At 70.8% G+C, this 57671-nt stretch carries 50 protein-coding genes (1 of these 50 running past the window's edge); 31 read left to right on the top strand and 19 right to left on the bottom strand.

The window, feature by feature from the left end:
- The 4 genes from pepN to AB0D85_RS29155 all read left to right on the top strand — a co-directional run.
- Positions 1-209: the final stretch of an aminopeptidase N gene (pepN, locus tag AB0D85_RS29170; protein ID WP_362326428.1), read on the top strand. Its footprint begins 2218 nt before the window's first position; 209 of the gene's 2427 nt are visible here — the last part of the coding sequence; its start codon lies beyond the left edge, outside the window; its stop codon occupies positions 207-209.
- Between the two features lie 273 nt (positions 210-482).
- Positions 483-1274, top strand: a complete 792-nt coding sequence (locus AB0D85_RS29165; RefSeq protein WP_362326425.1) for a DUF5819 family protein — start codon at positions 483-485, stop codon at positions 1272-1274.
- A complete protein-coding gene (locus AB0D85_RS29160; protein WP_362326422.1) occupies positions 1271-2488 on the top strand; it encodes an HTTM domain-containing protein in 1218 nt (405 codons plus the stop codon). Before AB0D85_RS29165 ends, AB0D85_RS29160 begins: the two co-directional genes overlap by 4 nt.
- Positions 2485-3219 carry a TrmH family RNA methyltransferase gene (locus AB0D85_RS29155; protein WP_362326419.1) on the top strand — a complete coding sequence of 245 codons (735 nt, stop codon included), beginning with the start codon at positions 2485-2487 and terminating at the stop codon, positions 3217-3219. The genes AB0D85_RS29160 and AB0D85_RS29155 overlap by 4 nt, the downstream gene beginning before the upstream one ends.
- 81 nt (positions 3220-3300) lie before the next feature.
- On the opposite strand, the gene paaN is transcribed toward AB0D85_RS29155, so the two are convergent.
- A complete protein-coding gene (paaN, locus tag AB0D85_RS29150) occupies positions 3301-4992 on the bottom strand; it encodes a phenylacetic acid degradation protein PaaN (RefSeq protein WP_362326416.1) in 1692 nt (563 codons plus the stop codon).
- Between the two features lie 148 nt (positions 4993-5140).
- Here paaN and AB0D85_RS29145 point away from each other — a divergent pair, with 148 nt between their 5' ends.
- The gene (locus AB0D85_RS29145) at positions 5141-6655 is read left to right on the top strand and encodes a 3-hydroxyacyl-CoA dehydrogenase (protein ID WP_362326413.1); all 1515 of its coding nucleotides are present in this window, start codon (positions 5141-5143) and stop codon (positions 6653-6655) included.
- Positions 6652-7239: a TetR/AcrR family transcriptional regulator gene (locus AB0D85_RS29140; RefSeq protein ID WP_362326410.1), complete on the top strand. Its 588-nt coding sequence runs from the start codon at positions 6652-6654 to the stop codon at positions 7237-7239. Before AB0D85_RS29145 ends, AB0D85_RS29140 begins: the two co-directional genes overlap by 4 nt.
- A 2-nt stretch (positions 7240-7241) precedes the next feature.
- Here the strand turns inward: AB0D85_RS29140 and AB0D85_RS29135 are convergent, their stop codons facing one another.
- Positions 7242-7730, bottom strand: a complete 489-nt coding sequence (locus AB0D85_RS29135; protein ID WP_362326711.1) for an Lrp/AsnC family transcriptional regulator — start codon at positions 7728-7730, stop codon at positions 7242-7244.
- A 187-nt stretch (positions 7731-7917) separates the two neighbouring features.
- Between AB0D85_RS29135 and pdhA (AB0D85_RS29130) the strand changes: the two genes are divergently transcribed.
- The 7 genes from pdhA (AB0D85_RS29130) (at position 7918) to AB0D85_RS29100 (ending at position 15973) form a co-directional block, all read left to right on the top strand.
- Complete coding sequence (gene pdhA / locus AB0D85_RS29130) at positions 7918-9066, top strand: pyruvate dehydrogenase (acetyl-transferring) E1 component subunit alpha (RefSeq protein WP_362326407.1); 1149 nt, start codon at positions 7918-7920, stop codon at positions 9064-9066.
- Entirely contained in the window at positions 9063-10067 is a 1005-nt protein-coding gene (locus tag AB0D85_RS29125; protein ID WP_362326404.1) for an alpha-ketoacid dehydrogenase subunit beta, read from the top strand. Before pdhA (AB0D85_RS29130) ends, AB0D85_RS29125 begins: the two co-directional genes overlap by 4 nt.
- On the top strand, positions 10067-11404 hold the full coding sequence (locus tag AB0D85_RS29120) for a dihydrolipoamide acetyltransferase family protein (RefSeq protein WP_362326400.1): 1338 nt from the start codon (positions 10067-10069) through the stop codon (positions 11402-11404). Before AB0D85_RS29125 ends, AB0D85_RS29120 begins: the two co-directional genes overlap by 1 nt.
- 168 nt (positions 11405-11572) lie before the next feature.
- On the top strand, positions 11573-12460 hold the full coding sequence (locus tag AB0D85_RS29115) for an NTP transferase domain-containing protein (RefSeq protein ID WP_362326397.1): 888 nt from the start codon (positions 11573-11575) through the stop codon (positions 12458-12460).
- The gene (locus AB0D85_RS29110) at positions 12457-13827 is read left to right on the top strand and encodes a molybdopterin molybdotransferase MoeA (protein WP_362326394.1); all 1371 of its coding nucleotides are present in this window, start codon (positions 12457-12459) and stop codon (positions 13825-13827) included. The genes AB0D85_RS29115 and AB0D85_RS29110 overlap by 4 nt, the downstream gene beginning before the upstream one ends.
- The gene (locus AB0D85_RS29105) at positions 13824-14921 is read left to right on the top strand and encodes a potassium channel family protein (protein ID WP_362326391.1); all 1098 of its coding nucleotides are present in this window, start codon (positions 13824-13826) and stop codon (positions 14919-14921) included. The genes AB0D85_RS29110 and AB0D85_RS29105 overlap by 4 nt, the downstream gene beginning before the upstream one ends.
- A gap of 71 nt (positions 14922-14992) precedes the next feature.
- Complete coding sequence (locus tag AB0D85_RS29100) at positions 14993-15973, top strand: NAD(P)H-quinone oxidoreductase (protein WP_362326388.1); 981 nt, start codon at positions 14993-14995, stop codon at positions 15971-15973.
- A gap of 28 nt (positions 15974-16001) precedes the next feature.
- Here the strand turns inward: AB0D85_RS29100 and AB0D85_RS29095 are convergent, their stop codons facing one another.
- Positions 16002-16493: a hypothetical protein gene (locus AB0D85_RS29095; protein ID WP_362326385.1), complete on the bottom strand. Its 492-nt coding sequence runs from the start codon at positions 16491-16493 to the stop codon at positions 16002-16004.
- Between the two features lie 218 nt (positions 16494-16711).
- Here AB0D85_RS29095 and AB0D85_RS29090 point away from each other — a divergent pair, with 218 nt between their 5' ends.
- Positions 16712-17251 (top strand): bacterial proteasome activator family protein, encoded by a 540-nt coding sequence (locus tag AB0D85_RS29090; protein WP_123975662.1) that lies wholly within the window; start codon positions 16712-16714, stop codon positions 17249-17251.
- Between the two features lie 89 nt (positions 17252-17340).
- On the opposite strand, the gene AB0D85_RS29085 is transcribed toward AB0D85_RS29090, so the two are convergent.
- Positions 17341-18999: a protein kinase gene (locus AB0D85_RS29085; protein WP_362326382.1), complete on the bottom strand. Its 1659-nt coding sequence runs from the start codon at positions 18997-18999 to the stop codon at positions 17341-17343.
- A gap of 318 nt (positions 19000-19317) precedes the next feature.
- Between AB0D85_RS29085 and AB0D85_RS29080 the strand changes: the two genes are divergently transcribed.
- Complete coding sequence (locus AB0D85_RS29080) at positions 19318-20904, top strand: protein kinase (protein ID WP_362326379.1); 1587 nt, start codon at positions 19318-19320, stop codon at positions 20902-20904.
- Positions 20905-20937: 33 nt separating this feature from the next.
- Here the strand turns inward: AB0D85_RS29080 and AB0D85_RS29075 are convergent, their stop codons facing one another.
- On the bottom strand, positions 20938-21954 hold the full coding sequence (locus tag AB0D85_RS29075; RefSeq protein WP_362326376.1) for a phosphotransferase: 1017 nt from the start codon (positions 21952-21954) through the stop codon (positions 20938-20940).
- A 511-nt stretch (positions 21955-22465) separates the two neighbouring features.
- Here AB0D85_RS29075 and pdhA (AB0D85_RS29070) point away from each other — a divergent pair.
- Genes pdhA (AB0D85_RS29070) through AB0D85_RS29060 form a run of 3 tightly spaced genes read left to right on the top strand, consistent with a single transcriptional unit; the run spans position 22466 to position 26095 of the window.
- Positions 22466-23689, top strand: coding sequence for a pyruvate dehydrogenase (acetyl-transferring) E1 component subunit alpha (pdhA, locus tag AB0D85_RS29070; RefSeq protein ID WP_362326373.1), 1224 nt, complete (start codon positions 22466-22468; stop codon positions 23687-23689).
- 2 nt (positions 23690-23691) lie between these two features.
- Positions 23692-24669, top strand: a complete 978-nt coding sequence (locus AB0D85_RS29065) for an alpha-ketoacid dehydrogenase subunit beta (RefSeq protein WP_362326370.1) — start codon at positions 23692-23694, stop codon at positions 24667-24669.
- Between the two features lie 10 nt (positions 24670-24679).
- Complete coding sequence (locus tag AB0D85_RS29060; RefSeq protein WP_362326367.1) at positions 24680-26095, top strand: dihydrolipoamide acetyltransferase family protein; 1416 nt, start codon at positions 24680-24682, stop codon at positions 26093-26095.
- Positions 26096-26167: 72 nt separating this feature from the next.
- On the opposite strand, the gene AB0D85_RS29055 is transcribed toward AB0D85_RS29060, so the two are convergent.
- On the bottom strand, positions 26168-27103 hold the full coding sequence (locus tag AB0D85_RS29055) for a Bro-N domain-containing protein (protein ID WP_362326364.1): 936 nt from the start codon (positions 27101-27103) through the stop codon (positions 26168-26170).
- A gap of 180 nt (positions 27104-27283) precedes the next feature.
- The gene (locus AB0D85_RS29050) at positions 27284-28186 is read right to left on the bottom strand and encodes a D-alanyl-D-alanine carboxypeptidase (RefSeq protein ID WP_362326361.1); all 903 of its coding nucleotides are present in this window, start codon (positions 28184-28186) and stop codon (positions 27284-27286) included.
- Between the two features lie 192 nt (positions 28187-28378).
- Here AB0D85_RS29050 and AB0D85_RS29045 point away from each other — a divergent pair, with 192 nt between their 5' ends.
- Together AB0D85_RS29045 and AB0D85_RS29040 are read left to right on the top strand one after the other, a co-directional pair.
- Entirely contained in the window at positions 28379-29029 is a 651-nt protein-coding gene (locus AB0D85_RS29045; protein WP_362326358.1) for a GntR family transcriptional regulator, read from the top strand.
- Positions 29026-30327, top strand: a complete 1302-nt coding sequence (locus tag AB0D85_RS29040) for an MFS transporter (RefSeq protein WP_362326355.1) — start codon at positions 29026-29028, stop codon at positions 30325-30327. Before AB0D85_RS29045 ends, AB0D85_RS29040 begins: the two co-directional genes overlap by 4 nt.
- 175 nt (positions 30328-30502) lie before the next feature.
- On the opposite strand, the gene AB0D85_RS29035 is transcribed toward AB0D85_RS29040, so the two are convergent.
- Positions 30503-31270: a class I SAM-dependent methyltransferase gene (locus AB0D85_RS29035; protein WP_362326352.1), complete on the bottom strand. Its 768-nt coding sequence runs from the start codon at positions 31268-31270 to the stop codon at positions 30503-30505.
- Positions 31271-31328: 58 nt separating this feature from the next.
- Positions 31329-32153, bottom strand: a complete 825-nt coding sequence (locus tag AB0D85_RS29030; RefSeq protein WP_362326349.1) for a maleylpyruvate isomerase family mycothiol-dependent enzyme — start codon at positions 32151-32153, stop codon at positions 31329-31331.
- Positions 32154-32335: 182 nt separating this feature from the next.
- Between AB0D85_RS29030 and AB0D85_RS29025 the strand changes: the two genes are divergently transcribed.
- A complete protein-coding gene (locus AB0D85_RS29025) occupies positions 32336-33130 on the top strand; it encodes a carbon-nitrogen family hydrolase (protein ID WP_362326346.1) in 795 nt (264 codons plus the stop codon).
- A gap of 31 nt (positions 33131-33161) precedes the next feature.
- Here AB0D85_RS29025 and AB0D85_RS29020 read toward each other — a convergent pair whose 3' ends face one another.
- Positions 33162-33656 (bottom strand): LURP-one-related family protein, encoded by a 495-nt coding sequence (locus tag AB0D85_RS29020; RefSeq protein WP_362326342.1) that lies wholly within the window; start codon positions 33654-33656, stop codon positions 33162-33164.
- 243 nt (positions 33657-33899) lie between these two features.
- Here AB0D85_RS29020 and AB0D85_RS29015 point away from each other — a divergent pair, with 243 nt between their 5' ends.
- The gene (locus AB0D85_RS29015) at positions 33900-34745 is read left to right on the top strand and encodes a calcium-binding protein (RefSeq protein WP_362326339.1); all 846 of its coding nucleotides are present in this window, start codon (positions 33900-33902) and stop codon (positions 34743-34745) included.
- 81 nt (positions 34746-34826) lie between these two features.
- The gene (locus tag AB0D85_RS29010) at positions 34827-36677 is read left to right on the top strand and encodes a thioredoxin-like domain-containing protein (protein ID WP_362326336.1); all 1851 of its coding nucleotides are present in this window, start codon (positions 34827-34829) and stop codon (positions 36675-36677) included.
- Positions 36678-36697: 20 nt separating this feature from the next.
- Here the strand turns inward: AB0D85_RS29010 and AB0D85_RS29005 are convergent, their stop codons facing one another.
- From AB0D85_RS29005 to AB0D85_RS28990, 4 genes are all read right to left on the bottom strand, one after another.
- Positions 36698-36856: a hypothetical protein gene (locus AB0D85_RS29005; protein ID WP_362326333.1), complete on the bottom strand. Its 159-nt coding sequence runs from the start codon at positions 36854-36856 to the stop codon at positions 36698-36700.
- Positions 36857-36886: 30 nt separating this feature from the next.
- Entirely contained in the window at positions 36887-37993 is a 1107-nt protein-coding gene (locus tag AB0D85_RS29000) for a glycosyltransferase family 2 protein (RefSeq protein ID WP_362326330.1), read from the bottom strand.
- Positions 37994-38201: 208 nt separating this feature from the next.
- Positions 38202-39506: a M18 family aminopeptidase gene (locus AB0D85_RS28995; RefSeq protein WP_362326327.1), complete on the bottom strand. Its 1305-nt coding sequence runs from the start codon at positions 39504-39506 to the stop codon at positions 38202-38204.
- A gap of 81 nt (positions 39507-39587) precedes the next feature.
- On the bottom strand, positions 39588-41414 hold the full coding sequence (locus AB0D85_RS28990) for an acyl-CoA dehydrogenase (protein ID WP_362326324.1): 1827 nt from the start codon (positions 41412-41414) through the stop codon (positions 39588-39590).
- A 176-nt stretch (positions 41415-41590) separates the two neighbouring features.
- Between AB0D85_RS28990 and AB0D85_RS28985 the strand changes: the two genes are divergently transcribed.
- From AB0D85_RS28985 to AB0D85_RS28970, 4 genes are all read left to right on the top strand, one after another.
- On the top strand, positions 41591-42073 hold the full coding sequence (locus tag AB0D85_RS28985) for an SseB family protein (protein ID WP_362326321.1): 483 nt from the start codon (positions 41591-41593) through the stop codon (positions 42071-42073).
- Positions 42074-42151: 78 nt separating this feature from the next.
- On the top strand, positions 42152-43009 hold the full coding sequence (locus AB0D85_RS28980; protein ID WP_362326318.1) for a hypothetical protein: 858 nt from the start codon (positions 42152-42154) through the stop codon (positions 43007-43009).
- 92 nt (positions 43010-43101) lie between these two features.
- Entirely contained in the window at positions 43102-44079 is a 978-nt protein-coding gene (locus tag AB0D85_RS28975) for a pirin family protein (RefSeq protein WP_362326315.1), read from the top strand.
- A gap of 154 nt (positions 44080-44233) precedes the next feature.
- Positions 44234-45268, top strand: coding sequence for an AI-2E family transporter (locus AB0D85_RS28970; RefSeq protein WP_362326312.1), 1035 nt, complete (start codon positions 44234-44236; stop codon positions 45266-45268).
- Between the two features lie 235 nt (positions 45269-45503).
- Here the strand turns inward: AB0D85_RS28970 and AB0D85_RS28965 are convergent, their stop codons facing one another.
- Complete coding sequence (locus AB0D85_RS28965; RefSeq protein WP_362326308.1) at positions 45504-47645, bottom strand: SpoIIE family protein phosphatase; 2142 nt, start codon at positions 47643-47645, stop codon at positions 45504-45506.
- 168 nt (positions 47646-47813) lie between these two features.
- Here AB0D85_RS28965 and aspS point away from each other — a divergent pair, with 168 nt between their 5' ends.
- The 3 genes from aspS to AB0D85_RS28950 all read left to right on the top strand — a co-directional run bounded on the left by aspS (position 47814) and on the right by AB0D85_RS28950 (position 51796).
- The gene (aspS, locus tag AB0D85_RS28960; RefSeq protein WP_362326305.1) at positions 47814-49577 is read left to right on the top strand and encodes an aspartate--tRNA ligase; all 1764 of its coding nucleotides are present in this window, start codon (positions 47814-47816) and stop codon (positions 49575-49577) included.
- A 139-nt stretch (positions 49578-49716) separates the two neighbouring features.
- Positions 49717-50673 (top strand): intradiol ring-cleavage dioxygenase, encoded by a 957-nt coding sequence (locus AB0D85_RS28955; protein ID WP_362326302.1) that lies wholly within the window; start codon positions 49717-49719, stop codon positions 50671-50673.
- A 181-nt stretch (positions 50674-50854) separates the two neighbouring features.
- Positions 50855-51796: an intradiol ring-cleavage dioxygenase gene (locus tag AB0D85_RS28950; protein ID WP_362326299.1), complete on the top strand. Its 942-nt coding sequence runs from the start codon at positions 50855-50857 to the stop codon at positions 51794-51796.
- Between the two features lie 53 nt (positions 51797-51849).
- Here the strand turns inward: AB0D85_RS28950 and AB0D85_RS28945 are convergent, their stop codons facing one another.
- Both AB0D85_RS28945 and AB0D85_RS28940 read right to left on the bottom strand, forming a co-directional pair.
- Positions 51850-52047 carry a VCBS repeat-containing protein gene (locus AB0D85_RS28945; RefSeq protein WP_362326296.1) on the bottom strand — a complete coding sequence of 66 codons (198 nt, stop codon included), beginning with the start codon at positions 52045-52047 and terminating at the stop codon, positions 51850-51852.
- Between the two features lie 185 nt (positions 52048-52232).
- Positions 52233-52709, bottom strand: coding sequence for a hypothetical protein (locus AB0D85_RS28940; protein WP_362326293.1), 477 nt, complete (start codon positions 52707-52709; stop codon positions 52233-52235).
- 234 nt (positions 52710-52943) lie between these two features.
- On the opposite strand from AB0D85_RS28940, the gene AB0D85_RS28935 reads away from it, so the two are divergent.
- The gene (locus AB0D85_RS28935) at positions 52944-54293 is read left to right on the top strand and encodes a polysaccharide lyase family 1 protein (RefSeq protein WP_362326290.1); all 1350 of its coding nucleotides are present in this window, start codon (positions 52944-52946) and stop codon (positions 54291-54293) included.
- Between the two features lie 123 nt (positions 54294-54416).
- On the opposite strand, the gene metG is transcribed toward AB0D85_RS28935, so the two are convergent.
- Both metG and AB0D85_RS28925 read right to left on the bottom strand, forming a co-directional pair.
- Positions 54417-56132 carry a methionine--tRNA ligase gene (metG, locus tag AB0D85_RS28930; RefSeq protein ID WP_362326287.1) on the bottom strand — a complete coding sequence of 572 codons (1716 nt, stop codon included), beginning with the start codon at positions 56130-56132 and terminating at the stop codon, positions 54417-54419.
- 134 nt (positions 56133-56266) lie between these two features.
- The coding region (locus AB0D85_RS28925; protein ID WP_362326284.1) for a VWA domain-containing protein at positions 56267-57671 on the bottom strand (1405 nt) is incomplete at its 5' end.

Raw genomic sequence — 57671 nt, 5'->3', positions numbered from 1 at the left:
AGCGCTACCTGGAGACGATTCCCCGGCTGGACCAGGGCGGCATGATCCAGGCGATGGTCTACACCTCCCTGCTCTTCCCGCCGTACGCCATCGAGTCCGCTTACCTCGACAAGGCCCGGCAGGCGGTCCAGGACGCGGCCCCCGTGGTCCGCAAGACCCTTCTGGAGCGCTCGGACCTGATCCGCCGCATGCTGCACGCCCGCGGCTGACCCTCCTTTCAATCCCTCCTCGGCCGCCCCCGGCGGGGCCCGCAGGCGGTCCGTGGAGCCCGTGCGACCTGCGACGACCCGGACGGGGAGGCTCCGCCGGGGTGCCGCCGGGCCCGCTCGGAGTGGCGATGGCCACGCTGCCGGGCTCGCTCACGGGGCTGCGCCCGGTGGCCGGTGCTGAGTACCGTTCCGTGCGAGTGCCGGGCAGCGGCACCCCGGCCGGTCCCGGACCGGCCGTCCGGACGAGGCGGCGGGATCGGGGAACGGGGCGGAATGGACGACGCGTACGACAAGGGCGCGTACGACGAGGACGCGGACGCCCGGCAGGGGCCGGAGGGGCCGGAGGGTGCGAGCGGGACGCGTCCGGTGCGGACCGGTGACCCCGCCGAGCCCGTCGGCCCGCCGCCGTCCGCGCCCCGCACCGGTGTCGCCGCCCTCTCCCCCCGGTACCAGGTCGGCGCGGCCCTCGCCCTGGCCCTGGTCGCGGTCGCCGCCTGTGTGCACCTCGGGATGGTGTTCCTGAGCCTCGCGCCGGCGAACACGGTGACGAAGCAGCACGGCAAGGCGATAGAGGAATGGGTGTACCCGGAGTTCGAGCAGAACTGGAAGCTCTTCGCCCCGAACCCGCTGCAGCAGAACATCGCCGTGCAGGTGCGCGCCGACGTGCTGGCGCAGGACGGCACCACGACCACCACCGGCTGGAACGACCTGTCGGCGCAGGACGGCAAGGCCATCGACGGCAGTCTGCTGCCGAGCCACACCGTGCAGAACGAGCTGCGCCGGGCCTGGGACTTCTTCGTCACCACGCACGGCACCGACAACCGCCCCATCGGCCTGCGCGGCTCCCTGTCCGAGCAGTACCTGCGCCGGATCGTCGTGATGCGCATGTACGAGGGGGACGCGACCAGCGAGAAGGGCACCATCGAGCGGGTCCAGGTGCGTTCCAGCACCACCAATGTGCCCCCGCCCGACTGGAGCGGTGAGAAGGTCTCCGACACACCCGTCTACCGGGTGCTGCCCTGGTGGACCGTCACACCGGACGAGGCGAACGGGGGTGTGCGGTGAGCCGTTTCGCCCTGTGCCTGTCCCGGGCCATCGCCCGGGTCACCGGGTCCGCGTTCGGCCCGTACCAGACCGCCGTCGTCCGCATCGGCTTCGCCGCCACCTGGCTGCTCTTCCTGCTCCGCGAGTACCCGCACCGCCAGGAGCTGTACGGCCCCCACGCCCCCTGGAGCTTCGACCTCGCCCAGCAGCTGACCGCCGACAACCACGCCTTCACGGCCCTGCTGGCCTCCGACGGCCAGGCCTTCTTCGAGACCTTCTACGCCCTGGCCGTCCTCTCCAGCGCTCTGCTGCTGCTGGGCTGGCGCACCCGCGCCATGTCCCTGCTGTTCATGGTCGGCGTGCTGTCCCTGCAGAACCGCAGCGTCTTCGTGGGCGACGGCGGCGACAACGTGCTGCACCTGATGTCCTTCTACCTGGTGTTCACGCGCTGCGGCCAGATGTGGTCCCTGGACGCGCGCAGGGCCGCCCGCACGAGCGCCGCACGCGCGCGGGGCGAGATACTCGCCCCCGACCGGGTGGGCCCTGCCTTGTGGGCGGTGTCCGGTCTCCTCCTGGCCGCGGCCGGCCTCACCGGCCGTACCGGCGGCGGCTGGCTGGTCCCGTCCCTCGTCTGCGCGACCTGGGCGGGCGTCGCCCTGTGGTGGGCGGTGGGCCGCTGGGCACGCACGCCCGAGCCCCGGATCCTGCTGGACGTCATCGCGAACATCCTGCACAACGGCGCCCTGTTCGTGATCATGGCCGAGGCCTGTCTGATCTACGCCACCGCCGGCTGGTACAAGATCCAGGGCTCCCGCTGGCAGGACGGCACCGCCGTCTACTACCCGCTCCACCTGGACTACTTCTCGCCCTGGCCGGCCCTCGCCGACCTGCTGTCCGCCAACGGCACGCTGGTGATGCTGGTGACCTACGGGACGGTGATGGTGCAGGTCGCCTTCCCGTTCACGCTGTTCAACCGGCGGGTCAAGAACGTGCTGCTGGCGGCGATGATGACCGAGCACGCGGTGATCGCGGTCGTCCTCGGACTGCCCTTCTTCTCCCTCGCCATGATCGCGGCGGACTCGGTCTTCCTGCCGACGGCCTTCCTGCACCGCCTCGGCCACTGGGCGGCACGCGGGCGCGGCCGCGTCCTGCGTCGGGCCGATCCGGATCCGGTACTGCCCTCACCCCGCTCCCCGGAGGCCGACGACCAGCCCCGCGTAGGCTTCGGGACATGACCGACCCCCTGAACCACTGGGCGGGGCTGGCCGGCACCGCCGTCCTGCTCGACGGCTTCCACGCCCTCAAGCACGCCCTGCGCTTCGGCGCGGAGGTCCCGGTGGCGGTCACGACGGACCGCACGGCGGCCCTGGCCCTCGCGGACGAGCTGGCGCCGGACGTACGGGAGGCGCTGGCCGCGCTGCTGACGGAGGTGCCGCCGGAGACGTACGCGTCCCTGGTCCCACGCCCGCACCCCACGGCTGTCGCCGCCCTGGCCGTACGGCCGTCCCGCGAGGCCAACCTCCGCGAGCTGGCCCGCGTCCCGCGCACGGCCCCGATCGTGGTCCTCGACGAACCCCGCAACCTCGGCAACGCGGGCGCGGTGATCCGCCTGGCGGCGGGCTTCGGGGCGACGGGAGTGATCACGACCGGCACGCTCGACCCCTGGCACCCGACGGTCGTACGAGGCGGAGCGGGGCTCCACTTCGCGACGGCGGTGGAACGTCTGCCAGTGGCCGAACTGCCGCAGGGCCCGCTGTTCGCGCTGGACCCGGAGGGCGAGGACATCCGGGCCACAAAGCTCCCGCCCGACGCGATCCTTGCCTTCGGCTCGGAGCGGACGGGGCTGTCGGCGGAGCTACGAGCGAGGGCCGACCACCTCCTACGGCTCCCGATGCGCCCCCAGGTGAGCAGCTACAACCTGGCGACGAGCGTGGCGATGACGCTGTACCACTGGAGCGCTTTGTAAGTGGCCTGGGCTGGAGCGCCCCTTCAGGGGCGCGGGGAACTGCGCGACCAGCCCCCACGCACCCGCAGTGAAGGGCCGCTCTTACGCCTCCCTGCGTACCTCGATCACCCGGAACCGGTTCGCCACGAACGCCCCGTCGCACAGCGCCGCGTTCGCCGCCGGGTTGCCGCCCGAGCCGTGGAAGTCCGAGAACGCCGCCGTCTGGTTCACATACACCCCGCCCACCAGGTTCAGCGACAGCTGCGCCGCCTCCTCCAGGCAGACCTCCTCCACGGCGCGCTCCACGTCCGCGTCCACGGTGTACGCACCGACCGTCATCGCACCCTTCTCCCGGATCGTCCGCCGCAGCAGCTCCGTCGCCTCGGCGGCCGAGTCGGCGGCGACCGCGAAGGACACCGGGCCGAAGCACTCGCTCATGTAGGCCGCCTCGTCGTCCGGCTTGGCCCCGTCCAGCTTCACGATCACCGGCGTGCGGACGACCGCGTCCGGGAACTCGGGATTGGCGATCTCCCGGGACGCGAGGGCGACCTCGCCGAGCCCGGCGGCAGCCTCCAGGCGGGCCTTGACGTCGGGGTTGACGATCGCGCCGAGCAGCGCGTTCGCGCGGGCGTCGTCGCCGAGCAGACCGTCGACCGCGCGGGCGAGATCGGCGACCACCTCGTCGTACGTCTTCGGCCCTTCGTCGGTGCGGATGCCGTCGCGGGGGATCAGCAGGTTCTGCGGGGTCGTGCACATCTGGCCGCTGTACAGGGACAGCGAGAACGCCAGGTTGGAGAGCATGCCCTTGTAGTTGTCGGTGGACTCGACCAGCACCGAGTTGACGCCGGCCTTCTCCGTGTAGACCTGCGCCTGCCGGGCGTTCGCCTCCAGCCAGTCGCCGAAGGCGGTGGAACCGGTGTAGTCGATGATCTTGATTTCCGGGCGGGTGGCGAGCGTCTTGGCGATGCCCTCTCCGGGGCGTTCCGCCGTCAGCGCCACCAGGTTGGGGTCGAAGCCGGCCTCGGCGAGGACCTGGCGGGCGACCTGGACGGTGAGGGCGAGCGGCAGCACCGCGCGCGGGTGCGGCTTCACCAGGACCGCGTTGCCCGTGGCGAGGGAGGCGAACAGACCCGGGTAGCCGTTCCACGTCGGGAAGGTGTTGCAGCCGATGAGCAGCGCGATCCCGCGCGGGACCGGCTTGAACGCCTTCGTCAGGGCGAGCGGGTCGCGCTTGCCCTGCGGCTTGGTCCACTCGGCCGTGTCGGGCGTGCGGACCTGCTCCACGTACGCGTACGCCACCGCCTCCAGACCGCGGTCCTGGGCGTGCGGGCCGCCCGCCTGGAACGCCATCATGAACGCCTGGCCGCTGGTGTGCATGACCGCGTGCGCGAACTCGTGCGTCCGGTCGCTGATCCGCTTGAGGATCTCCAGACACACCACCGCGCGCGCCTCCGCGCCCGCGTCGCGCCACGCGCGCTGCCCGGCCCGCATGGCGGGAAGAAGCGTGTCCACGTCGGCGTGCGGGTAGGTCACGCCCAGGTCGATGCCGTACGGGGAGGTCTCGCCGCCGACCCAGTCGTCGGTGCCGGGCTGGTCCAGGTCGACACGGCCGCCGAGAAGGGCGTCGAAGGCGGCCTTGCCCGCCGCCGCGTCCAGGCTGCCGTGCTCGCCGTAGGCCTTGGGGTGCTCGGGGTGGGGTGACCAGTACGCGCGCGTGCGGATCGCCTCCAGCGCCTGGTCAAGCGTGGGCCGGTGCTTGGCGATCAGCTCGTGCACGGTGAGTTCGGCGGTCATGCGGGACCAACTCCTCGTCTGATGAGCTCCCCTTCGAGCTCATGACCTGGGCAGGAACAACCGGACAGAGTTAGAGTAACCGAACGATCGGTCGGGACAAGGGGGCCTGCCGTATCTGTGGAAAACCCCGTGCGGGAGGATCGCGCACATGACAGCACTCGACCTCAACAGCCCCGTGGGCGTCGCCGGCGCCGGCACCATGGGCCAGGGCATCGCCCAGGTCGCACTCGTCGCGGGCCATGTCGTACGGCTGTACGACACCGTCCCCGGGCGGGCCCAGGACGCGGCCGCGGCGATCGGCGCCCGTCTCGACCGGCTCGTGGAGAAGGACCGGATGACGGCGGCCGCCCGGGACGCGGCCCGCGCACGGCTGCGGCCCGCCGAGGAGCTCACGGACCTCGCGGACTGCGCACTGGTCGTGGAGGCCGTCCTGGAGCGTCTGGAGGCCAAGCAGGAGCTGTTCCGCGCGCTGGAGGACATCGTCGGCGAGGACTGTCTGTTCGCCACCAACACCTCCTCCCTGTCGGTCACCGCCATCGGCGGCGGCCTGCGCGGCGCCTCCCGTCTCGTGGGTCTGCACTTCTTCAACCCGGCCCCGCTGATGCCGCTGGTCGAGGTGGTCTCCGGGTTCGCCACCGACGTCACGTCGGCCACGCGCGCGTACGAGACCGCCCGTGCCTGGGGCAAGACACCGGTCGCCAGCGCGGACACCCCCGGCTTCATCGTCAACCGCATCGCGCGGCCCTTCTACGCCGAGGCGTTCGCGGTCTACGAGGCGCAGGCCGCCGACCCGGCCACCATCGACGCGGTACTGCGCGAGAGCGGCGGCTTCCGGATGGGCGCCTTCGAGCTGACCGACCTGATCGGCCAGGACGTCAACGAGGCGGTCACGCACTCCGTGTGGCAGGCCTTCTTCCAGGACGTCCGCTTCGCGCCCTCCCTGGCCCAGCGCCGGCTGGTCGAGTCCGGCCGTCTCGGCCGCAAGACCGGGCACGGCTGGTACGACTACGAGGACGGCGAGGAGCGCCCCGAGCCGCACACCGCCGAGCCGGCCCAGCCGCCCGCCTACGTCGTCGCCGAGGGCGGCCTGGGCCCGGCGGCCGAGCTGCTCGCGCTGATCCGCGAGGCGGGCATCCAGATCCGCGAGGAGGACGAGGACCACGGCACCCGCCTCGTCCTGCCCAGCGGCGGCCAGCTGGTGCTCGCCGACGGCCAGACCTCCGTCGAGTTCCGGGACGTCGTCTACTTCGACCTCGCCCTCGACTACCGCCGGGCCACCCGCATCGCCCTGTCCGCAGGCCACGACACCCTGCCGCAGACCCTGGGCGAGGCCGTCGGTCTCTTCCAGGCGCTCGGCAAGCAGGTCAGTGTCATCGGCGACGTGCCCGGCATGATCGTCGCCCGCACGGTCGCCCGGATCGTCGACCTGGCGCACGACGCGGTCGCCAAGGGCGTCGCCACCGAGGAGGACATCGACACCGCGATGCACCTGGGCGTCAACTACCCGCTCGGCCCCTTCGAGTGGAGCCGCCGCCTCGGCCGTGACTTCGCCTACGACCTCCTCGACGACCTGCACCTGCGTGATCCGAGCGGCCGTTACGCCCCCTCCCTCGCGCTCTACCGCCACGCCTACGCCACCGAGAAGCGGGAGGGCGCCTCATGACCACCGCCAAGCGCGACACCTACACCCCCGAGACGCTGCTCTCGGTGGCCGTCCAGGTCTTCAACGAGCGCGGTTACGACGGCACCTCCATGGAGCACCTCTCCAGGGCGGCCGGCATCTCCAAGTCGTCGATCTACCACCACGTCACCGGCAAGGAGGAACTGCTGCGCCGCGCGGTCAGCAGGGCGCTGGACGGTGTCTTCGGGATCCTCGACGAGGAGCACGCGTGCGTGGGCTCCGCCGCCGACCGCCTGGAGTACGTCGTACGGCGCATGGTCGAGGTGCTGATCGCCGAACTGCCCTATGTGACGTTGCTGCTGCGGGTGCGCGGCAACACCGACACCGAGCGGTGGGCGCTGGAGCGGCGCCGGGACTTCGACCACCGGGTGGCCGAGTTGCTGAAGGCCGCGGCCGCCGAGGGCGACATAAGGGGCGATGTCGAGGTGCGGCTCGCGACCCGGCTGGTCTTCGGCATGGTCAACTCCGTCGTGGAGTGGTACCGCCCGGACGGGCACGGCGCGAGCGGACGCGAGGTCGCCGACGCCGTGGTGCGGCTGGCCTTCACGGGCCTGCGCGCGCACTGACGTCAGTTGTTGTCCGGTTCCAGGTCCTCCTCCTCGAACACCAGCAGCGTGCGGGTGCTGAGCACCTCGGGGATCGCCTGGAGCCGGGTCAGCACCAGCTCCCGCAGCGCCTTGTTGTCGGGCGTGTGCACCAGGAGCAGGACGTCGAAATCTCCCCCCACCAGGGCGATGTGGGAGGCGCCGGGCAGCTGGCGCAGCTGCTCGCGGACCGTGCGCCAGGTGTTCTGGACGATCTTCAGCGTGATGTACGCCGAGGTGCCCTGGCCCGCCCGCTCGTGGTCCACCCGGGCGCCGAAACCGCGGATCACCCCGTCCTCGATGAGACGGTTGATGCGTGCGTAGGCGTTGGCGCGCGAGACATGGACGCGTTCGGCCACCGCCCGTATCGACGCCCGGCCGTCCGCCTGGAGGATCTGCAGGATGTCCTGATCAATGGCGTCCAGCGGGCGCGCGGGCGGCAGCGCGGCCCGATCCTGCGGGCCCTCGGCCATTTGTTCAGGAGCCATGTCCCCCCGCCTTCCTGCCATGGACGTACTGCGTTCATTCCAGGTTGTGGAGAACCGTTTGTCCACAGCCTGATGCCGCCTGTAGCCAAAATGTGCCACCTACCGAACAATCGGTAGGTGGGACGGGTCACAGCCCGATCCGTCTCCCGTACCCCCATGAGGAGGTGCCGTCATGACGGTCATGGAGCAGCGCGACGCATACCGTCCGTCGCCGCCGCCCGCCTGGCAGCCCCGGACGGACCCCGCGCCGCTGCTGCCCGACGAGCGCCCGTACCGCGTCCTCGGAACGGCGGCGGCCGCCAAGGCCGACCCGGAACTGCTGCGCAGGCTGTACACCCAGCTCGTGCGCGGCCGCAGGTACAACGCACAGGCCACCGCCCTCACCAAGCAGGGTCGGCTCGCCGTCTACCCCTCCAGCACCGGCCAGGAGGCCTGCGAGGTCGCCGCCGCGCTCGCCCTCCAGGAGCGCGACTGGCTCTTCCCCAGCTACCGCGACACCCTCGCGGTGATCGCCCGCGGCGTGGACCCCGTCGAGGCGCTCACCCTGCTGCGCGGTGACTGGCACACCGGCTACGACCCCTACGCCCACCGTGTGGCCCCGCTCTCCACCCCCCTCGCCACCCAGCTCCCGCACGCCGTCGGCCTCGCCCACGCCGCCCGCCTCCAAGGCGACGACGTGGTCGCCCTCGCCATGGTCGGCGACGGCGGCACCAGCGAGGGCGACTTCCACGAGGCCCTGAACTTCGCCGCCGTCTGGCAGGCCCCGGTCGTCTTCCTGGTCCAGAACAACGGCTTCGCCATCTCCGTCCCGCTCGCCAAACAGACCGCCGCCCCCTCCCTGGCCCACAAGGCCGTCGGGTACGGCATGCCGGGCCGCCTGGTCGACGGCAACGACGCGGCCGCCGTGCACGAGGTCCTCAGCGATGCCGTACGGCACGCGCGCGAGGGCGGCGGCCCCACCCTCGTCGAGGCGGTGACCTACCGCGTCGAGGCCCACACCAACGCCGACGACGCCAGCCGCTACCGCGACGACGCCGAGGTCGAGGCCTGGCGCGACCACGACCCGATCCTGCTGCTGGAGCGCGAGTTGACCGACCGCGGGCTGCTCGACGAGGACACCGTCCGCAACGCGCGCGAGGACGCCGAGACCATGGCCGCGGACCTGCGCGAACGCATGAACCGCGACCCGGAACTCGACCCCATGGACCTCTTCGACCAGGTCTACGCCGAGACCACCACGCAACTGCGCGAACAGCGCGCTCTGCTGCGGGCCGAGCTGGAAGCCGAGCAGGACGACCACCGGGAAGGCGGCCACCGATGACGACCGTCGCCGTCAAGCCCGCCACCATGGCCCAGGCCCTCACCCGCGCGCTGCGCGACGCGATGACCGCCGACCCCACCGTGCATGTCATGGGCGAGGACGTCGGCACCCTCGGCGGGGTCTTCCGGGTCACCGACGGCCTCGCCAAGGAGTTCGGCGAGACGCGCTGCACCGACACCCCCCTCGCCGAGGCCGGCATCCTCGGCACCGCCGTCGGCATGGCCATGTACGGGCTGCGCCCGGTCGTGGAGATGCAGTTCGACGCCTTCGCCTATCCCGCCTTCGAGCAGCTCATCAGCCATGTCTCCCGGATGCGCAACCGCACCCGCGGCAGGATGCCCCTCCCGATCACCGTCCGCGTCCCCTACGGCGGCGGCATCGGCGGTGTCGAGCACCACAGCGACTCCTCCGAGGCCTACTACATGGCCACCCCCGGCCTGCACGTGGTCACCCCCGCCACCGTCGCCGACGCCTACGGCCTCCTGCGCGGCTCCATCGCCTCCGACGACCCGGTCGTCTTCCTCGAACCCAAACGGCTGTACTGGTCCAAGGACTCCTGGAACCCCGAGCATCCGACGGACGTTGAACCCATCGGCCGCGCGGTGGTGCGCCGCACGGGGCGCAGCGCCACGCTCATCACCTACGGCCCGTCCGTACCGGTCTGCCTCGAAGCCGCCGAGGCCGCCCAGGCGGAGGGCTGGGACCTCGAAGTCGTCGACCTGCGCTCCCTGGTGCCGTTCGACGACGAGACGGTCTGCGCCTCGGTACGGCGCACCGGGCGAGCGGTCGTCGTACACGAGTCGGGCGGGTTCGGCGGACCGGGAGGGGAGATCGCGGCCCGGGTCACGGAGCGCTGCTTCCACCACCTGGAGGCGCCGGTGCTGCGCGTGGCCGGGTTCGACATCCCCTACCCGCCGCCGATGCTGGAGCGCCACCACCTGCCCGGCGTCGACCGCATCCTGGACGCGGTGGCGCGTCTGCAGTGGGAGGCCGAGGGCTGATGGCACAGGTGCTGGAGTTCAAACTGCCCGACCTCGGGGAGGGGCTCACCGAGGCGGTGATCGTCACCTGGCTGGTCCAGGTCGGCGAGGTCGTCGCGATCGACCAGCCGGTCGTCGAGGTCGAGACGGCCAAGGCGATGGTCGAGGTCCCCTGCCCCTACGGCGGTGTGGTCACCGCCCGCTTCGGCGAGGAGGGCACCGAACTGCCCGTCGGCGCCCCGCTGCTGACGGTCGCCGTCGGCGAAGCGACCACGCTCCCCGAACCGGAGGGCTCCGGCAACGTCCTGGTGGGGTACGGCACGGGGACGCCTCCGGCGCGCCGCCGCCGAGTCCGTACCTCCGCCACGGAGCGGGCCAACGGCACGGCCGGCCGCGGCACCGAAGCGGAACGGGCGCCCCAGGTCGCCGTGGCGGAACCGGCAGCCCACGCGCACGTGCCCACACCGCCTGTGTCACCCGCCCCGCTCACCGACGGCCCGGTCCCGGTGATCTCCCCGCTGGTGCGCCGCCTCGCCCGCGAGAACGGCCTGGACCTGCGCCGGCTGGAGGGCTCGGGCCCCGAAGGGCTCATCCTCCGCGCCGACGTCGAGGACGCCCTGCGCGCCGACGCGGCCCGCCCGACCGCCAAGACCGCACCGCCCAAGCCCACGGGCACCCGCACACCCCTCAAGGGCATCCGGGGCGCGGTCGCCGACAAGCTCTCCCGCAGCCGCCGGGAGATCCCCGACGCGACCTGCTGGGTGGACGCCGACGCGACCGAGCTGATGCGCGCGCGGACCGCGATGAACGCGGCGGCGGGCCCGAAGATCTCCCTCCTCGCGCTTCTCGCCCGGATCTGCACGGCCGCCCTGGCCCGCCACCCCGAGCTGAACTCCTACGTCGACGTCGAGGCCCGCGAGATCGTCCAGCTCGACCACGTCCACCTGGGCTTCGCCGCCCAGACCGACCGGGGCCTGGTCGTCCCTGTCGTCCGCGACGCCCACGTCCGCGACGCCGAGTCCCTGACGGCGGAGTTCGCCCGTCTGACGGAGGCGGCCCACAACGGAACCCTGACCCCCGCGGAACTCACCGGCGGCACCTTCACGTTGAACAACTACGGCGTCTTCGGCGTCGACGGCTCCACCCCGATCATCAACCACCCCGAGGCGGCGATGCTGGGAGTGGGCCGCATCACCCCGAAGCCATGGGTCCACGAGGGCGAACTGGCGGTCCGCCAGGTGGTCCAGCTGTCCCTGACCTTCGACCACAGAGTCTGCGACGGCGGCACGGCGGGCGGATTCCTGCGATACGTGGCCGACTGCGTAGAGAACCCGACGGTACTTCTAAGGACGCTCTAGCCGTAGGGCCCCGTCAGGGGCGCGGGGCTGTATCGATATGCGGCTCCGCCGCGTGGGCGCGACCAACCACACACCACCCGCACTCGCGCACGGACACACAGTCCCGCCCCCTCAGGCGTCACACCACCGCCTGTTCCCCGTGATCAGAACGCCCCCCATACTCGAAAGGTGACCGACAGCAAGCCGCAGCCCTACGACGCGATCGTGCTGGCAGGCGGCGCCGCAAGGCGACTGGGCGGAGTGGACAAACCATCCGTCAGAGTCGGCGGCCGCCCCCTCCTGGACCGCGTCCTCGCGGCCTGCGCCGGCGCACAGCGAACCGTCGTCGTAGCCGCCCCCCGCCCCACCTCCCGCCCGGTCCACTGGACCCGCGAGGACCCCCCGGGCGGCGGCCCGGTCGCCGCCCTCGACGCCGGCCTGCGCCACACCACCGCCGACTGCGCGGTCGTACTCTCCGGGGACCTCCCGTTCCTCGAAGAGGCAACGGTGGCGCGCCTGTTGTCGGCCCTGCACACGACCGGCACGGACGCCGCGCTGCTCACCGACGCCGACGGCCGGGACCAACCCCTCGTCGCGGCCTACCGCACCGCACCGCTGCGCCACGCACTGTCGGCCCTCGCCGAAGGCGACCGCGGCCTTGCCGGCCTCCCCCTGCGGCGCCTGACCGCCGCTCTCGACCTCACCCGCGTCCCGGACCCCCTCGCGTCCTTCGACTGCGACACCTGGGACGACATCGCCGACGCCAGGGCACGCATCAGGGAGCATGGACACGTGTTGGATGAATGGATCTCCGCAGTCAAGGACGAGCTGGGCATCGACCTGGACGTCGACACCGGCGTCCTGCTCGACCTGGCCCGGGACGCCGCGCACGGCGTGGCCCGTCCGGCCGCCCCGCTGACCACCTTCCTCGTCGGCTACGCGGCCGCACAGGGCAAGGGCGGCCCCGAGGCGGTCGCGGAGGCGGCCCGCAAGGCGGTCGCGCTGGCCCTGCGCTGGGAGGAAGAGGCGGCCGGGAAGCCGGGCTCCGACAGTCCCGACCCCGGGCCCGGCCGGTGACCGCCCCCGGAATCCGGGCCGGCGCCACCGCCGCGGACACCGACGACGATCTCGACGTCGAGGAGGCGCTCGCCCTCGTGAGAGAGCCCAGAGAGCCCAGAGAGCCCAGGGAGCCCGCAGAGCCCCGCGCGGACGCCGCCCCAGGCGACCCGTCGGCCCATCGCCACCGCGCCACCTCCTGGCCCCGGGCCCGCGAGATCGCCGCCCGAGCCGCCCGCTCGGGTGTCCGCCGAGCTCCCGTCTCCGTGCCACTGGCCGACGCCCTCGGCCTGACCCTCGCCGCCCCGCTGGACGCGCTCACCGACCTGCCCTCCTTCGACACCTCGGCGATGGACGGCTGGGCGGTCGCGGGCCCCGGCCCCTGGGAGGTGCGCGAGCGGGGTGTGCTGGCCGGGCACGCACAGCCCGAGCCGCTCACCGACGGCGAGGCGGTCCGGATCGCCACCGGCGCCCGTATCCCGGCGGACACCACCGCCGTACTCCGCAGCGAGCATGGGCGCCTCGACACCCAGGGCCGACTGCACCCCACCCGTGCGACGGCCCACGGCCAGGACATCCGCCCGCGCGGCCAGGAGTGCCGTACCGGCGACCAGTTGCTGCCCGTCGGCACCCTGGTCACCCCGGCCGTCCTCGGCCTCGCCGCGGCGGCCGGGTACGACACCCTCACCGCCGTCCCCCGGCCCCGCGCCGAAGTCCTGGTCCTGGGCGACGAGTTGCTCACCGAAGGACTCCCGCGCGAAGGGCTCATCCGCGACGCGCTCGGCCCGATGCTGCCGCCCTGGCTGCGCGCCCTCGGCGCCGAGGTGACCGCCGTACGCCGGCTCGGCGACGACGCCAAGGCGCTGTACAAGGCGATCACCTCGGCGACCGCCGATCTCGTCGTCACCACGGGCGGCACCGCCTCCGGCCCGGTCGACCACGTCCACCCCACCCTGGAACGCATCGGCGCCGAACTCCTCGTCGACGGCGTCAAGGTGCGCCCCGGTCACCCCATGCTGCTGGCCCGCACCAAGCAGAACCAGCACCTCGTCGGCCTCCCCGGCAACCCCCTCGCCGCCGTCTCCGGCCTGCTCACCCTCGCCGAACCCCTGCTGCGCACCCTCGCCGCGCACCCGGCCCCGGAGCCGTACGCACTGCCGCTGGCGGAGACGACGCACGGGCATCCGTACGACACCCGGCTCATCCCCGTCGTCCTGCGCGGCGACCGGGCGATCCCGCTGCACTACAACGGCCCGGCGATGCTGCGGGGGATCGCCGCCGCCGACGCGCTCGCGGTCGTACCGCCGGGCGGGGCGCAGCGGGGTGAGGAGACGGAACTCCTCGACCTGCCGTGGGCGGCGGCGGGCATCGGGGTGTGTTTCACGTGAAACTTCCGGGCCATGACGCCATCGCCCGCCAGGCGGACGAGCATCTGGTGACCCAGCGGGTGAAACTCCCGACGAAAGTGGTGGAGCGACCGATCCGCCAGGTCGCCAAACGGCTGGCCATGGCCCTGCTGGTGCTGGTCGCCACCGCGTTGATCGTCTACGCCGACCGTGACGGCTACAACGACACCTCCGACCGCTCCATCGATCTCCTCGACGCCTTCTACTACGCGACCGTCACCCTCTCCACCACCGGTTACGGCGACATCACCCCGGTCAGTGACGGCGCCCGGCTCACCAACATCTTCGTCATCACGCCCCTGCGCGTGCTGTTCCTGATCATCCTGGTCGGCACCACGCTCGAGGTCCTCACCGAACGCACCCGGGAGGAATGGCGCCTGAACCGCTGGAGGTCCGCGTTGCGCGATCACACCGTCGTCGTCGGGTTCGGGACGAAGGGGCGGTCGGCGATACAGACCGTCTGTGCGACCGGACTGAAGAAAGAGCAGGTCGTGGTGGTCGACCCCAGCTCCAGGGTGATCGACGCGGCCACCGCCGACGGGTACGCGGGCGTCATGGGCGATGCGACACGCAGCGATGTGCTCAGGCGGGCCGAGGTGCAGCGGGCGCGGCAGATCATCATCGCGACCCAGCGCGATGACACCGCCGTCCTGGTCACCCTGACGGCCCGCCAGCTCAACAAGGCCGCGAAGATCGTGGCCGCGGTCCGTGAGGAGGAGAACGCGCCGCTGCTCAAGCAGTCCGGTGCCGACGCCGTCATCACCAGTGCCAGCGCGGCCGGACGGCTCCTGGGCCTGTCCGTGCTCAGCCCCGCCGCCGGCATGGTCATAGAGGACCTGATCCAGCAGGGCAGCGGCCTCGACCTCGTCGAACGCCCGGTGGTCAAGGCCGAGGTCGGCAAGACGCCCCGTGAGACGGCCGACCTGGTGGTGAGCGTCCTGCGCGGACACCGGGTGCTCGGGTACGACGATCCGGCGGTCGGGACCATCCAGTCGACGGACCGGCTGATCACCATCGTGCGGGCGTCGCCGGGCAACCACATCGCCCCGGACATCCGGCCGCTGCCCCGCGCCTGACCGGGGGACCGCCCGCGTCACCGCCGGGCCCTGCCCCGGACCGCGGCGGGTCGGAGAGTAGCGTCGGCCCCATGCATGCGATCACGATTCCCGAACCTGGTGGGCCCGAGGCGCTGGTGTGGGACGAGGTCCCCGATCCCGTGCCCGGCGAGGGCGAGGTGCTGGTCGAGGTGGTGGCCAGCGCCGTCAACCGCGCCGACATCATGCAACGGCAGGGCTTCTACGACCCGCCGCCGGGCGCGTCCGCGTATCCCGGTCTGGAGTGCTCCGGGCGGATCGCCGCGCTCGGCCCCGGTGTCTCCGGCTGGTCGGTCGGCGACGAGGTGTGCGCGCTGCTCGCGGGTGGCGGCTATGCCCAGAAGGTCGCCGTCCCGGCCGGGCAGCTGCTGCCGGTGCCCGAGGGCGTGGCCCTCAAGCAGGCCGCCGCGCTGCCCGAGGTGGTGTGCACGGTCTGGTCGAACGTCTTCATGATCTCCCATCTGCGCCCGGGCGAGACGCTGCTCGTGCACGGCGGCTCCAGCGGCATCGGCACCATGGCGATCCAGCTGGGCAAGGCCATCGGCGCCAAGGTCGCGGTCACCGCCGGGACGAAGGAGAAGCTGGACTTCTGCGCCGGGATCGGCGCGGACATCCTCGTCAACTACCGCGAGCAGGACTTCGTCGCCGAGGTGAAACAGGCGACCGACGGTGCGGGCGCCGATGTCATCCTCGACAACATGGGCGCCAAGTACCTGGACCGGAACGTGCAGGCCCTCGCCGTCAACGGGCGGCTCGCGATCATCGGCATGCAGGGCGGGGTCAAGGGCGAGTTGAACATCGGCGCGCTGCTCGGCAAGCGGGCCGCGATCAGCGCGACCTCGCTGCGCGCCCGTCCGCTCGCCGAGAAGGCGGCCATCGTCGCGGCGGTGCGGGAACATGTGTGGCCGCTGATCGCGGGCGGCCATGTCCGTCCGGTCGTCGACCGGGAGCTGCCGATGGCGGAGGCGGCACAGGCACAGCGGGCGGTGGAGGCGAGCGAACACATCGGCAAGGTCCTCCTCGTCGCCCCTTAGCTCCGCCGCACCGGCAGACCGGCGTCCTTCAGCTCCGCCGTACCCGCAGGCCGACGAAGGCGAGGCCGAGGCCGAGGCCGATCAGCACCAGGCCGCTGCCCAGCGGAAGGATGTGCAGCACCGGCTCGCTGGTGTCGTCCTGGCTGTGGGCGACGGCCTGGTGGGCGGTCGGTATCTGCTGGGGCGCGGTGGGCGGCACCGCCCCGGCCTCCCGGGACGGCCGGGGCGGCTGCGCGGAGGCGGCGGCCGGGCTCTCGTCGTCGGTGTCCTCCGGCTCCGTCGCCGTCTCCTCGTCCTGGTCGTCCCCGTCCTGCCCCTCGACCTTCACCTCGGGCCCCTGGGGCCGTCCCGGCCGCGCCCGGCCCTCACCGGCCAGGGTTCCGGCCCGGGACGGCTCGGGGGTGACCGAGGCGCTCGAAGAGTCCGAGGGCAGGGGCTCGGGGTCGTACGCGACGGCTGTGCCGGACGGCAGCAGGACCGTCGCGAGGACGAGCAGCAGACGGACGAGCCCGAAACGCACACCGCCTGGAGTGAGTCGCAGCCTTGGAGTCACGTCGGTGACCTCCCGGAGCACAGTCGTCGAAGCCGGCGCATACCAGCCTCACATTCCATGGAAAAACCGGCATTTCTGATTCGACCGATGGGGTTACTGCCCGTCCGGGGCGGATCGAAAAGGTGGATCAGTCCCTATGGGGGGCACCACGGTGGTGAGGTGTACGGGTGCGAGAGAATGGCGGCATGGAGATGCCGAGGAACGAACGGTCGCCCGAGAATCCGCAGATCCTGGTCGTGGGCCAGGACGGGATGGCGCTCGGTGGCGGCAACGGGGACGAGGACTCCCGCGAGATCCCGGTGACGGAGATGGTGGAACAGCCCGCCAAGGTCATGCGGATCGGCAGCATGATCAAGCAGCTGCTGGAGGAGGTGCGCGCGGCTCCCCTCGACGAGGCCAGCCGGGTCCGGCTCAAGGAGATCCACGCCAGCTCCGTGAAGGAGCTGGAGGACGGTCTGGCGCCGGAGCTGGTGGAGGAGCTGGAGCGGCTCTCACTGCCCTTCACCGAGAACAGCACGCCGTCCGACGCGGAACTGCGGATCGCGCAGGCCCAGTTGGTGGGCTGGCTGGAGGGGCTCTTCCACGGGATCCAGACGACCCTGTTCGCCCAGCAGATGGCCGCCCGCGCCCAGCTGGAGCAGATGCGGCGCGCGCTGCCGCCGGGCGTCGGCCACGAGGGCGACGAGCACGGTCCGGCCGGCCGCTCCGGCGGGCCATACCTCTAGATCTCCCGGATCTCCCCGATACGGAGCTCCCCGATACGGCGAAGGGCCCGGCGTACGACCGCCGGGCCCTCACTCATGTCTGCCGCGCCTCAGCCGGTCGCCGGGTTGCCCGTCGACACCTTGAGCTCGATGGTCGGTACGTCCTTCGGGTCGACGTCCGTGCCGGAGGACGGGAACTGGTCCATGACCGTGCCGTCGCCGTACGTGTTCTCGTCCACGGGGGTGATCTTCAGGGTCCACCCGGCGGCCTGGAAGCACTGCTTGACCGACTTGACGTACTTGAACTTGAAGTTCGGGACCTGGATCTTGCTCGGGTCGTCGTACGACTCCTGCGGCTCGGTGCACTCGGTCTTCTCGATGGTTTTCGAGGTGTCCGGCCCGCGGTAGCCCGACGCGTGCGAGGCCGAGGTGCTCGCGGTGCTGCTGCCGCTGCCACCGGTGGTGTTGTCGCCACCGCTGTTGTTCAGCGCCATTGCGACGATCAGGCCGATCACCGCGACCAGTGACACCGCGATCGAGCCGATGACGACCGGCCGGCTGCCCTTTCCGCCGGCACCGGCGGAAGGCGCTGAGGGCGTGATGTCGTACGGCGGCGGGGTCGGTGCCTGCTGGGCGTAGGCGTAGCCGGGCGGAGTCTGGTAGCCCGCCTGCTGCGGATAGCCGTACGTCGGAGCGGTGGCCGGGGCCGGGGTGCCGTACGGGTTCGCCACCGGCTGGTAGGGCGTCTGGACCGGGCCGGGAGGCGCCGGGGCCGCCTGGCCGACCGGCGGGAACACCGCGGAGCCCACTCCGGAGCCGCTCTGCGTCTGCGGGACGCCCGGGACGATGCTGGGCGCGGCCGGCTGCAGGGAGGCGGCCACCCGCAGGCACTCGTCGCGCATGGACTCGGCGGTCGGGAAGCGCTCGTTCGGGTTCTTCTTCAGGGCGCGGGCGACCAGTGCGTCCACCGCCGGGGGAAGGGAACGGTTGATCGAGGAGGGGGCGACCGGCTGTTCCTGGACATGCGCGTAGGCGATCGCCAGCGGCGAGTCCGCGTCGAACGGCAGCCGCCCGCTGACCAGCTGGAACAGCATGATGCCGACCGAGTAGAGGTCGGAGCGGGCGTCCACGCCGCGGCCCAGCGCCTGCTCGGGGGAGAGGTACTGCGGGGTGCCGACGACCATGCCGGTCTGGGTCATCGAGGTGACCCCGGACTGCATGGCACGGGCGATGCCGAAGTCCATCACCTTGACGACCCCGCGCTTGGTCATCATCACGTTGCCGGGCTTGATGTCGCGGTGGACCAGGCCCATCTCGTGGCTGATCTCCAGCGCGGCCAGCACATCGGCGGTGATCTTCAGCGCCTTGTCGGCGGGCATCGCGCCGTACTGCCGTACGTCCTCCTCCAGCACCGAGCCGAGCGGGCGGCCCTCGACGTACTCCATGACGATGTACGGCATCGTGGAGCCGGACCCCTCGGCGGAGCCGCTGACGGGCAGCGTGTCCTCGCCGGTGTCGAAGACGGAGACGATATTGGTGTGCGTGAGCTTGGCCACTGCCTGGGCCTCGCGGCGGAAGCGCTCGCGGAAGGCCTGTTCCCGGCCGAGTTCGGTGTGCAGGGTCTTGATCGCGACCTGACGGTCCAGGACCGTGTCGTACGCCAGGTGCACGGAGGCCATTCCGCCCTCGCCGAGCAGGTCGCGCAGCTGGTAGCGGCCACCGGCCAGAGCCCGCCCCGCATAACGGCCGTGTGCGCCGTCCTGGCTCATTTTCCCCGTCCCCCGTTGGGTACTCAGGCACCCTTGTTGATCGAATGTCCCATTCCCGGCCAAGTCTGCCCGAGGGCACTGACACGTCAAGCACGGTGCCCGTTCCGTGACCGTACGCGAAGGAAGAGCCGCGGAAGCGTTACAGCGGCTGTACGTCCGGTACACAGAATTTGCACGAGAGCGCGTGGTACGGGTTTCATGGCCGGTCCGTCCACGGGCCGGAACCCGGACCTGGGGGTTGCGCGGAGGCTGTAGCGTGGCCGACGGAGACCGTGACAACACCGCGCGCACCGCGGGCAGAAACGACGGCGAGGACCGATGGCACAGACGCACAGCGCCCAGGGCCCGTCCGACCCCGAGGCGACTGGCGGCGGTATGTCGGACGCGCCGGAGCTCTGGGGCAACGGAGGTCTGGTCGGCGACGGCCGCTACCGGCTGACCCACCGGCTCGGCCGGGGCGGCATGGCCGAGGTGTTCGCGGCCGAGGACATCCGGCTGGGCCGGACCGTGGCCGTCAAGCTGCTGCGCGCCGACCTCGCCGAGGACCCGGTCTCCAAGGCCCGCTTCACGCGCGAGGCACAGTCGGTCGCCGGGCTCAACCACCACGCGATCGTGGCGGTGTACGACTCCGGCGAGGACGTCGTCGGCGGTCAGTCGGTGCCGTACATCGTGATGGAGCTGGTCGAGGGCCACACCATCCGTGACCTGCTGATCAACGCCGAGGCGCCGGGCCCCGAGCAGGCCCTGACGATCGTCTCCGGAGTGCTGGACGCGCTCGCCTACTCGCACCAGCACGGCATCGTGCACCGCGACATCAAGCCGGCCAACGTCATCATCACCCAGACCGGTTCCGTCAAGGTGATGGACTTCGGCATCGCCCGCGCCCTGCACGGCGCGTCCACGACGATGACGCAGACCGGCATGGTCATGGGCACGCCCCAGTACCTCTCCCCGGAGCAGGCCCTCGGCAAGGCCGTCGACCACCGCTCCGACCTCTACGCCACCGGCTGCCTGCTGTACGAACTCCTCGCGCTGCGGCCCCCGTTCATCGGCGAGACCCCGCTCTCGGTGGTCTACCAGCACGTCCAGGACATCCCGGTGCCGCCGTCCCAGAGTTCCGAGGGCGCGGCTCCGCCGGAGCTGGACGGCCTGGTCATGCGCTCGCTCGCCAAGGAGCCCGACGACCGCTTCCAGACCGCCGAGGAGATGCGCGGCCTGGTCCAGTACGGCCTGCAGATGCTGTACGACCAGGGCAGCCACACCGGCACCTGGAACACCGGCCCGGTCACCGTGCACGACGGCCGCCACACCCCGTCGGGCGGTTTCGCCGGGACGACCGTGATGGCGAACCCGATGAACCCCGCCGGGACCACGCAGATCCCGCAGCCGATCCTGCCCCAGGGCTACGGCAACGGCGACGACGGCGGCTTCGAGGGGCACGGCAACCAGGGCAGCGGCCGCGGCAAGCTGTGGATCCTCGCCGTCCTCGCGGTGATCGCCATCGCGGCGGGCGTCGCGCTGGCGCTGAACGGCGGCGGTGGCAACAGCGGCGGCACGGGGTCGAGCGAGTCGCCGACCGTCTCGCAGACCACCAAGGACACGACGCCCAGCGCGAGTCCCTCCGACGAGGCGACCGACACGGCCACGGACACCGGGACCGACACCAGCGGCTCGGACAGCAGCAACAACAACGGTTACACGGCGTCGTCGACCCCGTCGTACACCCACTCGCAGACGCAGAGCAGCGAGCCGAGCAACCAGCCGAGCGACCCGGCGACCTCCTCGGAGCCGACCGACACCCCGAGCTCCCCGGACACGCAGCCCTCGGACACGACGGGTACGGGCGACAGCGCCGGCGGGGACAACGCCGGCACGATCGCCGGCACCGGTGTCGGCGGCGGTTGAAGGACACCCACGCTGACGCCGTAGGCCCGGTCCTCAGGCCGTGAACGCGTCGCACACCGCGTCGTACTCCCTGGTCCACCACACGGCGAGCGCCGAGGCGGCCGGGAACTGGGGGTCCGCGCGGGTGTCGCCGCGCTCGTAGTGCCAGCGCAGCATCCAGAAGTCGTTGAGCCGCTCCCACCACACGCGGTGCACGGCGGCCGCGAGCTCCGAGGGCGTGGCCCCGGCCGCGCGCCGGTACGCGCGCGCGTACGCCCGCACCTTCCGCAGGTCGAGCGCCCCCGCCGGGCGGACGAAGAAGATCGCGGCGGCGCGTACGGCCTCCTCCGCGCGGGGCTGCACACCGAGCCGGTCCCAGTCCACGATCGCGGCGGGCGCGTCGTCCTTGTAGAGCAGGTTGAACGGGTGGAAGTCGCCGTGCACCCAGCCCACCGAGCCACCGCGCGGGGGGCGCCGCCGGGCGTGCTGCTCCAGGAGCGCGCGGCGCTCCAGCAGCCGGTGGCGGGCGAGTTCGTCGAAGGCGTCGGCGGGGCGGTGGCGACGCACGTGCCCGAGCAGGGCGTCGATGAGGGCGAAGGTGTCGGAGGGATCGGCGCTTTCGACGGGATGGGGGCTCGTGGCCGGGCGGGTGCGCCCCTTGGGTGGCATCACGCGCTCCAGGCAGGCGTGCACGGCGCCCAGGAGCGCGCCGAGCCGCGCGCACTCCCCGCGCGTGAGCTGTCCGCCGTGCCGGTGCCGGCCGTCGATCCAGGGGTGCAGCGCATAGGCGTGGCCGCCGACGACGGCGACCGTACGGCCGTCGCGCTGGGCCAGCGGCGGGGCGACCGGGACGCCGAGGGCGGCCAGGCGCTCGGTGGCCCGATGACGGCGCTCGATGGCGGCGGGGTCGGCGGTGTCCGGATCGAAGTGGTGCTTGAGGAAGTAGCGGCCGCGGGTCGTGCAGAGGCGGTAGCCGCGGTTGAGCAGACCCTGTTCGACGGGCTCGCAGGCGAGCGCGGAACCGGCGGCGTACAGCCGGAGCAGGGCGCCCAGAGGGGGCGTGTGAGGCACAAGGGGTGGTAAACATGGGCGCGGCACGCGCCAGATGCTAGGGCACGCTCCGTGCCTGTGAGCTGCGGGTTGTCGCAGGCAGTCGCCGATGGTCACTTTCGGTCATCGGGTGGACCGCGGCGAACGCGGGTACGAAAGATGTGGCTCTGTACGTGTCAGCGGCCCGCACGCGCCCAGTGGTGAAGTCTTCCCGTGGCCTGGTCCGGCGGGATAACGTGCCGTTGCTCCGGCCTCCTGCAAGGCTCTGACCAGCAACCTTCGGACCCGCGTCGACTTACTAGGAAACCCAAGCAAAAAGTACTTGGATTTCCAAGCAAAAACGCAGGTCAGAAGGGGTTTCACAGAAATGTGGGGCACTGGGTAACGTGCATGTTGCAGGGCGCTCGCCGGGGCACCTGTCACGCCTGTTCCCGGCCGAGTGGCACACACCCCGTGCCACGGGTGTCGGAAACAGGTGAGCCGCACTGGTTCACCCGGCAACCCCGGGGGCCGGACCGACGGAGGAGCACACGTGAGCGTGGACAGCAGTGCCGCGGGCAAGCCGCGACGCAGCGCCGCAGGCAAGGCCGGTACCACCGGCAGCAAGACCGGCACCAAGCGCACCACTCGCACCACCACCCGCACCACCACTCGCACCACTACGAAGCAGAGCACCGATCCCGAACTCGTACAGCTGCTGACCCCCGAGGGCAAGCGGGTCAAGAACGCCGAGTACGACCAGTACGTCGCCGGGATCACCCCCGACGAGCTGCGCGGCCTGTACCGCGACATGGTGCTCACCCGCCGCTTCGACGCCGAGGCCACCGCCCTGCAGCGGCAGGGCGAACTGGGCCTGTGGGCGTCCCTGCTCGGCCAGGAGGCCGCCCAGATCGGCTCCGGGCGCGCCACCCGCGAGGACGACTACGTCTTCCCGACCTACCGCGAGCACGGCGTCGCCTGGTGCCGCGGGGTCGACCCGACCAACCTGCTGGGCATGTTCCGCGGCGTCAACCACGGCGGCTGGGACCCCAACAGCAACAACTTCCACCTCTACACGATCGTCATCGGCTCCCAGACGCTGCACGCCACCGGCTACGCGATGGGCGTCGCCAAGGACGGCGCCGACTCGGCGGTCGTCGCCTACTTCGGCGACGGCGCCTCCAGCCAGGGCGACGTCGCCGAATCGTTCACGTTCTCCGCGGTCTACAACGCCCCCGTGGTGTTCTTCTGCCAGAACAACCAGTGGGCGATCTCCGAGCCGACCGAGAAGCAGACCCGCGTCCCGCTCTACCAGCGCGCCCAGGGCTACGGCTTCCCCGGCGTCCGCGTCGACGGCAACGACGTGCTGGCCTGCCTCGCGGTCACCAAGTGGGCGCTGGAGCGCGCCCGCAGCGGCGAGGGCCCGACGCTCGTCGAGGCGTACACCTACCGGATGGGCGCCCACACCACCTCCGACGACCCGACCAAGTACCGGGCCGACGAGGAGCGCGAGGCCTGGGAGGCGAAGGACCCGATCCTGCGCCTCCGCCGGTACCTGGAGGCCTCAAACCACACGGACGACGGATTCTTCGCGGAACTAGAGGCCGAGTCCGAGGCGTTGGGCAGGCGAGTGCGCGAAGCGGTCCGGGCCATGCCGGACCCGGACGACTTCGCCATCTTCGAGAACGTGTACGCGGACGGGCACGCGCTCGTCGACGAGGAGCGAGCCCAGTTCGCCGCCTACCAGGCGACGTTCGCGGACGTAGAGGGGGCCTGATCATGGCGGAGAAGATGGCTCTGGCCAAGGCGATCAACGAGTCGCTGCGCCGCGCCCTGGAGGCGGACCCCAAGGTCCTGATCATGGGCGAGGACGTCGGCAAGCTCGGCGGTGTCTTCCGTGTCACCGACGGCCTCCAGAAGGACTTCGGCGAGAGCCGCGTCATCGACACCCCGCTCGCCGAGTCCGGCATCGTCGGCACCGCGATCGGCCTCGCCCTGCGCGGCTACCGCCCGGTGGTGGAGATCCAGTTCGACGGCTTCGTCTTCCCGGCGTACGACCAGATCGTCACCCAGCTCGCGAAGATGCACGCCCGCTCGCTCGGCAAGGTCAAGATGCCGGTCGTCGTCCGCATCCCCTACGGCGGCGGCATCGGCGCGGTCGAGCACCACTCCGAGTCCCCGGAGACGCTCTTCGCGCACGTGGCCGGCCTGAAGGTCGTCACCCCCTCCAACGCCTCCGACGCGTACTGGATGATGCAGCAGGCCATCCAGAGCGACGACCCGGTGATCTTCTTCGAGCCCAAGCGCCGCTACTGGGACAAGGGCGAGGTCAACACCGAGTCCATTCCCGGCCCGCTGCACAAGGCACGCGTGGTCCGCGAGGGCACCGACCTCACCCTGGTCGCCTACGGCCCGATGGTGAAGCTCTGCCTGGAGGCCGCCGACGCGGCCGCCGAGGAGGGCAAGTCCCTGGAGGTCCTGGACCTGCGCTCGGTCAGCCCGCTCGACTTCGACTCCGTCCAGGCGTCGGTAGAGAAGACCCGCCGCCTGGTCGTGGTCCACGAGGCGCCGGTGTTCCTCGGCTCGGGCGCGGAGATCGCCGCCCGCATCACCGAGCGCTGCTTCTACCACCTGGAGGCCCCGGTGCTCCGGGTGGGCGGCTACCACGCGCCCTACCCGCCGGCCCGTCTGGAGGAGGAGTACCTTCCGGGCCTGGACCGGGTGCTCGACACCGTCGACCGTGCCCTGGCGTACTGAGGAGAGGGTCGTGACGACGATGACGGAAGCGTCCGTACGCGAGTTCAAGATGCCCGACGTCGGCGAGGGACTCACCGAGGCCGAGATCCTCAAGTGGTACGTCCAGCCCGGCGACACGGTCACCGACGGCCAGGTGGTGTGCGAGGTAGAGACGGCGAAGGCGGCCGTCGAGCTCCCCATCCCCTACGACGGCGTCGTCCGCGAACTCCGCTTCGCCGAGGGCACCACGGTGGACGTGGGCACGGCGATCATCGCGGTGGACGTGACGGGCGGGGCGGCGGCTCCGGGGGAGGAGCCCGCGCTCGCGTCCGCTCCGGAGCCGGCGCCGGAGAAGAAGCCGGAGGGCCGCCAGCCGGTCCTCGTCGGCTACGGCGTGGCCGCCTCCTCCACCAAGCGCCGCCCGCGCAAGGGCCCGGAGGTGACGGTCGCCGAGGCGGTCGTCCAGGCGTCGATCCAGACCGAGCTGAACGGCCATGCCCCCGTACCCGCTCCCGCCCCGGCTGTGGAACGCCTTCGTCCGCTGGCCAAGCCGCCGGTGCGCAAGCTGGCGAAGGACCTGGGCGTCGACCTCACCACGGTGACCCCGTCGGGCCCGGACGGCATCATCACGCGCGAGGACGTGCACGCGGCGGTGGCGCTGCCGGAACCGGTGCCGGCGGCCGTACCCGCGGCCGTACCGGTGGCCCCTTCGGCTCCCGCGGCCCCTGCCGCCTCGTACGACGCCGTCCGCGAGACGCGCATGCCCATCAAGGGCGTCCGCAAGGCGACGGCGGCGGCGATGGTCGGCTCGGCGTTCACCGCACCCCACGTCACCGAGTTCGTGACGGTGGACGTGACCCGCACGATGAAGCTGGTGGAGGAGCTGAAGCAGGACAAGGACCTGCAGGGCCTCCGGGTGAACCCCCTGCTCCTCATCGCCAAGGCCCTGCTGGTCGCCATCAGGCGCAACCCGGACATCAACGCGTCCTGGGACGAGGCCAACCAGGAGATCGTGCTCAAGCACTACGTCAACCTGGGCATCGCCGCGGCCACCCCGCGCGGCCTGATCGTCCCGAACATCAAGGACGCCCACGAGAAGACCCTGCCGCAGCTGGCGGAGTCCCTCGGCGAGCTGGTGTCGACGGCGAGGGAGGGCAAGACGTCCCCCGCCGCCATGCAGGGCGGCACGGTGACCATCACCAACGTCGGTGTCTTCGGCATCGACACGGGCACGCCGATCCTCAACCCGGGTGAGGCGGCGATCCTCGCGGTAGGAGCGATCAAGCTCCAGCCCTGGGTCCACAAGGGCAAGGTGAAGCCGCGTCAGGTGACCACGCTGGCCCTGTCCTTCGACCACCGCCTGGTGGACGGCGAGCTGGGCTCGAAGGTACTGGCGGACATCGCGGCGGTTCTGGAACAGCCGAAGCGGTTGATCACCTGGGGCTGAGGGCAGCTAAGTTAGGGAGTGGGCGGCCGCAACTTGGTTTTGCGACCGCCCACTTTCTTTCCTTCACCTCCCTCAGGGCTGGTTGAGCACGTAGACCGGCGCCCCGTCCTCCGTCCCGCCCTGCGAGCGAATACAGGCGTGCTTGCGCAGCAGCCGGAGGCACTCGTTGACGCGGTGCACCGTCAGACCGGTGCGGGCGGCGATCGATTCGAGCGGCTCGCGCAGCTCACCTCGGTCGACGAGGACGGGGGCGATGACGACGGCCACCAGCCAGACGTCCTCCGTCACGGACAACCGTCGTCGCCAGTCTGCGAGCACGGATTCGGTGGTCGCAGGTGCCACGGGCGGGCCGTAGGGCGTACGACGTTCGAGGACGAGGGCGTCGAGCCGGTCGGCGATCCGTTCCATCGCGCGGACCATCGCTTGTTGCACGGCGAGGGTGGCCTTCTGCAACTCGATCATCTCGCGTTGCCCGTTCGCCAGTTGCTCGTCCAGCTGGAGGTTGTGCGCCTCAAGCCTGACGATGGCCTCGGCGACCTGCTCCGGCATGGCGTAGGCGATCGGCGCACCCGGTTCGAGCGGCTGTACCTCGGCCTCTTCGAGAGTGTAGGAACCCTCTCGCTGCACGGTCTCGATGACTTCGGCCGCCCACTGTTTGAAGGGGGCGCAGGCCGGTTTCGTACAGCCGTTGACGAGGATGATGAGACCCTGGAGATCGATGAGATTCATGTCTCGGCGCCACTCCCGACCTGCGGGAATGCTGAGAGCGTAACCTCCAGTTACGCTCTCGAGAATCTCTCGGTGCTCCGTCGGGACATGGTCGGCGAGAGCCTTCCGGGCGTTGGCGTACCCGAGTTCCTTGCACACATCCACCGCCGGGAACCAGTGCGTTCCGTCCGGCATCGTGAGTCGTCGTACCCGACTCCCGGTCGCCGCGTACACGAAGTCGCTGACGTCGATGGCCTCGTGGCGGCCGGCGGGTTTCGCTTGCTTGTTGGGTTCGTTCATGGGAACCACCTCCGCTGCGGAACCTAGGGCGGAGAAAATCGAATATGCCAGTCAAATACCTCGATGTTCATGAATGCGAGGGAAGAACTCGCGTTCTGCTGCGTGGGGTTGTTCGGGTATGGCAAAGGCCCGCCGCGGACAACCGTGCGGCGGGCCTTTGTCGGCTTGGTGCGGGGTGGCTCAGATCGTCGAGAAGCCGTAGTTCAGGAGCTTCGTGGCGTCCGACGCGCGCTGGGTGATCGAGGAGGAGGCGAGGACGGTGCCGATGACCGTCTTGCCGTTGCGGGTCGCGGCGAAGACCAGGCAGTACTTGGCCTCGGGGCCGGAGCCGGTCTTGATGCCGATCGCACCGCTGTAGCTGGAGAGCAGCGTGTTGGTGTTGGTCCAGGCCGCCATGGTGCGGGTGGAACCGGTCTTGGTGATCGTCTTCGCCGTGTAGCTCTTGGTCTTGACGACCGTGCGGAACGTGGCGTTCTTCATCGCGCTGCTGGCGATTTTCGTCAGGTCGCGCGGCGTCGAGTAGTTGTTGCCGTTGCCGATGCCGTCGAAGGAGTCGAAGTGGGTGTGCGTCAGACCCAGGCTCTTCGCGGCGGTGTTCATCTTGGCGACGAAGTTGGCGACCCGCTTGGCGCGGGTGGTGCCCGAGCCGTACGTGTCCGCGAGCGCGTAGGCGGCGTCGCAGCCGGAGGGCAGCATCAGCCCGTAGAGCAGCTGGCGGACGGTGACCTTGTCGCCGACGATCAGGTGGGCCTGGGAGGCGTTGTTGGCGACGATGTAGTCGCTGTACGCCTTCTGGATCGTGACCTTCTTGTCAAGGTTCAGGTTGGACTGCGCGAGCACGACCTTGGCGGTCATGATCTTCGTGGTGGAGCCGGTGGACAGCTCGGTGTCCGCCTTCTTCGTGTACAGCGTCTTGGCGTTCGCGTTGTTCATGACGTAGCCACCCTTGGCCACGATCGAGGGCGCGGTGACGGCCTGTGCGGGAGCCGCGGTGAGGGCCCCGGTCGCGAGCATTGCGCCGGACGTGACGGCGACGGCGACGGCCTTGCGGAGGCGGCGGGTGCCCTTAATGCCGGTAATCAACTGAAATACCCCGAGTCGAGTCGTAATGCCCCTGTGATGCGGCCGAGTTGGGGGTGCCAAAGCGGGTGGGGCCGCACGTGTGTGACACGTAAGTAGCACAGATGGTTGTGCGGTTGCTGGGTGCGATCTACGTCACGTCCGCATGGTGGACGCCCAAGTCGCTTGTGTACGTGTTGTATCTATGCTGTGGGCATGAGCCTGGCCGTCAAGCAGCCCCCCGCCGCCGACCGTGTCTACTCCCATGTCAAACAAGGCGTCCTGGACCGTCATTACGAGGGCGGCACGCTCCTCACCGAGGGCGAGCTGGCCGAGGCCGTGGGGGTCTCCCGCACCCCCGTGCGCGAGGCGCTGCTGCGCCTCGAGGTCGAGGGCCTGATCAAGCTCTACCCGAAGAAGGGCGCGATGGTGCTGCCCGTCTCCGCGCAGGAGATCGCGGACGTGGTGGAGACCCGGATGCTGGTCGAGGAGCACGCGGTCCGCAAGGCCGTACCCGCGTCGGCGGCGCTCGTGGCCCGGCTCCAGGAACTCCTCGACCGGCAGAAGGCCGAGGCCGCCGCCGGCGACCTGGCCGCCGCGGCCGTCACGGACCGCTGCTTCCACGCCGAGATCGTCCGCGACGGCGGCAACGGGATCCTCTCCCGCCTCTACGACCAACTGCGCGACCGACAGCTCCGCATGGGCGTCGCGATCATGCACGCGCACCCCGACCGCATCGCCAAGTCGCTGACCGAGCACGAGGAGATCCTGGACGCGCTGCGCGCCGGGGACGCCGACCGCGCGGTCGAGCTGGTGCACCGGCACGTCGACTGGTTCTCGCACCTGGCGCGGGGTGAGGTCCGATGAACCGCGCCGCCACGGGCCTGCCCGGTGATCCTCCGGGCGGCCGCCGGGCCGTCGCGGTCTGGTGCATAGGCGTCTCGGTCTACTTCGTCGCCGTCATCTTCCGTACGTCCCTGGGCGTCGCCGGACTCGACGCGGCGGAACGCTTCCATGTGGGCGCCTCCGCCCTCTCCACCTTCTCCATCCTCCAACTGCTCGTCTACGCGGGCATGCAGATACCCGTCGGCCTGCTGGTCGACCGGCTCGGCACGAAGAGGGTGCTGAGCATCGGCGCGGTGCTGTTCACCGCCGGACAAGTGGGCTTCGCCTTCTCCCCCTCGTACGGCACCGCGCTCGCCTCGCGCGCGCTGCTCGGCTGCGGGGACGCGATGACGTTCATCAGCGTGCTGCGGCTCGGCACCCGCTGGTTCCCGGTGCGGCGCGGACCGCTCATCGCACAACTCGCCGGTCTGGTCGGCATGGCGGGCAACCTCGTCTCCACGCTGGTCCTGGCCCGGCTGCTGCACGGCATCGGCTGGACCCCGGCGTTCGCGGGCAGCGCGCTGGCCGGTGCGGTCGTACTGGTCCTCGTGTTCCTGTTCCTGAAGGACCACCCCGAGGGGTACGAGCCCGAGCCCTTCCCGCACCAGGGAGCGGCGTACGTGCGGAAGCAGATCGCCGCGTCCTGGCGGGAGCCGGGGACGCGGCTGGGTCTGTGGGTGCACTTCACCACCCAGTTCCCGGCGATGGTGTTCCTGCTGCTGTGGGGGCTGCCGTTCCTTGTCCAGGCGCAGGGGCTGTCCCGCGCCACGGCCGGTGAACTGCTGACCCTGGTCGTCCTCTCCAACATGGTGATCGGACTGGTCTACGGCCAGATCGTCGCCCGGCACCACACGGCCCGGCTGCCGCTGGCGCTGGGCACGGTCGGGGCGACCGCCGTGGTGTGGGCGGTGACGCTGGTCTACCCGGGCGAACACGCGCCGATGTGGCTGCTGGTGGTGCTGTGCGCGGTGCTGGGGGCCTGTGGGCCGGCCTCGATGCTCGGCTTCGACTTCGCGCGGCCCGCGAACCCGCCCGAGCGGCAGGGGACGGCGTCCGGGATCACCAACATGGGTGGTTTCGTGGCCTCGATGACGACGTTGTTCGTGGTCGGTGTGCTGCTGGACGCGACCGATGACAACTACTCGGTGGCGTTCTCGTGCGTGTTCGTGCTGCAGGCGCTGGGGGTGAGCCAGATTCTGCGGTTGCGGGGGCGGGCGGCTCGGCGGGAGCGGGAGCGGTTGGTGGCGAGCCGGGTGGAGACGGTGCACGTGCCTGCGTAGTTCGTTCTCCCAGCCGCGCACCGCCCGTTTCCAGTCGGCAGAGAGGCTGGGCGACCTGTGGGGGTGATCGCCGTCGGCGGCTTTCCGCGCGTGCGGCGCGATTGGTCGGCCGCCGGGCGGCGATCGGGCAGTCGGCGGTGCGGCGATCAGGCAGTCGCTGGTGCGAGTGGGGCAGTCACCGTTTCGTCGGTACGAGGGTCAGGTAGGCCAGGCCCAGTACGCCTCGGTATGTCAGCCAGGCCGCGCGGTGGGTGTCGAGGCGTTCGCGGGTTTCCGGTGCCAGGGGGTGGTCGGGGTGGGCCGCCAGCCATACCTCCGTGTCCGCCTGGTACGCCGACTCGAACTCCTCCCACTCGTCCGGGCTCGCCGTCTCGGTCCACTCCGGGCGGAAGCCGGCGGACACCGCGAGGTCGGTCAGGGCCGCCAGGTCGTGATGGTCGGTGACCGAGGCGCCCGGCCACATCCGGGAGAGCTCGGCCTCCGTCGGGGTGCGCTGCCAGAAGCCCTCCCCCAGCAGGACCCGCCCGCCGTCGGCCACCAGCCGCCGCAGCTCCCGCAGGGCCGTCCAAGGATCGTCGCCCAGCGCCTGACTGGCGCCGAGGCACAGCACCACGTCGGCCGGGCCGCGCCCGGTGCCCACCGCCGACTCCTGCGCGAACTCCACCCGGCCGGCCAGTCCCCGCGCCTTGGCGGCGCCTCGCCCCCGTGCCAGATCGTCCGCGTTCAGGTCCACTCCGACCCCGCTCGCCCCCGGTACGGCGTCCAGCAGCCGGAGCATCAGCTCGCCCCAGCCGCAGCCGATGTCGAGCACGCTTGCCGGACGGGTCGCGGCGAGGCGCCGTACCATCCCCGTCGCGCGGGCCTCGGAGAGCGGGCCGTGGAAGGTGAGGCGGGTGAGACGGGGCGGGAGACCGGCGTCGTACGGCACGGTGTCAGCTGTCATGGCGGGCACGGTAGATCTCCGCGGCCGCCGGGGGACACCGAATTAGCGGCGCCCGCCGTTACTGCGTGACCGCGAAGTTCCGCAGGATCGACGCCGTCAGTTCCGGGTCGCCCTCCGCCTTCACCCGGTCCGCGACCGCGTCCGGGGTCGTGCGGCCGCAGGCCAGGCGGACGTAGGTCTCCCAGTCGAGGGTGAAGATGGCGGCGGGGCCGAGGGCGGGGGTGGCCTCCAGGGTGCCGCGGCCCTGGATGTCGATACGGATGGTGCGCAGGAACTCGACCGGCCCGTGCACATCGAAGATGACGGCCGAACTGCGCGGCGCGTTGGAGTCGTCGGCGACCACCCGGGGCAGCTCGCCGAGCAGCACGTCCCGGGCGACCTGCGCGCCCGGCGAGTCGAGGTTGCCGGGCCGCCCGAGCGCCGCCCGCAGGTCCTGCTCGTGCACCCACACGTCGAACGCGCGGTTGCGCATGGCCTGCTCGAGCGTGATCTCCTTGCCCATCGGCCCGCGTACGACGTGCCCCGGCTCCCGCGACTCGTTACGGAGCTGGCGGTTGCGGCGGATGATCGTGTACTCCAGCTCGGAGGTCATCTCGGGCGCGGTGTGGTGACGGCGGGCGTCGACCTGCATCTCCATGTAGCGCTGGTGCTCGTTGGTGATGTGGAAGAGGTCGCGCGGCAGGGTGTGGATGGGACGCGGGTCGCCGAGCATCTCGCAGTCAAGGCCGATCACATGGGAGACCACATCCCGCACCGACCAGCCCGGGCACGGGGTGCGCCGGTTCCACTCGCCTTCCACAAGGGGCGTCACCAGCTCGGATATCGCATCGATCGAGTGGGTCCAGGCGTCGGCGTAGGGCTGGAGGGTGGGATGCAGACTCACGGAACGGGACCCCTCGGCGGTCGGTACTCGGGCAGGTTGTGGCGGCGCTGCCAGCGGGAGGTGGCTGCTGTCGGCGGGTGTCTTGAGACGCTAAGTTACGCTGCTGTGAGGCACCCCGGCAGTGCTTTCGTGTGACGATCGTAGGCCCGTGTGAACGGGTCGAATGCCAGGACGGTGGTAGTGTGCGCGCCTCGCTCCTTCAAATCGATGTAAACCAGGGCGAATCGATCGAATCTCGTCGGCGGCGTGTGACCGGATTGGTGCGCGAGCAGGCCGGTGCCGATCTCGTCGTACTGCCCGAGCTGTGGACCACCGGTGCGTTCGCCTACGAGGAGTTCGCCACGGAGGCCGAGCCGCTCGAGGGCCCGACGTACGAGGCGATGGCGAAGGCGGCGAGTGACGCGGGCGTCTGGCTGCACGCCGGCTCGATCCCCGAGCGGGACCCCGAAGGTCCCCTCTACAACACGGCTCTCATCTTCTCCCCCTCCGGTGAGCTGGCCGCGGCCTACCGCAAGATCCACCGCTTCGGCTTCGACAAGGGTGAGGCGGTGCTGATGGGCGCCGGGCACGAACTCGTGACCGTCCGGCTCCCCGGAACCACGCTGGGCGTGGCCACCTGCTACGACCTCCGCTTCCCCGAACTCTTCCGCGGACTCGTCGACGCCGGGGCCGAGACACTGGTGCTCTCGGCGGGCTGGCCCGAGCGGCGACGCGCGCACTGGACGCTGCTGGCCCAGGCGCGGGCGGTCGAGAACCAGGCGTTCGTGCTCGCGTGTGGAACGGCCGGGACGCACGCCGGAGTTCCGCAGGCGGGTCACTCGATCGTGGTGGATCCCTGGGGCGAGGTGCTGGCCGAGGCGGGCGCCGGCGAGGAGATCCTCACCGTCGACTTCGACCCGGCCAAGGTCGCCGTCACCCGCGAACAGTTCCCCGCCCTCAAGGACCGCCTGCTCGGCCTGGAGCTCCCGCGCCGCTGAGACCGGCACCGGGGTGCCGACCGCTGAGCGGTCAGTCCTCCTCCCGCTCCCTCTGTGCCAGATGGATCACGCACACCGCGACCGCGACGAGCAGAGCCGGGTCCGCGTCGTCGCGCACGATGTCGACACCGTAGGTGTCCCGGAGGGTCAGCCGGCGGCGGGAGATCACCGCGAGGAGTTCGCCGTCGTACTCGATGGCGAACTCGTGGTCGAGGATCTTGCCGCTGACGTCCAGTTCGGTGCCGTCGGCCAGACGCACCCGGTAGTGATGGCGCAGCAGGGAGAGCCGCTTGCGCCTGATGGTCGCCAGGCCCTCGCCGTCCCGCTCGATCACCATGGTGTCGCGCAGCGCGAACATCTTCTGATGGATGTCGATCAGCACGCGCCCGTGGGCGTCCTTCAGCTGAAAGGTGTCGCGCAGCCGCAGGGCCTTGCCGTCGACGAGGAAGACCTTGCGGCCGTGCTCGTCCTCGATCCAGTAGTCGTCACCGATACCGAGCAGCCGGTCGTGTACGAGGAGTCTCATGCCGGTACGGTTCCCCGTCGGGCGCCGGACATCACGGTCCCGCCGGCCCGAAACCCCTCCCATGCGCGGCCGGGCCCATGCCGAGACATGGCCGGACTCCGGATTCCATCGGCCGAAAGGATGTCTCGCAGGTGAACTTCGCGCAATTCGCGTGAAAGCCGACAACCGGTGGCGGGGTCTCCGAGTCGAAGCGTGCGGAAGTCGTCAGCAGCGATCCTCGTGTTTCTCCCGGAGGCCAACCGCATGACCCGTATACCCCCTGTCGGTGCCGCCGTCGCCGCCCTTGCCCTCGGTGCGGCCCTGGCCGCACCGCTCGCCCTGGCCGGCACCGCCGCCGCGGCCACGTCCTCCGCCACCGCCGCGGTCAACCAGTACGACTGGCAGCTCACCTACAACGCGGCCGCAGGTCAGACCAACAAGGCCGCCATCACCGCGTCGCTCGCCAAGGATAAAACGGGCATCATCTATGTGATCGACGACGTCGTCCCGATCAGTGCGGGCCACGACTGCAGCTACCCTGTCAGCTCGGACCGGACCAAGGTCTCCTGCGCGGTCACCTTCGTGGACAGCGAGGACCCCTACGCCGCCCTGATCGCGAACCTCGGCGACGGGAACGACACCCTCACCTACAAGAACGCCACCGACCAGGTCTACTTTTACGCCGAGATCTCGCTCGGCGCGGGCAACGACAAGGCCACCGACTCCGGCCGCCTCGACGGCGCCTACGTATCGGGCGACGCGGGCAACGACACGATCACCGTCGGCGCGGAGGGCCTGGCCTGGGGCGGCGACGGCAACGACACGATCAACGCCGGCGGCGGCGACAACATCGTCCAGGGCGGCAACGGCGACGACACGCTGCACGGCGGCAACGGGACCCAGTACCTGTCCGGCGACGCCGGCAAGGACACGATCACCGGCGGCACCGGCGCCGACATCCTGTACGGCGGCTCGGGCAACGACGTGCTGTACGGCAACAGCGGCAACGACAAACTGTATGGCAACAGCGGCAACGACAAGCTGTACGGCGGTGCCGGCAACGACACCCTGTCCGGCGGCCCCGGCACGGATGTGGTCCGCCAGAGCTGACAACCGCTTGTCCACAGGCGCCTGTGCACTTGTCCACAGGCGCCCGAACGGCTGTCGGAGTCAGGTGGCACCCTTGAGGCCATGACCCACTCCGCGCCCCGCCGTGCCCGAGTCCGTGCCCCCGAGCTGATCGGCAAGGGCGGCTGGCTGAACACGGGCGACAAGCAGTACACCCTCGCGGACCTGCGAGGACGCATCGTGGTCCTCGATTTCTGGACCTTCTGCTGCATCAACTGCCTGCACGTCCTGGACGAGTTGCGGGAGCTGGAGGAGCGGCACCGGGACACCGTGGTGATCATCGGGGTGCACTCGCCGAAGTTCGTGCACGAGGCGGAGCACCAGGCGGTCGTCGACGCCGTGGAGCGGTACGGCGTGGAGCACCCGGTGCTCGACGACCCGGAGCTCGCCACCTGGAAGCAGTACGCGGTGCGGGCCTGGCCGACGCTGGTCGTGATCGACCCCGAGGGGTATGTCGTCGCCCAGCACGCCGGGGAGGGGCACGCGCACGCGATCGCGCGGCTGGTCGAGGAGCTGGAGGCGGAGCACGAGGCGAAGGGCACCCTGCGCCGCGGCGACGGTCCGTACGTGCCGCCGGAGCCCGAGCCGACCGCCCTGCGCTTCCCCGGCAAGGCCCTGCTGCTCCCCTCCGGGACCTTCCTGGTCAGCGACACCACCCGGCACCAGCTGGTGGAGCTGGCGGAGGACGCGGAGACGGTCGTACGGCGGATCGGCTCCGGTGCGCGCGGCTTCACGGACGGTACGGCGACCGACGCCTCCTTCAGCGAGCCGCAGGGGCTCGCGTTGCTGGACGACGGCTCGGTGGTCGTCGCCGACACCGTCAACCACGCGCTACGGCACCTGGACCTGGCCACCGGCGAGGTCACCACCCTCGCCGGCACCGGCCGCCAGTGGTGGCAGGGCTCCCCGACCTCCGGCCCGGCCCGTGAGATCGACCTGTCCTCCCCCTGGGACGTGGCCGTCTTCGGCGGCAAGGTGTGGATCGCGATGGCGGGCGTGCATCAGCTGTGGGCGTACGACCCGGAGCACGAGACGGTCGCGGTCGCCGCCGGTACCACCAACGAGGGGCTGGTCGACGGCCCGGCGGCCGAGGCCTGGTTCGCGCAGCCCTCCGGTCTCGCGGCCACGCCCGAACGCCTCTGGCTCGCCGACTCGGAGACGAGCGCCCTGCGCTGGGTCGACCTGGAGGGACACGTCCACACCGCCGTGGGCACCGGCCTCTTCGACTTCGGCCACCGGGACGGCGCGGCCGAACAGGCCCTGCTGCAGCATCCGCTGGGCGTCACCGCGCTCCCCGACGGCTCGGTCGCGGTGTCCGACACCTACAACCACGTGCTGCGCCGCTACGACCCGGCGACCGGCGAAGTCACCACACTGGCCACGGACCTGAGAGAGCCGAGCGATGCGGTGCTGGTCGGCGAGGACATCGTGGTGGTCGAGTCGGCCCGCCACCGCCTGACCCGGCTGCGGCTGCCGGAGGAGGCGGTCCGGGTGGAGTCGGTGGCCCACCGCACCCGGCGGGCGGCGACCGAGGTGGCCCCCGGCCGCCTCCGCCTGGACGTGATCTTCCAGGCCCCGGCGGGTCAGAAACTGGACACGCGGTACGGCCCGTCGACCCGTCTGCTGGTGTCCTCGACCCCGCCGGAGCTGCTGCTCAAGGGCGAGGGCGCGGACACGGACCTGACGAGGGAGCTGGACCTGAACCCGGCGGTGACCGAAGGCGTCCTGCACGTCTCGGCGATGGCCGCGAGCTGCGACGACGACCCGGATGGGGGCACCTCCCGGTCGAAGACTGGGGGAGAGTACCCGGCCTGCCATGTGCACCAGCAGGACTGGGGAGTTCCGGTTCGCCTGACAGCGGATGGGGCGGACCGGCTTCCGCTGGTCCTGGCCGGAATGGATCAGGACGCCTGAGAGCAGCGCCCCTTCAGGGGTTACCGCCTGCGCGGAGCCAGCTTGAACAGCGCCACGCCGGCCGCCACCAGCGTCGTCGCCGCCACCACCATCGCCATGCTGTTGATCCACAGCCCGGTGGCGGCCAGGGTCGCGCCACCCGCGCCGGCCGTGCCCGCGCCGATCACTCTGCCGTACATCGCTTTTCTCCTACGAGGGTTGAGGGAATCTCACGTGGCCACCCACTTCTCCTCACTGCGGCGGACCAGCCCCCACAGTGAGGTGAAGTAGACGGCGTGCTGGAAGAGGTCGTAGAGCATCTCCGGGACCATCAGCGCGGCGACCAGGACGGCCTTCGGTCCCGCTCGCCGTACGGAGACGGTCTTCTCGACGACGAAGATCAGGCCGATCGCCGTCCAGAACGGCGAGAGGCCCGGCCAGCCGTACAGCGAGGTGTACGCGGCCATGTAGGTCAGGTAGATCAGGAAGGAGAGCGCGCCGAAGCCCATCAGGAACTGCTGCATGAAGTAGCGGGCGGTGACCCGCGTCCAGCCGTAGTCGCGGAGGTTCTCCAGGGCGCCGCGCTGCCAGCGGAGCCGCTGGTGCCACAGCTTGCCCAGCGAGGGCATGACCTCGGTGGTGACCGAGCAACCCGCCGGGGACATGGCCCGGTAGCCGAGGGTCTTGACCGCCTTGGTCATCTCGTCGTCCTCGGTGAGCGAGGCGAGGCTGTAGTAGCTGGTGCCGCCGCCGAGTTCGCCGGTGCGGCGGGCCGTGCGGACCTCGCGCAGCACGCGGGCGCGGAACATCGTGCCGGTGCCGGTGAGGACCTGGGCCTTGCCGCCGGTGCGCTCCAGTTCCCAGGCGTAGCGGTGGAACTCCATGCGCTGCAGCAGGCCGAGGAAGCCGCCGCCGTCCTCGCCGTAGAAGACGCCGCCGACCGCGCCGACCTTGCGGTTGAAGGTGGCGAGGGCGGTCTCGACGAACCAGGGGTTGAGGACGGTGTCGGCGTCCTGGACCAGCAGCAGGTCGCGGTCGTCCATGTGCGGCAGCACCCAGGCGATGGCCTGGTTGAGGGCGCCGGCCTTCTTGTGGGTGTTGTCCTGGGTGTGGAAGACCTGGGCGCCGTGCTCGACGGCGATGGCGGCGGTGTCGTCGGTGCAGTTGTCGGCGACGACGATGATGAGGTCGGGGCGCCGGGTCTGCTCCCAGAGGCCGTCGATCGCGGCGGCGATACGTTCCTGCTCGTTGTGAGCGGGGATGAGGACCGCGAGCCTTGGTCTGTCGCCGGGCTCTTCCGGGGCGGCGTGGGCGCGTCGCGCGGCATGACGTCGCACGGCTCGTACCCCCCGTTCATGAAAGCCGCGGTGGGACCGGATGGCGATATTCCGGACCCGTCAGTGATCCACAGTCTTCACGAAACTCCTACAACTTCGGTAGTTGAATCCTGTAACGGATTGCTCACGGTTGCCTGTGATCGCCCTGTGGGTGCAGCTGTGTCCCTTACGCGCCTTACCTGTGGTTACACCCCGTACTGGCGCGGACCTAGCCCTCCAGGAACGCGATCAGCGCGTCCGCCAGCAGGAACGGGTCGTCGGCGCCGCACAGTTCGCGGGCGCTGTGCATGGAGAGGATGGCCGTGCCGATGTCGACGGTCCGGATGCCGTGGCGGGCCGCGGTGATCGGGCCGATCGTGGTGCCGCAGGGCATGGAGTTGTTGGAGACGAAGGTCTGGAAGGGGACCCCGGCCCTGTCGCAGGCGGCGGCGAAGATCGCGCGGCCCGCACCGTCCGTGGCGTAGCGGTTGTTGACGTTGACCTTGAGGATCGGGCCGCCGTTGACACGGGGGTGGTGCGTCGGGTCGTGGCGCTCCGCGTAGTTGGGGTGGACGGCGTGGCCGGTGTCGGAGGAGAGACAGACGGTGGCCGCGAAGGCCCGCGCCCGGTCCTCGTACGATCCGCCGCGCGCCAGCACCGAGCGCTCAAGGACGCTGCCGAGCAGCGGCCCGTCCGCGCCGGTGTCCGACTGGGAGCCGGTCTCCTCGTGGTCGAAGGCGGCGAGGACCGGGATGCCGGGGAGCGCGGAGCCGTTCGTCGCGGCGGCCGCCAGCGCCGCCGTGCCGGCGTGCACGGACAGCAGGTTGTCCATCCGGGGCCCGGCCAGCAGCTCCTGGTCGCGGCCCAGGTAGGCCGGGGGTTCGACGGCGTAGGTCATCAGGTCCCAGCCGGTGACCGAGCCGGCCGGCAGCCCCGACTCCTGCTCCAGGAAGGCGATCAGGTCGCCGTCGCGGACGTCGTCGCCGAGGCCCCAGATCGGCTGCAGATGGCGCTGCTTGTCGAGCTTGAGCCCCTCGCTGTTGACCGCGCGGTCCAGGTGGATGGCGAGCTGGGGCACGCGCAGCAGCGGCCGGTGCACGTCGACCAGGCGGCTGGAGCCGTCCCGCAGGCTGAGCCGGCCGGCCAGGCCCAGGTCCCGGTCGAGCCAGGAGTTCAGGAGCGGTCCGCCGTAGATCTCCACGGCGACCTGGCGGAAGCCGTGCGCCCCGCTGTCGGGCCGCGGCTTGACGCGCAGGTTCGGGGAGTCGGTGTGCGCGCCGACGATCCGGAACGGCGTGTGGGGCGCGGCGCCCTCGGGGACGTACCAGGCGATGATCGCGCCGCCGCGCAGCACGTACTTGCCGCCCGTCGTCCCGTCCCAGGCGTCCGTCTCCGCGACCTGCCGGAACCCGGCCTTCTCCAGCCGCTCGGCGGCGTTCGCCACGGCGTGGTACGGCGTCGGGCTCGCCGCGAGGAAGGACATCAGGTCGTCGGTGTGGCCGCGGTCGAAGCGAGAGGGTGCGGATGCGCTCATGTGCCTCACCTTAACGACGTACGGAGGCCCGCTCCCCTGATGGGGACCGGGCCTCCGTGACGGATCAGTGGAGGGGAACGGTCAGAAAGCCGCCTCGTCCAGCTCCATCAGGTCGAGGTCGACGCCGGCCGCGATCTTGCGGGCCAGGGTGACGCCCGGCAGCACGTTGGCCGCGAAGAACTTCGCCGCCGCGATCTTGCCGGTGTAGAACGGCTTGTCCTTGCTCGACGCCGTCTCCAGCTTCTCGGCGGCGACCGCGGCGCCCTTGAGCAGCAGGTAGCCGACGATCACGTCGCCGGAGGCGAGCAGCAGACGGGAGGTGTTCAGGCCCACCTTGTAGATGTTCTTGACGTCCTGCTCGGTGGCCGCGAGGTCGGTCAGCATCAGGCCGACGATCGCCTCCAGCTCGACGGCCGCCTTCGCCAGGTGCTCACGGGCGCCCGCCAGGTCCTCGCCGCCGGTGCCGAGCGCGAGGAACTTCTTGATGTCCTCGGCGAGGGAGTTGAGGGCCGCGCCCTGGTTGCGGACGATCTTCCGGAAGAAGAAGTCCTGGCCCTGGATCGCGGTGGTGCCCTCGTACAGGGTGTCGATCTTGGCGTCGCGGATGTACTGCTCGATCGGGTACTCCTGCAGGAAGCCGGAGCCGCCGAAGGTCTGCAGCGACTGGGCGAGCTGCTCGTAGCCCTTCTCGGAGCCGTAGCCCTTGACGATCGGCAGGAGCAGGTCGTTGAGCGCGTGCTCGGCGGAGGCGTCCTCGCCGGTGGCCTCCTTGACCGCGATCGCGTCCTGGACGGAGGCGGTGTAGAGGACGAGCGCGCGCATGCCCTCGGCGTACGCCTTCTGCGTGATCAGCGAGCGGCGCACGTCGGGGTGGTGGGTGATGGTGACCTTGGGCGCGGTCTTGTCGCCGAAGGCCGCGAGGTCGGAACCCTGGACGCGCTCCTTGGCGTACTCAAGGGCGTTGAGGTAGCCGGTCGAGAGCGTGGAGATGGCCTTCGTGCCGACCATCATCCGGGCGAACTCGATGATCCGGAACATCTGGCGGATGCCCTCGTGCTTGTCGCCGATCAGCCAGCCCTTGGCCGGGTGGCGGTCGCCGAAGGTCATCTCGCAGGTGTTGGAGGCCTTCAGGCCCATCTTGTGCTCGACGTTCGTGGCGTAGACGCCGTTGCGCTCGCCCAGCTCGCCGGTCTCGAAGTCGAAGAGGTACTTCGGGACCAGGAAGAGGGAGAGGCCCTTGGTGCCGGGGCCGGCACCCTCGGGACGCGCCAGCACGTAGTGGAGGATGTTCTCCTCCATGTCGTGCTCACCGGAGGTGATGAAGCGCTTCACGCCCTCGATGTGCCAGGAGCCGTCCTCCTGCCGGACCGCCTTGGTGCGGCCGGCGCCGACGTCCGAACCCGCGTCGGGCTCGGTGAGCACCATGGTCGAACCCCAGGTCCGGTCCACGGCGAGCTGCGCCCACTTCTGCTGCTCCTCGGTGCCCTCGTCGAAGAGGATCCGGGCGAACGCCGGGCCGGAGGAGTACATCCACACGGCCGGGTTGGCGCCGAGCACCAGCTCCGCGTACGCCCAGATCAGCGACGGCGGGGCGGTGGTGCCGCCGATCTCCTCGGGCAGGCCGAGGCGCCAGTACTCGGAGTCCATGAAGGCCTTGTAGCTCTTCTTGAAGGACGCCGGGACCGGCGCGGTGTTGGTCTCCGGGTCGAAGACCGGCGGGTTGCGGTCGGCGTCGGCGAAGGACTCGGCCAGCTCGTTCTCGGCGAGCCGGGTCAGCTCCTCCAGGACGCTCTTCGCGGTGTCGGTGTCCATCTCGCCGAACGGGCCGGTGCCGTACAGCTTGTCGCGGCCGAGCACTTCGAACAGGTTGAATTCGATGTCGCGGAGGTTGGACTTGTAGTGCCCCATGGTGACGGCTCCGTATCCGGATCGGCGAGGCACTGAATCCTCGCGCAAGCTTTCACATACCAACGAGTAGCTCCGATGATGCTACCCGTCGGTAATAAGAAGCAACCCCCATCCGGTGAAGTGTGAGATGGGTCTACCTTCTCGCGGAACCCGCGTGCCTCGGTAGGCTTGCCCGCATGTATGGATACGGCCAGCCCATGGACGGTGGGGCCGCTCAGCAGCAGTACGCCCAGCCGCAGCAGCAGATGCCGGGCGGCCATGGCGGATACGGCCAGCAGCCGCCGCTCTATCCCGAGCCGTCCCCGCCCTCGCTCGCGGACGCGGTGCGGGCCTTCACCACCGGTCAGGTGACCGCCGAGGACTTCCAGCAGGTCTTCGCCACGTCCAAGGTGTACTGCCCGCGCGGTGACAACCCCGGCTTCCTCGCCCTGCACAACACCCAGCAGCCGGTGATCCCGATGTTCACCTCGCTGAAGGAGTTGCGCCGGTACGCGGGCAAGGAGTCCAAGTACTTCGTCATCACCGGTGCGGAGGTCATCGACCTCCTACCGACAGGCTACGGCTTCGTCCTCGACATGGAGGGCGAGCACCGGATGGTCTTCGACTCGAAGGCGGTCGAGCAGATGGTGGAGTTCGCGATGCGGCGGATGTACGGCTAGCCGCCCTCGCTCCGCGGACGACGGAGCCGTACTCCTGAATGTCCCCTTCCGGTCGTCGGGCTCGCCTACTGTGCCCGCGTGACCGAGATCGACTCCTCGCCGCTGGTCCTCCATGGCCGGCGGCGTTCTGCTGCGCGGCTGCGGTCCGGCGTACTGCTGCTGGAACAGGGCGGGGTGCGGCGCCGGATACCCGTGGCCGCGATCGAACGCGTGGACGTGCGTGGCCGCAGGGGGCGAGCTCTGGCAGTCGTCCTGACCTCGCGCGATCCTCGTCCGGACCCGCCCGGGTACGTCCTCGTCGCCCGAAGCAGCCCGGTTGTAAGGGATTTCGCCGAGGTACTGCGCCGTGCGCTGCCCGCACGGGACACCGCTGAGCCGGACTCCGGCGGGGCGGCGCTGGTGTCCGTGGAACCGATGGAGCGCCCGGGGCTGGAACCTCGGCCGGTGGCCCTCGCGGCGCTCGGCGTCGCCTACGCGCTGATCGCGGTCGCGCTGGTGGCGCGCGGCCCGGGTGAGCGGGCCACCGTCTCCTGGGGGGTCGGCGTCCCCGCGGTGCTCGCGCCGGGCGTGGCCGCGCTGGTGGCCGGTGTGCGGTACGCGCGCGATGCCGTTGTGCTGCGTGCCCGGGGGATCACGGTCGAGGGGCGCCTGGAGTACTCGTACGGGACCGGCTCCGGCGAGGACGCGATCACGCACTACGTCTACTCCTACGTCGACGCCCATGGTGTGCGGCGCAGCCGCAGCGGTACGGAGGGCGGTGCGCGGGAGGTCGAGATCGTGTACGACCCCGAGGATCCGGAGGGCACCACCAAGGTCGGGCGCAGGACCGGGTGGCAACTGGCCGGCGGTGTGCTCGGCGCGGGGCTGCTCGGACTGCCCATGATCCTCGTCGGCCTCGGCATGGTGGCGATCGCGCTGGATGCGCTGCGCGCCTGACGGCGATCCGGGAATGTTCGCCGGCTGCACTCCGTTAGGGGTGGCAGAAAGTTCAACGCTCAACTAAAGTGGGCGCACAAGGAGGAGCCAACATGCCTGCAGTGACCGTCGAGAACCCGTTGACCCTGCCCCGAGTGGCCGCACCGGCCGACGCCGTGGCCCGTCCCGTGCTCGCCGTCACGACCGCGCCGAGCGGTTTCGAGGGCGAGGGCTTCCCGGTGCGCCGGGCGTTCGCGGGGATCAACTACCGCCACCTCGACCCGTTCATCATGATGGACCAGATGGGCGAGGTGGAGTACGCGCCGGGCGAGCCCAAGGGCACCCCCTGGCACCCGCACCGCGGCTTCGAGACCGTCACCTACATCATCGACGGCGTCTTCGACCACCAGGACAGCAACGGCGGCGGTGGCACCATCACCAACGGTGACACCCAGTGGATGACGGCCGGTGCCGGCCTGCTCCACATCGAGGCCCCGCCGGAGTCCCTGGTCGTGTCCGGCGGTCTCTTCCACGGCCTCCAGCTGTGGGTGAACCTCCCGGCCAAGGACAAGATGATGGCGCCGAGGTACCAGGACATCCGCGGCGGCCAGGTCCAGCTGCTGACGTCCCCCGACGGCGGTGCGCTGCTGCGCGTCATCGCGGGCGAACTGGACGGCCACGCCGGCCCCGGCATCACGCACACGCCGATCACGATGATCCACGCGACGCTCGCCCCCGGCGCGGAGATCACGCTCCCGTGGCGTGAGGACTTCAACGGCCTGGCGTACGTGATGGCCGGCAAGGGCTCGGTGGGCGCCGAGCACCGCCCGATCCACCTGGGCCAGACCGCCGTCTTCGGCGCGGGGTCCTCGCTGACCGTCCGCGCGGACGAGCGGCAGGACTCGCACACGCCCGACCTGGAGGTCGTGCTCCTCGGCGGACAGCCGATCCGTGAGCCCATGGCCCACTACGGCCCGTTCGTCATGAACACCAAGGACGAGCTCATGCAGGCCTTCGAGGACTTCCAGAAGGGCCGCCTGGGCACGGTCCCGGCGGTGCACGGCATGTCCGAGAGCGGCCCGCAGGCGTAATCGGCCGCCACGGCACCTCCCCGGTGGGCGGACCCGCGGGTCCGCCCACCGGGGCCGGTTCACCCACCGGGGCCGGTCCGCCCACCGGGGCCGGTTCACCCACCGGGAGGTGCCCGGCAGGACAGCCGCCGACCGGGCGTGATCCGCTGGTCCCGTGTCGCTGCTGCCCGAGTCCGTGCGCCGGTTCGCCGCCTGGTGTGCCGTGCTGCTGCTGGCCGCCGGCGTCGGCTGGGTCGGGGTCCGGCTCTGCGCGGAGTTCCGTACCGCGGTGACACCCGTGCTGCTCGCGCTGCTCGGCACCGCGCTGCTCGGGCCGCTGTACCGGTGGCTCGTACGGGCCGGGATGCACCGGTCCCTCGCCGCCGGGCTCACCTGTGTCGCGGTCGTCGCCGTCGTCGGCGGCGCCGTCTACATCGTCGTCGCCGCGCTCGTCGAGACCGGCGACGAGATCGTCGCCTCGCTGAAGCACGCGGCGAAGTCGGTCGCCGAGCACTTCGGGGCCGCCGGGACCTCGCTCGGCGACCTGGCGGGCAGCGCCAAGGACCTGCTCGCCAAGTTCGGCGGGACGGCCGCCTCGAACGTCATCAGCGGCGTGAGCGTGGTCGGCGAGTCCATCGCGATGGCCGTGCTCGCGCTGCTGCTCGTCTTCTTCTTCCTGCGCGACTCCCACCTCTTCGTCGACACGCTCCGGGCCGTGGCGCCCGGCGGCAGCGCCGACATGCTGGAGGCCATGGCCCGCCGTGCCTTCGAGGGCATCGAGGGGTTCATGCGGGGCACCACCGTCATCGCCCTCATCGACGCCACCTGCATCGCGATCGGCCTGCTGATCCTCCGGGTCCCGGGGGCGGTCGGACTCGGCGCGCTCGTCTTCGTCGGCGCCTACATCCCCTACCTCGGCGCGTTCCTCTCCGGCGCGGTGGCCGTACTGGTCGCCCTCGCCGACCGCGGCTTCGTCATCGCGCTGTGGGCGCTCGGAGTCGTCCTCGCCGTGCAGGTGCTGGAGGGGCATGTGCTGCAGCCGGTGATCCAGAGCCGGACCGTGCAGATGCACCCGGCGGTGGTGATGCTGGCGATCACGGCCGGAGCCTCCGTCGCCGGGATCCTGGGCATGCTGCTGGCCGTACCGCTCACCGCGGCCGCGTTCGGGGTCGTGCACGAACTACGCGCCCGGTACGCGACCACCCCCTAGCCTTCGCTCCCGTCGGCCCTTGCTCCCGCCAGCCTTCGCTCCCGCCAGCCTTGCTCCCGCGGGGCCTTGCTCCCGCCAGCCTTCGCTCCCGCCAGCCTTGCTCCCGCGGGGCCTTGCTCCCGCCGGCCCTCGCTCCCGCGGGGCCCCGCTCGCGCTGGGCCCCGCTCTCGTCGGCTCTCGCTCTCGCTGGCCCCCCGCTCTCGCTGGGCCCCGCTCCCGTCGGCCCCCGCTCCCGCTAGCCCTCACCCTCGTACGGCTCGGCGCTCTCGTCACTCTCGTGCAGTTCGAACCAGATGCTCTTGCCCTGTCCGCGCGGGTCGACGCCCCATGCGTCCGCGAGGAGTTCGATCAGGACCAGGCCGCGGCCGGAGGAGGCCAGTTCGCCGGGGCGGCGCTTGTGCGGGAGGTCGTCGCCGGCGTCCGTGACCTCGACGCGGAGCCGGCGCCCGGGGGTGTGCTCGGAGACCTCGGCGAGCAGCAGCGCGTCCGTGTCGGTGTGGACCAGCACGTTCGTGAGCATCTCGGAGACCAGCAGCACCGCCGAGTCGAGCTGGTCGGGCGAGCCCCAGTCGTGCAGCAGCTCGCGCAGGTGCTGGCGGGCCTCGGCGATCCGCTCGGGCTCGTCCTGGGCCACCGAGAGGAGTGTGCGGCGGACCCGGGCCCGTACGGCGAGGGGCTCGTCGCCGTGGCCGGTGCCCGGCCGGGACAGCAGCAGGACCGCGATGTCGTCCTCGCGGCGGTCGGCCAGCGGCCCGGTGGTGTGGTGCGAGGAGGGGCCGTGCACGGCTTGGACCAGCGCGTCGGCCAGTTTCTCCAGGTCGCCGGAGTGCTCCTCCATGGTCGCCCGGATCCGCTGCCAGCCGCTCTCGATGTCGTGGCCGCCGGTCTCGATCAGGCCGTCGGTGCAGATCATCATCGTCTCGCCGGGTTCGAGGGCGAACCGGGTCGTCGGATAGTCGGCGTCGGGGTCGATGCCGAGCGGCAGCCCGCCCGCCGTCGGCCGCCGCAGCACGGTGCCGTCGGCCATCCGGATCGCCGGGTCGAGATGGCCCGCGCGGGCGATCTCCAGGACCCCGGTCACCGGGTCCGCCTCGACGTACAGGCAGGTCGCGAAGCGCAGGTCGGCGTCGTCCTCGTCGTGGCCGATCCCGTGCATCCCGTGCAGGAAGCGGGAGGCCCGGGAGAGGACCGCGTCCGGGCGGTGGCCCTCGGAGGCGTAGGCGCGCAGCGCGATCCTGAGCTGGCCCATCAGGCCCGCCGCGCGGACGTCATGGCCCTGGACGTCGCCGATGACGAGGGCGTAGCGGCCGGAGGGCAGCGGGATCATGTCGTACCAGTCGCCGCCCACCTGGAGCCCGCCGCCGGTCGGTATGTAGCGGGCGGCCACCTCCATGCCGGGGATCTCGGGGCCCAGCGTCGGCAGCATGGAGCGCTGGAGCCCGTCCGTCAGCTCCCGCTCCGAGTCGGCGATCCCGGCCCGGGACAGGGCCTGCGCCAGCATCCGGGCCACCGTGGTGAGCACGGAGCGCTCGTCGGGGGTGAACGACACCGGGTAGGTGAAGCCCGCCATCCAGGCGCCCATGGTCCGCCCGGCCACCGTCAGCGGCAGGAAGGCCCAGGACTTCCGGCCGAACCGCTCGGCCAGCGGCCAGGTCACCGGGTAGCGGGACTGGTACTGCTCGGGGGAGGAGAGATACACGGCGCGGCCGGTCCGTACGACCTCCGCCGCCGGGTAGTCGGTCTCCACCGGCATGCTGGTGAACGGGCTGTCCGCGTCGATCTGCTGACCGTGGTGGCCGATCATCGTCAGCCGGTCGCCCTTGGCCTCGAAGACGACCAGCCCGTCCGGGGAGAACCCGGGCATCGACAGGCCCGCGGCGACCCGCAGCACCTCCTCCGTGGACCGCGCCTCGGCCAGCGCCCGGCCCGCGTCGAGCAGGAACGCCTCCCGGGAGCGCCGCCAGTCACCCGTGACCGAATGCCGGGCAACGGTGCCGGGGGCCGGCTCGGTGACCTCCTGGAGGGTGCCGGTCACCCGGTACACGCGCTCCTCGGAGTCGTACACAGGTCTGAAACGGCTGCGGACCGTACGGATCAGCCGGCCCCGCTCGTCCATCACCCGCAGCCGGACCTCCGCAAGGGTGCCCTCGACGGCGGCCAGCCGGGTGATGCTGGCGTTCTCGTTCCAGTCGACAGGGTGGAAACGGGACCTGACCACGGCTTCCGACAGGAGGGACGGTTCGGCCGGCAGCCCGATGAGCCGGGCGGTCTCCGCGTCCGTGGTGACCAGTCCGGTGGCGGTGTCCCAGTGCCACAGCCCGGTCGCGAGGGCGGCGAGGACGTCCTCCACGGCGGGCAGGGGCTCGCCAGTTCGCATTGCCCCACTTTAAGAAGAGCGGATCGGAAAATGCTACCGATCATCGACCTGGTAATGAGGAGAGTCGGCCTTGGGGGGCCCGGTACGCTGGGTGGTGTTTCACGTGAAACACGGCTGATCCCCATGGCTGACACCACACCCCGATCCGCGAAGGCTGGATGAACCACGATGCATCGGTACAGGTCCCACACCTGCGGCGAGCTCCGCTCCTCTGACGTCGGCACCGACGTCCGGCTGAGTGGCTGGCTGCACAATCGGCGCGACCTGGGCGGCATCCTCTTCATCGATCTGCGCGATCACTACGGCATCACCCAGTTGGTGGCGCGTCCGGGCACTCCCGCCTACGAGGCCCTGGACAAGGTCAGCAAGGAATCGACCGTACGGGTCGACGGCAAGGTCGTCTCCCGTGGCACCGAGAACATCAACCCCGATCTGCCCACCGGCGAGGTCGAGGTCGAGGTCGGCGAGGTCGAGCTGCTCGGCGCGGCGGCCCCGCTGCCGTTCACGATCAACGCCGAGGACGGGGTCAACGAGGAGCGGCGCCTGGAGTACCGCTTCCTGGACCTGCGCCGCGAGCGCATGCACCGCAACATCATGCTGCGTACGGCCGTGATCTCGGCCATCCGCCACAAGATGACGGCGCTGGGCTTCAACGAGATGGCGACGCCGATCCTGTCGGCGACCTCCCCCGAGGGCGCCCGCGACTTCGTCGTCCCCTCCCGGCTCAACCCGGGCAAGTTCTACGCCCTGCCGCAGGCCCCGCAGCAGTTCAAGCAGCTGCTGATGATCTCCGGCTTCGACCGCTACTTCCAGATCGCACCCTGCTTCCGCGACGAGGACGCCCGCGCCGACCGCTCGCCGGGCGAGTTCTACCAGCTCGACGTCGAGATGAGCTTCGTCGAGCAGGAGGACGTCTTCCGTCCGATCGAGCGGCTGATGACCGAGCTGTTCGAGGAGTTCGGCGGTGGCCGCCATGTCACCTCGCCGTTCCCGCGGATCCCGTTCCGCGAGGCGATGCTGAAGTACGGCTCCGACAAGCCGGACCTCCGCGCCCAGCTGGAGCTCGTCGACATCACCGACATCTTCGAGGGCTCGGAGTTCAAGGCCTTCGCCGGCAAGCACGTGCGCGCCCTTCCGGTGCCGGACGTCTCCGCGCAGCCCCGCAAGTTCTTCGACCAGCTCGGTGACTACGCCGTCTCGCAGGGCGCCAAGGGCCTCGCCTGGGTCCGCGTCGCCGAGGACGGCTCCCTCTCCGGCCCGATCGCCAAGTTCCTCACCGAGGACAACGTCGCCGAGCTGACCAAGCGGCTCCAGCTGGCCGCCGGTCACGCCGTGTTCTTCGGTGCGGGCGAGTTCGACGAGGTCTCGAAGATCATGGGCGCGGTGCGGGTCGAGGCCGCCAAGCGCGCCGGGCACTTCGAGGAGGGCGTCTTCCGGTTCTGCTGGATCGTCGACTTCCCGATGTACGAGAAGGACGAGGACACCGGCGCGATCGACTTCTCGCACAACCCGTTCTCCATGCCGCAGGGCGGCCTGGAGGCGCTGGAGACCCAGGACCCGCTGGACATCCTGGGCTGGCAGTACGACATCGTCTGCAACGGCGTCGAGCTGTCCTCCGGCGCGATCCGGAATCACGAGCCCGAGATCATGCTCAAGGCCTTCGAGATCGCGGGCTACGACCGGGAGACCGTCGAGGACAAGTTCGCCGGCATGCTCCGCGCGTTCCGCTTCGGCGCCCCGCCGCACGGCGGTATCGCCCCGGGCGTGGACCGCATCGTCATGCTGCTCGCCGACGAGCCCAACATCCGCGAGACCATCGCCTTCCCGCTCAACGGCAACGCCCAGGACCTGATGATGGGCGCGCCGACCGAGCTGGAGGAGGCCCGCCTGCGCGAGCTGCACCTCTCCGTCCGGAAGCCGCAGCCGAAGTAACCCGAGATTCTCATGAGGGCCGGAAATCGCCGTAGATTTCCGGCCCTCTTCCGTTGTCCCGGCCCGCGTCTTCAGATTTCTTGGTTGGCCACAGGTCATTCCCATAGCCCGGACAGCCTTCTTACCTAGCGTCCCGATCATGACGGGAACACAGAAACCAGCACACAAAAGGGATCTGACGCGACGCAAGGTCGTGGTGACGGGCGGTGCGGCCGTGGCCGTCGTGGGCGTCGGCGGCACGCTCGCCGCCAGCGCCTTCGCGGACGAGTCCACGACGTCCACGAAGGCCACGGCGTCGGCTTCCGCAGAGGCCTGCTACAAGCTCACCTCGGAGACCACCGAGGGTCCCTACTACATCGACGCGGACAAGATCCGCCGGGACATCACCGAGGACAAGGAGGGCATCCCGCTCACCCTGAGCCTCCGTGTGATCGACTCGGAGACCTGCAAGCCGGTGCGCAACGCGGCGGTCGACATCTGGCACTGCGACGCCCTCGGCATCTACTCGGGCTACGAGAGCCTGTCCACCGGCGGCGGCTCCGCCCCCTCGGACGCCCCCTCCGGCACCCCCACGGACACCCCCACCGGCGAACCCCCGTCCGGCGCGCCCTCCGGCGGCACCGGCGGCGGCCAGCACGAGGACCCCACCAGCGACACCCGCTACCTGCGCGGCACCTGGAAGACCGACAAGCACGGCCGGGTGAGCTTCAAGACCATCTTCCCGGGCTGGTACCGGGGCCGCTGTGTGCACATCCACGTCAAGGTGCACGTGGACGGTGAGTGGACGGACGCCGGCTACGAGGGCGGGCACACCTGCCACACCGGCCAGTTCTTCTTCGACGAGGCGTCGGTCATCGCCTCGGCGGCCGTCGACCCGTACTCCACCAGCACCACCGAGCGCACCACGCTCACCGAGGACACGATCTACGACCAGTCCGGCACCCAGGGCGGTCTCCTCAAGCTGGAGTACCACAAGAAGAACATCGCGAAGGGCGTCCGCGCCTCCATCACGGTCGGCGTCGAGCCCGACGCGACGCACGAGGGCACGGACGACTCGGTCCAGCCGGGCGCGTCGGCATCCGCCACGTCCAGCTGATCCACCCCGCACTCCCGGAAACCGGAAAAGGCGTCGTACTCGGTTACGGCGCCTTTTCCGCAGTTTTTCAGAGACATGTCCGGTGACTCCGGCGGCGGTTTCCGGCCTTAATGCCCCGCGCTGGAAGAAGAGTGCCTTTTTCTCAGCTCGCTCCCAGCTTTCTTACCTAGCTTCCAGCCGCATGACAGACAACGAAAAGCTGAGCGAGCGGCGTCCGGACGACCCGACCCGGCGCAAGGTGGTCACCGTGGGCGCGGGTGCCGTCGCCGCGGTGGGTCTGGGCGGGGCGTTCGCGGCGAACGCGGTCGCGGGGGAGAGAAACGAGCCCCGGCACGGGCACCGGCCGGCGCCGCCCGAGGACTGCTACCGACTCACCTCGGAGACCACCGAGGGCCCCTACTACATCGACGCGGACAAGATCCGCCAGGACATCACCGAGGACCGTACGGGCATCCCCATGACCCTCGCCCTGCGGGTGATCGACACCGAGACCTGTCGCCCGGTGCGCAACGCGGCGGTGGACATCTGGCACTGCGACGCGATCGGCTACTACTCGGGCTACGAGGCGGCCAGCGGCGGCGGTGGCGGCGGCGGTCCCGCGCCGACGGGCTCCCCGACCGGCACGCCGACCGACACCCCCACCGGTCCCCCGCCCGGCGGCGGTGGCGGCGGCCACCAGGACCCCACCGACGACAAGCGCTACCTGCGCGGCACCTGGCGCACCGACCGGCACGGCCATGTCACCTTCAAGACGATCTTCCCGGGCTGGTACCGGGGCCGCTGTGTGCACATCCACGTCAAGGTGCACGTGGACGGTGAGTGGACGGACGCCGGCTACGAGGGCGGGCACACCTGCCACACCGGCCAGTTCTTCTTCGACGAGGAGTCGGTCATCGCGACGACGACCGTCGACCCCTACGCCACCAACACCACCGAGCGCACCACGCTCACCGAGGACACGATCTACGACCAGTCCGGCACCCAGGGCGGTCTGCTGAAGCTCCGCTACCGCAAGGACGACATCGCCAAGGGCGTCCTGGGCTCGATCACCGTGACCGTGGACTCCGACGCCACCAACGACGGCGAGGACAGCGGCCCGGCCCCGTCGGCCTCGGCGAGCTGACCTGAGGACGGGCGGCCGGTGCGTCCGTCGTCGCACCGGCCGCCCCGCGGAGGTCAGGAGAGGGACTTGTACGCGCCCCAGCCGGAGGCGATCTTCACCCGCGCCCCGAACGACCCCTTGCCGTCACCGCTGTTGCGGTGGAGGTTGCCGGAGGTGTCACGGGAGACCAGGTCGGGCCTGCCGTCGCCGGTGATGTCACCCACCCCGACCACGGAGTTGTACGACCCGCCCCACGCGCCGAACAGCTTCACCCGCGCCTTGAAGGTGCCCTTGCCGGAGAAGGCGCCGGTGCGGGCGTCCAGTTGGTATGCCGGCCCGCCCGAGGAGCTGAGGGTGAGCAGGTCGCCGAGGCCGTCCGGGGTGCCCGACGCGCGAGGGTCCCCTGCCCTCGCACAAGTGAGCGGACTTTACCAGTGCTTGGGATACGGACGCGGGGTCAGGTGTCGTACCGGCCGTCCCACGGCTCGCCGAAGCCCAGGTGGTCCGGGTAGAGCTCGGCCCAGGGGCCGTCGTCGTCCTCCTTGGCGACCAGCCCGAAGAACACGCCGTCGACGGTGAGCTGGAACGGACGTATGGCGATGTCCGTGTACGTCCGCCGGGGCAGGCTGCGCAGCATGGTCGCGAGCTGGGCGCGGGCCCGGGCCAGCACCGAGCCGGCACCGTCCGGGGCCCGCTGCTGCTCGGCCCAGCTGCCCGCGCACCAGATCTGCGAGTCGCGGTAACGGCCCTCGGCGTCGAACAGATGGACCACCGAGTAGAGCCGCTTCTGCTCCTCCCAGCCCTCGTCGAGCCGGAACCCCTCGGGGAACGCGTACGTGACCGACGCCAGGAACTGTCCATCGGCGTAACGGCCGATCGCCTCGGTACGGCCGTGGGGCTCGTAGGCGATCGGGATGAGCTCAGGGGGTGCCATGGCGAAACCATACGGATGTGTCGTGGGCATGGAGGAGTTGGGGGCGGCCCGGTGCCACCGGTCCGGCCGGCGGGGAACGGCTGCCCGGGTCAACTTTCGCCGCTCGCCCGTGAGACGGACACCGCACGGCAGGAAAATTCACGGCAACCTTTCGGATCTCCACAACCACAGAGGAGTGGTGAGCCCGTCACGCGGGCTCGCCCCCAAGATCCGGAAGTACGTAAGGACTCCCCTGTGGCCTCTGTCTCTCACCGCCGGTCCCTCCGTAAGCGCCGTACCCTCGTCGTCTCCGCCGCCGTCGTGGCGGCCGGGGTCGGTGCCGGTGCGCTGGTGCTGAGCGCGAACGCGTCCGGCGTCGATCTGTACCACCAGACGCTCGCCGCCAAGGACGGCTGGGCGTCGTCCGGTTCCGGTACGACCGGTGGGGCGAAGGCCGACTCCGCGCACACCTTCACCGTCTCCACCCACGCCCAGCTGGTGAAGGCGCTCGGGTCGGTCTCCGACACCACCCCGCGCATCATCAAGATCAAGGGCACCATCGACGCCAACACCGACGACTCCGGCAAGAAGCTGACCTGCGCCGACTACGCGGCGGGCACGGGGTACTCGCTCACCTCGTACCTGAAGGCCTTCGACCCGTCGACGTACGGCCGTTCCAAGCTGCCCTCCGGCACCCAGGAGTCCGCCCGGGCCGCCGCGCAGAAGAAGCAGGCGGCGAACATCGTCTTCAAGGTGCCGGCCAACACCACGATCGTCGGCGTCCCGGGCACCAACGCCGGCATCACCGGTGGCATGCTGCAGATCCAGAAGGTCGACAACGTCATCGTCCGCAACCTGACGTTCTCCGACACCGAGGACTGCTTCCCCCAGTGGGACCCCACCGACGGCGACAGCGGCAACTGGAACTCCGAGTACGACTCGGTCACCCTGCGCGGCGCCACCCATGTCTGGGCCGACCACAACACGTTCAGCGACGCCGGGCACTTCGACAGCACCAACCCGAAGTACTACGGCCGTGAGTACCAGGTCCACGACGGCGAACTCGACATCACCAAGAGCTCGGACCTGGTGACCGTCGAGCAGAACCGGTTCACCAGCCACGACAAGACGATGCTGATCGGCAGCAGCGACAGCGAGCCCGGCGGCAAGCTGCGCGTCACCCTGCACCACAACGTCTGGAAGGGCATCGTCCAGCGCGCCCCGCTGACCCGCGTCGGCCAGGTGCACCTCTACAACAACGTCTACGACGTCACGCCCCTCAACGGCTACGCCCTGCAGTACAGCATCAACTCGCGCGCCAAGGCCCAGGTCGTGGCCCAGAACAACTTCTGGACCGTGCCCAGCTCCATCAAGGTCTCCAAGCTGCTCAGCGGCGACGGCACCGGCTCGGTCGCGGGCAGCGGCAACCTCGTCAACGGCACGACGACCGACCTCGTCGCCGCCTACAACGCCGCGAGCTCGAAGAAGATCAAGACGACGGTGAACTGGACGCCGACCCTGACGGCGGGCCTGGAGAGCAGCGCGAAGAACCTGCCGGCGGAGCTGGCGAAGACGGCGGGGGCCGGGGTGCTCACCGCGAGCTGAGGATTTCTCCCGGCCGCCGGAGCGCTGGTGCTGGGTTTGCTGAGCTGAGTGTGTGGCCCCATGCGTCGGCCCCCTGGTCTCTGGACGGAGACCAGGGGGCCGACGGCTGTGGCGGCGCGGGCGTCAGGCCTCCGTGCCGCCGAAGCGCTCCTTGTACGTCTCCAGGTCCTCGTCCGTCAGCTTGGCGAACAGGACCGGGGGGACCGTGAAGGGGGTGCCGGCGGGGACGGAGGTGAGGGTGCGCGCCTCGTCGGCGGTGACCCAGGCGGCGGTGTCGTCGGTGAGGGCGAACGCCTCGCGCATGGTCTTCGCCGTCGCCGGGATGAAGGGCTCCGAGACCACCGAGTAGAGGTGGATCAGGTTCATCGCCGTGCGCAGGGTCAGGGCCGCGCCGTCCTTGTCCGTCTTGATCTCCAGCCAGGGGGCCTTCTCCTCCAGGTAGGAGTTGCCGGCCGACCACAGGGCGCGCAGGGCCGCGGCCGCCTTGCGGAACTGGAGGGCCTCCATCTGGGCCTCGTACTCGGCGAGGAGGTCCGCGATCTGCCCGCCCAGCTTCGCCTCCGCCTCGCCGGGCTCGCCGCCGGCCGGGACGTCGTCGCCGAAGCGCTTGCGGGAGAACGACAGCACGCGGTTGACGAAGTTGCCGAGGGTGTCGGCCAGGTCCTTGTTCACCGTCGCCGTGAAGTGCTCCCAGGTGAAGGACGAGTCGTCCGACTCCGGGGCGTTGGCGATCAGGAAGTAGCGCCAGTAGTCGGCGGGCAGGATGTCCAGCGCCTGGTCCGTGAAGACACCGCGCTTCTGGGACGTGGAGAACTTGCCGCCGTAGTACGTCAGCCAGTTGAAGGCCTTGACGTAGTCGACCTTCTTCCACGGCTCGCGCACGCCGAGCTCGGTGGCCGGGAACATCACCGTGTGGAACGGGACGTTGTCCTTCGCCATGAACTCCGTGTAGCGGACGTCGGTGTCGACGTCGTACCACCACGACTTCCAGTCGCGGGTCGACGGGTCCTGGTCGGCCCACTCCTTCGTCGCGCCGATGTACTCGATCGGGGCGTCGAACCAGACGTAGAAGACCTTGCCCTCCGCCGCCAGCTCCGGCCAGGTGTCGGCCGGGACCGGGACGCCCCAGTCCAGGTCACGGGTGATCGCGCGGTCGTGCAGGCCCTCCGTCAGCCACTTGTGGGCGATGGAGGAGGCCAGCTGCGGCCAGTCCTTGTCGTGCTTGGCGACCCACTCGCGGACCTCGTTCTCCAGCTTGGACTGGAGGAGGAAGAGGTGCTTGGTCTCGCGGATCTCCAGCTCGGTGGAGCCGGAGATCGCGGAACGGGGGTTGATCAGGTCGGTCGGGTCCAGGACGCGGGTGCAGTTCTCGCACTGGTCGCCGCGGGCCTTGTCGTAGCCGCAGTGCGGGCAGGTGCCCTCCACGTAGCGGTCCGGGAGGAAACGGCCGTCGACCGGGCTGTACACCTGGCGGATCGCCCGCTCCTCGATGAAGCCGTTCTCGTTCAGGCGGCGGGCGAAGTGCTGGGTGATCTCGCGGTTCTCGGCGCTGGAGCTCCGGCCGAAGTAGTCGAACGCGAGTGCGAAGCCGTCGTAGACCGCCTTCTGCGCGTCGTGCGCCTGCGCGCAGAAGTCCGCTACGGGGATGCCCTGCTCCTTCGCCGCGAGCTCGGCGGGGGTGCCGTGCTCGTCCGTCGCGCAGATGTAGAGGACCTCGTGGCCGCGCTGGCGGAGGTAGCGGGAGTACACGTCCGCCGGGAGCATGGACCCCACCATGTTGCCCAGGTGCTTGATCCCGTTGATGTACGGAAGGGCGCTGGTGATGAGGTGTCGAGCCATCGGGGGCTGCTCCCAGGTCGGTCTGTTGCTGCTATTGCGAACCTTGAAATCGTAGCCGACATGTGTATGCCGCCCGCTTCCCGTTTTATTGGGTGAGAAGCGGGCGGCACGGAGACGCCGGGGGCGGGTGGGGCTTACGGGCGCCAGTCGATCAGGACGCCGTCGTAGAGCTCCGCGTCCGTGAGCTCCAGGGGGGTCGGACCCGCGTGGAAGAAGGCCGTGTTGTCGGTCTTCAGCTTGCGGAGGTAGTCGAAGGCCTTGTTCTCGTGCTCGCCGAACGCGACGAAGGAGAAGAAGAGGGTGGGGTGGGACTTCGCCGCGTCCGTGAGGGACTGGGTGGCGGGGGTCTTCGCGTCCGGGGCGCCGTCCGTCTGGAAGACGACCAGGGCGGGGGTGGCCGGGGTGGCGGTCTTGTCGTGGTGCTCGTCGTAGTGGGCGAGTACGGCTTCCACGGCGGCGTGGTAGCTCGTACGGCCCATCCGGCCGAGGCCGGCGTGTGCCTCGTCGATGGCGTTCTCGGGGGAGGCGGGGGTGAGGTCGGTGGTGCCGTCGACCTCGGTCGAGAAGAAGACGACGTGGACGGTGGGGGTGTCGCCGGCCGGGGTGAGGTGCGTGGCGAGGGCGAGGGTCTGGTCGGCGAGGGCCTGCGCGGAGCCGTCCTTGTAGTACGCGCGCATGCTCGCGGAGCGGTCGAGGACGAGGTAGGTGGCGGCGCGGGTGCCGGTGAGGCCGGCCTTGGTGAGGGCGATGGCGGCGGCGTCGTCACCGGCCTCGGCCTCGGCTTCGCCTTCGCCTTCGGCCGGGGTGGTCCCGCCCGCACCACCCGTGACAGTTTCGTCGTCGGGTGCGGGCCCCTGCGGGGTGGTTTCGCCGTCGGCGGCGGCTGCGGGTTCGAGTGCCTCGGCCTCGGCCTCGGCTTCGCCTTCGGCCGGGTCGTTCCCACCCGCACCACCCGTGACAGTTTCGTCGTCGGGTGCGGGTGGCCCCTGTGGGGCGGATTCGCCGTCGGCGGCTGCGGCGGCTGCGGCGGGTTCCGGGGTCGTGGTCTCGGCGACAGCGGGCTCGTCGACGGTTTCGTCGGCCGGGGTGGTCTCGGGCTCGGCGGTGGCGGTGGGCTCCGGCTCCGCGACCGGCTCGGCCTCGACCTGCGGCTCGGCAGCCGCCTCGGCGACCGCCTCAGCCACGGGCTCCGACACCGGCTCGCTCGCGCTCTCCGGCTCAGCCTCGGCCTCCGGCTCGGCCTTGGGTTCCGCTTCGGCGGTGACCTTGATCTCCGGCTCAGCTACCGCTTCGGCCTCCGGCTCCGGTGCGGTCTCTTCGGTGCCCTCTGTGCCCGGCTTGGCCTCGGTCACCGGCTCGACGTCAGCGACCGCCTCAGCCTCAGCGGCCGGCTCGGCCTCGGGCTCCGCTTCGGCCGTGACCTCGGTCTGCGGCTCGGCCACGGCTTCGGCCTCCGGCTCCGGTGCGGTCTCTTCGGTGCCCTCTGTGCCCGGCTTGGCCTCGGTCACCGGCTCGACGTCAGCGACCGCCTCAGCCTCA

Source organism: Streptomyces sp. NPDC048277 (assembly GCF_040652235.1).
Taxonomy (GTDB): domain Bacteria; phylum Actinomycetota; class Actinomycetes; order Streptomycetales; family Streptomycetaceae; genus Streptomyces.
The sequence above is the reverse complement of the archived record's forward strand: the minus strand, read 5'-3'. Positions and strand labels throughout refer to the sequence as shown.

Excerpts from the sequence above, each read along its gene's own strand:
- AB0D85_RS29125 (WP_362326404.1), top strand. The coding sequence starts at position 9,063 with ATGACGACCGTCGCCGTCAAGCCCGCCACCATGGCCCAGGCCCTCACC.
- pdhA (WP_362326407.1), top strand. The coding sequence starts at position 7,918 with ATGACGGTCATGGAGCAGCGCGACGCATACCGTCCGTCGCCGCCGCCC.
- AB0D85_RS29120 (WP_362326400.1), top strand. The coding sequence starts at position 10,067 with ATGGCACAGGTGCTGGAGTTCAAACTGCCCGACCTCGGGGAGGGGCTC.
- AB0D85_RS29085 (WP_362326382.1), bottom strand. The coding sequence starts at position 18,999 with ATGAGCCAGGACGGCGCACACGGCCGTTATGCGGGGCGGGCTCTGGCC.
- aspS (WP_362326305.1), top strand. The coding sequence starts at position 47,814 with ATGCATCGGTACAGGTCCCACACCTGCGGCGAGCTCCGCTCCTCTGAC.
- AB0D85_RS29135 (WP_362326711.1), bottom strand. The coding sequence starts at position 7,730 with ATGGCCGAGGGCCCGCAGGATCGGGCCGCGCTGCCGCCCGCGCGCCCG.
- AB0D85_RS29100 (WP_362326388.1), top strand. The coding sequence starts at position 14,993 with ATGCATGCGATCACGATTCCCGAACCTGGTGGGCCCGAGGCGCTGGTG.
- AB0D85_RS28955 (WP_362326302.1), top strand. The coding sequence starts at position 49,717 with ATGACGGGAACACAGAAACCAGCACACAAAAGGGATCTGACGCGACGC.
- AB0D85_RS29090 (WP_123975662.1), top strand. The coding sequence starts at position 16,712 with ATGGAGATGCCGAGGAACGAACGGTCGCCCGAGAATCCGCAGATCCTG.
- AB0D85_RS29005 (WP_362326333.1), bottom strand. The coding sequence starts at position 36,856 with ATGTACGGCAGAGTGATCGGCGCGGGCACGGCCGGCGCGGGTGGCGCG.
- AB0D85_RS28965 (WP_362326308.1), bottom strand. The coding sequence starts at position 47,645 with ATGCGAACTGGCGAGCCCCTGCCCGCCGTGGAGGACGTCCTCGCCGCC.
- AB0D85_RS28950 (WP_362326299.1), top strand. The coding sequence starts at position 50,855 with ATGACAGACAACGAAAAGCTGAGCGAGCGGCGTCCGGACGACCCGACC.
- AB0D85_RS29145 (WP_362326413.1), top strand. The coding sequence starts at position 5,141 with ATGACAGCACTCGACCTCAACAGCCCCGTGGGCGTCGCCGGCGCCGGC.
- AB0D85_RS29010 (WP_362326336.1), top strand. The coding sequence starts at position 34,827 with ATGACCCACTCCGCGCCCCGCCGTGCCCGAGTCCGTGCCCCCGAGCTG.
- AB0D85_RS29020 (WP_362326342.1), bottom strand. The coding sequence starts at position 33,656 with ATGAGACTCCTCGTACACGACCGGCTGCTCGGTATCGGTGACGACTAC.
- AB0D85_RS29155 (WP_362326419.1), top strand. The coding sequence starts at position 2,485 with ATGACCGACCCCCTGAACCACTGGGCGGGGCTGGCCGGCACCGCCGTC.
- AB0D85_RS29055 (WP_362326364.1), bottom strand. The coding sequence starts at position 27,103 with ATGAACGAACCCAACAAGCAAGCGAAACCCGCCGGCCGCCACGAGGCC.
- AB0D85_RS29065 (WP_362326370.1), top strand. The coding sequence starts at position 23,692 with ATGGCGGAGAAGATGGCTCTGGCCAAGGCGATCAACGAGTCGCTGCGC.
- AB0D85_RS28985 (WP_362326321.1), top strand. The coding sequence starts at position 41,591 with ATGTATGGATACGGCCAGCCCATGGACGGTGGGGCCGCTCAGCAGCAG.
- AB0D85_RS29165 (WP_362326425.1), top strand. The coding sequence starts at position 483 with ATGGACGACGCGTACGACAAGGGCGCGTACGACGAGGACGCGGACGCC.
- paaN (WP_362326416.1), bottom strand. The coding sequence starts at position 4,992 with ATGACCGCCGAACTCACCGTGCACGAGCTGATCGCCAAGCACCGGCCC.
- AB0D85_RS29015 (WP_362326339.1), top strand. The coding sequence starts at position 33,900 with ATGACCCGTATACCCCCTGTCGGTGCCGCCGTCGCCGCCCTTGCCCTC.
- AB0D85_RS28940 (WP_362326293.1), bottom strand. The coding sequence starts at position 52,709 with ATGGCACCCCCTGAGCTCATCCCGATCGCCTACGAGCCCCACGGCCGT.
- AB0D85_RS29045 (WP_362326358.1), top strand. The coding sequence starts at position 28,379 with ATGAGCCTGGCCGTCAAGCAGCCCCCCGCCGCCGACCGTGTCTACTCC.
- AB0D85_RS28995 (WP_362326327.1), bottom strand. The coding sequence starts at position 39,506 with ATGAGCGCATCCGCACCCTCTCGCTTCGACCGCGGCCACACCGACGAC.
- AB0D85_RS28990 (WP_362326324.1), bottom strand. The coding sequence starts at position 41,414 with ATGGGGCACTACAAGTCCAACCTCCGCGACATCGAATTCAACCTGTTC.
- AB0D85_RS29140 (WP_362326410.1), top strand. The coding sequence starts at position 6,652 with ATGACCACCGCCAAGCGCGACACCTACACCCCCGAGACGCTGCTCTCG.
- AB0D85_RS29080 (WP_362326379.1), top strand. The coding sequence starts at position 19,318 with ATGGCACAGACGCACAGCGCCCAGGGCCCGTCCGACCCCGAGGCGACT.
- AB0D85_RS29035 (WP_362326352.1), bottom strand. The coding sequence starts at position 31,270 with ATGACAGCTGACACCGTGCCGTACGACGCCGGTCTCCCGCCCCGTCTC.
- AB0D85_RS28975 (WP_362326315.1), top strand. The coding sequence starts at position 43,102 with ATGCCTGCAGTGACCGTCGAGAACCCGTTGACCCTGCCCCGAGTGGCC.
- AB0D85_RS29040 (WP_362326355.1), top strand. The coding sequence starts at position 29,026 with ATGAACCGCGCCGCCACGGGCCTGCCCGGTGATCCTCCGGGCGGCCGC.
- metG (WP_362326287.1), bottom strand. The coding sequence starts at position 56,132 with ATGGCTCGACACCTCATCACCAGCGCCCTTCCGTACATCAACGGGATC.